The 53144-nt window shown below is 63.6% G+C and carries 49 protein-coding genes and 1 pseudogene; 24 read left to right on the top strand and 26 right to left on the bottom strand.

The window, feature by feature from the left end; all coding sequences use genetic code 11:
- From AB7F49_RS19300 to AB7F49_RS19285, 4 genes are all read right to left on the bottom strand, one after another.
- On the bottom strand, window positions 1-360 hold a 360-nt coding region (locus AB7F49_RS19300), incomplete at its 3' end, for a TAXI family TRAP transporter solute-binding subunit (RefSeq protein ID WP_428525271.1).
- Window positions 361-389: 29 nt separating this feature from the next.
- Window positions 390-794: a RidA family protein gene (locus tag AB7F49_RS19295; protein WP_428525269.1), complete on the bottom strand. Its 405-nt coding sequence runs from the start codon at window positions 792-794 to the stop codon at window positions 390-392.
- A gap of 30 nt (window positions 795-824) precedes the next feature.
- The gene (locus tag AB7F49_RS19290) at window positions 825-1955 is read right to left on the bottom strand and encodes an LVIVD repeat-containing protein (RefSeq protein ID WP_428525267.1); all 1131 of its coding nucleotides are present in this window, start codon (window positions 1953-1955) and stop codon (window positions 825-827) included.
- Window positions 1956-2091: 136 nt separating this feature from the next.
- Window positions 2092-3249 carry a cupin domain-containing protein gene (locus AB7F49_RS19285; RefSeq protein ID WP_428525265.1) on the bottom strand — a complete coding sequence of 386 codons (1158 nt, stop codon included), beginning with the start codon at window positions 3247-3249 and terminating at the stop codon, window positions 2092-2094.
- 145 nt (window positions 3250-3394) lie between these two features.
- On the opposite strand from AB7F49_RS19285, the gene AB7F49_RS19280 reads away from it, so the two are divergent.
- Window positions 3395-4171 carry a FadR/GntR family transcriptional regulator gene (locus AB7F49_RS19280; RefSeq protein WP_428525264.1) on the top strand — a complete coding sequence of 259 codons (777 nt, stop codon included), beginning with the start codon at window positions 3395-3397 and terminating at the stop codon, window positions 4169-4171.
- Window positions 4172-4237: 66 nt separating this feature from the next.
- Here AB7F49_RS19280 and AB7F49_RS19275 read toward each other — a convergent pair whose 3' ends face one another.
- Entirely contained in the window at window positions 4238-4525 is a 288-nt protein-coding gene (locus AB7F49_RS19275) for a GIY-YIG nuclease family protein (RefSeq protein WP_428525262.1), read from the bottom strand.
- A 113-nt stretch (window positions 4526-4638) separates the two neighbouring features.
- On the bottom strand, window positions 4639-5544 hold the full coding sequence (locus tag AB7F49_RS19270) for a 3-keto-5-aminohexanoate cleavage protein (RefSeq protein WP_428525260.1): 906 nt from the start codon (window positions 5542-5544) through the stop codon (window positions 4639-4641).
- A 117-nt stretch (window positions 5545-5661) separates the two neighbouring features.
- Between AB7F49_RS19270 and AB7F49_RS19265 the strand changes: the two genes are divergently transcribed.
- Window positions 5662-6795, top strand: a complete 1134-nt coding sequence (locus AB7F49_RS19265) for an FAD-dependent monooxygenase (protein ID WP_428525258.1) — start codon at window positions 5662-5664, stop codon at window positions 6793-6795.
- Window positions 6796-6848: 53 nt separating this feature from the next.
- Here AB7F49_RS19265 and AB7F49_RS19260 read toward each other — a convergent pair whose 3' ends face one another.
- The 5 genes from AB7F49_RS19260 to AB7F49_RS19240 form a co-directional block, all read right to left on the bottom strand.
- Window positions 6849-8000 (bottom strand): acyl-CoA dehydrogenase family protein, encoded by a 1152-nt coding sequence (locus AB7F49_RS19260; protein ID WP_428525256.1) that lies wholly within the window; start codon window positions 7998-8000, stop codon window positions 6849-6851.
- Window positions 8001-8115: 115 nt separating this feature from the next.
- Complete coding sequence (locus tag AB7F49_RS19255; protein ID WP_428525254.1) at window positions 8116-8838, bottom strand: ABC transporter ATP-binding protein; 723 nt, start codon at window positions 8836-8838, stop codon at window positions 8116-8118.
- On the bottom strand, window positions 8835-10610 hold the full coding sequence (locus AB7F49_RS19250) for an ABC transporter permease subunit (protein ID WP_428525252.1): 1776 nt from the start codon (window positions 10608-10610) through the stop codon (window positions 8835-8837). Before AB7F49_RS19250 ends, AB7F49_RS19255 begins: the two co-directional genes overlap by 4 nt.
- A gap of 2 nt (window positions 10611-10612) precedes the next feature.
- Window positions 10613-11662: a branched-chain amino acid ABC transporter permease gene (locus AB7F49_RS19245; RefSeq protein ID WP_428525250.1), complete on the bottom strand. Its 1050-nt coding sequence runs from the start codon at window positions 11660-11662 to the stop codon at window positions 10613-10615.
- 144 nt (window positions 11663-11806) lie between these two features.
- Entirely contained in the window at window positions 11807-12952 is a 1146-nt protein-coding gene (locus AB7F49_RS19240) for an ABC transporter substrate-binding protein (protein ID WP_428525248.1), read from the bottom strand.
- 118 nt (window positions 12953-13070) lie between these two features.
- Between AB7F49_RS19240 and AB7F49_RS19235 the strand changes: the two genes are divergently transcribed.
- From AB7F49_RS19235 to AB7F49_RS19220, 4 genes are all read left to right on the top strand, one after another.
- A complete protein-coding gene (locus AB7F49_RS19235) occupies window positions 13071-14024 on the top strand; it encodes a 3-hydroxyacyl-CoA dehydrogenase NAD-binding domain-containing protein (protein ID WP_428525246.1) in 954 nt (317 codons plus the stop codon).
- A 2-nt stretch (window positions 14025-14026) separates the two neighbouring features.
- A complete protein-coding gene (locus AB7F49_RS19230) occupies window positions 14027-14638 on the top strand; it encodes a TetR/AcrR family transcriptional regulator (RefSeq protein ID WP_428525244.1) in 612 nt (203 codons plus the stop codon).
- 151 nt (window positions 14639-14789) lie between these two features.
- Entirely contained in the window at window positions 14790-15608 is an 819-nt protein-coding gene (locus AB7F49_RS19225) for an N-acetylmuramoyl-L-alanine amidase family protein (protein WP_428525242.1), read from the top strand.
- A 116-nt stretch (window positions 15609-15724) separates the two neighbouring features.
- Window positions 15725-15919, top strand: coding sequence for a hypothetical protein (locus tag AB7F49_RS19220; RefSeq protein ID WP_428525240.1), 195 nt, complete (start codon window positions 15725-15727; stop codon window positions 15917-15919).
- A 5-nt stretch (window positions 15920-15924) separates the two neighbouring features.
- Here the strand turns inward: AB7F49_RS19220 and AB7F49_RS19215 are convergent, their stop codons facing one another.
- The 4 genes and pseudogenes from AB7F49_RS19215 to AB7F49_RS19200 all read right to left on the bottom strand — a co-directional run bounded on the left by AB7F49_RS19215 (window position 15925) and on the right by AB7F49_RS19200 (window position 18717).
- Window positions 15925-16368, bottom strand: a complete 444-nt coding sequence (locus AB7F49_RS19215) for a hypothetical protein (protein WP_428525277.1) — start codon at window positions 16366-16368, stop codon at window positions 15925-15927.
- A gap of 42 nt (window positions 16369-16410) precedes the next feature.
- A pseudogene (locus tag AB7F49_RS19210) lies at window positions 16411-17154 on the bottom strand (thiolase family protein); the annotation flags it as partial.
- Window positions 17155-17171: 17 nt separating this feature from the next.
- Entirely contained in the window at window positions 17172-18089 is a 918-nt protein-coding gene (locus tag AB7F49_RS19205; protein WP_428525237.1) for an alpha/beta fold hydrolase, read from the bottom strand.
- Between the two features lie 88 nt (window positions 18090-18177).
- Window positions 18178-18717, bottom strand: coding sequence for a VOC family protein (locus tag AB7F49_RS19200; protein WP_428525235.1), 540 nt, complete (start codon window positions 18715-18717; stop codon window positions 18178-18180).
- 249 nt (window positions 18718-18966) lie between these two features.
- Between AB7F49_RS19200 and AB7F49_RS19195 the strand changes: the two genes are divergently transcribed.
- The 11 genes from AB7F49_RS19195 (at window position 18967) to cysG (ending at window position 34570) form a co-directional block, all read left to right on the top strand.
- Window positions 18967-19581: an ANTAR domain-containing response regulator gene (locus tag AB7F49_RS19195; protein ID WP_428525233.1), complete on the top strand. Its 615-nt coding sequence runs from the start codon at window positions 18967-18969 to the stop codon at window positions 19579-19581.
- Entirely contained in the window at window positions 19578-20750 is a 1173-nt protein-coding gene (locus AB7F49_RS19190; protein ID WP_428525231.1) for a CmpA/NrtA family ABC transporter substrate-binding protein, read from the top strand. Before AB7F49_RS19195 ends, AB7F49_RS19190 begins: the two co-directional genes overlap by 4 nt.
- Window positions 20751-21020: 270 nt before the next feature.
- Window positions 21021-23045 (top strand): FAD-dependent oxidoreductase, encoded by a 2025-nt coding sequence (locus AB7F49_RS19185; RefSeq protein ID WP_428525229.1) that lies wholly within the window; start codon window positions 21021-21023, stop codon window positions 23043-23045.
- Window positions 23046-23083: 38 nt separating this feature from the next.
- Window positions 23084-24505 carry a cytochrome c3 family protein gene (locus AB7F49_RS19180; protein WP_428525227.1) on the top strand — a complete coding sequence of 474 codons (1422 nt, stop codon included), beginning with the start codon at window positions 23084-23086 and terminating at the stop codon, window positions 24503-24505.
- 35 nt (window positions 24506-24540) lie between these two features.
- On the top strand, window positions 24541-25110 hold the full coding sequence (locus AB7F49_RS19175) for a Tll0287-like domain-containing protein (protein WP_428525225.1): 570 nt from the start codon (window positions 24541-24543) through the stop codon (window positions 25108-25110).
- 43 nt (window positions 25111-25153) lie between these two features.
- The gene (locus AB7F49_RS19170; protein WP_428525223.1) at window positions 25154-25579 is read left to right on the top strand and encodes a globin family protein; all 426 of its coding nucleotides are present in this window, start codon (window positions 25154-25156) and stop codon (window positions 25577-25579) included.
- A gap of 82 nt (window positions 25580-25661) precedes the next feature.
- Window positions 25662-26900: an NAD(P)/FAD-dependent oxidoreductase gene (locus tag AB7F49_RS19165; RefSeq protein WP_428525221.1), complete on the top strand. Its 1239-nt coding sequence runs from the start codon at window positions 25662-25664 to the stop codon at window positions 26898-26900.
- Between the two features lies 1 nt (window position 26901).
- A complete protein-coding gene (locus AB7F49_RS19160) occupies window positions 26902-28665 on the top strand; it encodes a NirA family protein (protein ID WP_428525220.1) in 1764 nt (587 codons plus the stop codon).
- On the top strand, window positions 28662-30272 hold the full coding sequence (locus AB7F49_RS19155; protein WP_428525218.1) for a sulfite reductase subunit alpha: 1611 nt from the start codon (window positions 28662-28664) through the stop codon (window positions 30270-30272). The genes AB7F49_RS19160 and AB7F49_RS19155 overlap by 4 nt, the downstream gene beginning before the upstream one ends.
- 130 nt (window positions 30273-30402) lie before the next feature.
- The gene (locus AB7F49_RS19150) at window positions 30403-33120 is read left to right on the top strand and encodes a molybdopterin-dependent oxidoreductase (protein WP_428525216.1); all 2718 of its coding nucleotides are present in this window, start codon (window positions 30403-30405) and stop codon (window positions 33118-33120) included.
- Window positions 33083-34570: a siroheme synthase CysG gene (cysG, locus tag AB7F49_RS19145; RefSeq protein ID WP_428525214.1), complete on the top strand. Its 1488-nt coding sequence runs from the start codon at window positions 33083-33085 to the stop codon at window positions 34568-34570. Before AB7F49_RS19150 ends, cysG begins: the two co-directional genes overlap by 38 nt.
- 44 nt (window positions 34571-34614) lie before the next feature.
- Here the strand turns inward: cysG and AB7F49_RS19140 are convergent, their stop codons facing one another.
- The 7 genes from AB7F49_RS19140 to AB7F49_RS19110 all read right to left on the bottom strand — a co-directional run bounded on the left by AB7F49_RS19140 (window position 34615) and on the right by AB7F49_RS19110 (window position 40782).
- Complete coding sequence (locus tag AB7F49_RS19140; RefSeq protein ID WP_428525275.1) at window positions 34615-35316, bottom strand: ABC transporter ATP-binding protein; 702 nt, start codon at window positions 35314-35316, stop codon at window positions 34615-34617.
- Window positions 35316-36068 carry an ABC transporter ATP-binding protein gene (locus tag AB7F49_RS19135; RefSeq protein ID WP_428525212.1) on the bottom strand — a complete coding sequence of 251 codons (753 nt, stop codon included), beginning with the start codon at window positions 36066-36068 and terminating at the stop codon, window positions 35316-35318. Before AB7F49_RS19135 ends, AB7F49_RS19140 begins: the two co-directional genes overlap by 1 nt.
- Window positions 36061-36978 (bottom strand): branched-chain amino acid ABC transporter permease, encoded by a 918-nt coding sequence (locus AB7F49_RS19130; RefSeq protein ID WP_428525273.1) that lies wholly within the window; start codon window positions 36976-36978, stop codon window positions 36061-36063. Before AB7F49_RS19130 ends, AB7F49_RS19135 begins: the two co-directional genes overlap by 8 nt.
- 97 nt (window positions 36979-37075) lie before the next feature.
- Entirely contained in the window at window positions 37076-37990 is a 915-nt protein-coding gene (locus AB7F49_RS19125) for a branched-chain amino acid ABC transporter permease (protein WP_428525210.1), read from the bottom strand.
- A gap of 84 nt (window positions 37991-38074) precedes the next feature.
- A complete protein-coding gene (locus AB7F49_RS19120) occupies window positions 38075-39250 on the bottom strand; it encodes an ABC transporter substrate-binding protein (protein ID WP_428525209.1) in 1176 nt (391 codons plus the stop codon).
- Between the two features lie 168 nt (window positions 39251-39418).
- Window positions 39419-40000, bottom strand: a complete 582-nt coding sequence (locus tag AB7F49_RS19115) for a cupin domain-containing protein (RefSeq protein WP_428525207.1) — start codon at window positions 39998-40000, stop codon at window positions 39419-39421.
- 62 nt (window positions 40001-40062) lie between these two features.
- Window positions 40063-40782 carry a dienelactone hydrolase family protein gene (locus tag AB7F49_RS19110; protein WP_428525206.1) on the bottom strand — a complete coding sequence of 240 codons (720 nt, stop codon included), beginning with the start codon at window positions 40780-40782 and terminating at the stop codon, window positions 40063-40065.
- Window positions 40783-40849: 67 nt separating this feature from the next.
- Here AB7F49_RS19110 and AB7F49_RS19105 point away from each other — a divergent pair, with 67 nt between their 5' ends.
- Window positions 40850-41782 carry a LysR family transcriptional regulator gene (locus AB7F49_RS19105; RefSeq protein ID WP_428525204.1) on the top strand — a complete coding sequence of 311 codons (933 nt, stop codon included), beginning with the start codon at window positions 40850-40852 and terminating at the stop codon, window positions 41780-41782.
- A gap of 32 nt (window positions 41783-41814) precedes the next feature.
- Here AB7F49_RS19105 and AB7F49_RS19100 read toward each other — a convergent pair whose 3' ends face one another.
- The 3 genes from AB7F49_RS19100 to AB7F49_RS19090 all read right to left on the bottom strand — a co-directional run bounded on the left by AB7F49_RS19100 (window position 41815) and on the right by AB7F49_RS19090 (window position 46369).
- Window positions 41815-42984, bottom strand: coding sequence for an ABC transporter substrate-binding protein (locus AB7F49_RS19100; RefSeq protein ID WP_428525202.1), 1170 nt, complete (start codon window positions 42982-42984; stop codon window positions 41815-41817).
- Window positions 42985-43103: 119 nt separating this feature from the next.
- Window positions 43104-44087 (bottom strand): dihydrodipicolinate synthase family protein, encoded by a 984-nt coding sequence (locus tag AB7F49_RS19095; RefSeq protein WP_428525200.1) that lies wholly within the window; start codon window positions 44085-44087, stop codon window positions 43104-43106.
- A complete protein-coding gene (locus tag AB7F49_RS19090; RefSeq protein ID WP_428525198.1) occupies window positions 44084-46369 on the bottom strand; it encodes a xanthine dehydrogenase family protein molybdopterin-binding subunit in 2286 nt (761 codons plus the stop codon). Before AB7F49_RS19090 ends, AB7F49_RS19095 begins: the two co-directional genes overlap by 4 nt.
- A gap of 107 nt (window positions 46370-46476) precedes the next feature.
- Here AB7F49_RS19090 and AB7F49_RS19085 point away from each other — a divergent pair, with 107 nt between their 5' ends.
- The 3 genes from AB7F49_RS19085 (at window position 46477) to AB7F49_RS19075 (ending at window position 48771) form a co-directional block, all read left to right on the top strand.
- On the top strand, window positions 46477-47394 hold the full coding sequence (locus AB7F49_RS19085; RefSeq protein WP_428525196.1) for a LysR family transcriptional regulator: 918 nt from the start codon (window positions 46477-46479) through the stop codon (window positions 47392-47394).
- 180 nt (window positions 47395-47574) lie between these two features.
- Entirely contained in the window at window positions 47575-48198 is a 624-nt protein-coding gene (locus tag AB7F49_RS19080) for a carboxymuconolactone decarboxylase family protein (RefSeq protein WP_428525194.1), read from the top strand.
- Window positions 48199-48210: 12 nt separating this feature from the next.
- Entirely contained in the window at window positions 48211-48771 is a 561-nt protein-coding gene (locus AB7F49_RS19075) for a 3-hydroxyanthranilate 3,4-dioxygenase (RefSeq protein WP_428525192.1), read from the top strand.
- Window positions 48772-48930: 159 nt separating this feature from the next.
- On the opposite strand, the gene AB7F49_RS19070 is transcribed toward AB7F49_RS19075, so the two are convergent.
- Window positions 48931-49857, bottom strand: coding sequence for an AraC family transcriptional regulator (locus AB7F49_RS19070; protein WP_428525190.1), 927 nt, complete (start codon window positions 49855-49857; stop codon window positions 48931-48933).
- A gap of 144 nt (window positions 49858-50001) precedes the next feature.
- Between AB7F49_RS19070 and AB7F49_RS19065 the strand changes: the two genes are divergently transcribed.
- From AB7F49_RS19065 to AB7F49_RS19055, 3 genes are all read left to right on the top strand, one after another.
- Window positions 50002-51468, top strand: a complete 1467-nt coding sequence (locus tag AB7F49_RS19065; protein ID WP_428525188.1) for a 4-hydroxyphenylacetate 3-hydroxylase family protein — start codon at window positions 50002-50004, stop codon at window positions 51466-51468.
- 2 nt (window positions 51469-51470) lie between these two features.
- Window positions 51471-52277: an aspartate dehydrogenase gene (locus AB7F49_RS19060; protein WP_428525186.1), complete on the top strand. Its 807-nt coding sequence runs from the start codon at window positions 51471-51473 to the stop codon at window positions 52275-52277.
- A 213-nt stretch (window positions 52278-52490) separates the two neighbouring features.
- Window positions 52491-53144: VOC family protein (locus AB7F49_RS19055; protein ID WP_428525184.1), on the top strand; the 654-nt coding region annotated here is incomplete at its 3' end.

Here is a 53144-nt window from a genome sequence, read left to right as displayed (position 1 = left end):
CCCCACCGGGCTCGGGAACAGTGCCGCGACCAGCCTGATATCCTTCTGCGGGTTGCCCTTGAACGGGCCGGTGCCGCGGATCGCGTCGCCGAGATCGGGCATCACGACCGCCGCGACGTCGAGCTCTCCGGAATTGACCAGCGGCAGATAGGAGGTCGGACCGCCGAAAGCCTGCACCGTGGTGTTGATGTCGCCCGTGCTCTTGAAGGCCTGGGCGAGCGCGGCATTCACGCCGTAATTCTGCGAGCCCTGTTGTCCGGCGGCGAAACGCACATTCGGCGCCTGCGCCTGTGCGGCAACGGCGACGGTGAGCATCGTACCCGCCGTGATCACGGCCTTTAGCAAACGCATTCCCATCATCTCTGTCTCCCGCTGAAGGTCCGGCACACTCATTTTTTCAATGGCTTGTAGACGATGCACTCGATCTCGATCTTGGTGTTGATGACGGCGCGCGCTTCCACGGTCGTGCGCGCCAGGATCGCGTCCTTGAACATCTCCCCGAACACCTTGTTGTAGCGCCCGAAGTCTCTTGTATCCTGCAGATAGGTTGTCGCCCGCACCACATCGGCAAGCGTCGCACCTTCCTGCGCGATGATGCGCTCGATGGTCTCGATGGTCGCTCTCGTCTCTTCCTCGATGGTGCCGTCGATCATGTTGTTGTCGGCATCCTTCGCAACTTGCCCCGACACGAAGATGTAATCGCCGGCACGCACCGCCGGATGAAAAGGCAGGTTCGGATTCTTCTTGCCGATCGGATAGACATCGGCGCGCTTCAGCTTGGTCAGGTCATCCATAACTCTTGCCTTCTTTAGCCTTCAGCTATCTCACGAGAATGCGCTGGTCTCGATGATGTCGACGCCGTGGACGCGATCGACCAGATAGACAAGTCCGCGATCGTCCACGGTCACGTCATTCGACGAGGGGCGCTCGGCGCCAGGCGCCGCATCGGGCATGTAATAACCGACCTCGCGCGGCGCGTAAGGATCGGCGAAATCGACCAGCCGCAATCCCTGAGCGAACCAGGCAAATGGCACGATGGTGCCGTGGAAGCGCTCGGACGGCTGATGGCAGCCGGTCATCGGCGGCTGCGGCGCGCCGTCGATGTCGAGGCCCGGCACCTGCCAGGTGGCGATCGACACCGGCATCTGCTCGTTGGTGATGTCGTAGACCCAGATGAAGCTCGGCGCCGCAGGCCAAAGCTTCGCGACGTCTTCGTCGGCGACGATCATGACATCGCGGCCACGCAGCTTCTGCGGCATTCGGAGGCAGGTGTGGGTCGGATGCGGATAGACCGGCGAGGTATTGACGCCGGAAATCGCCTTCGGCTTCGACATGTCGGATATGTCGAGGATGAAAAAGCCATGGTGCCAGTAGCTGACATAGAGCCGATCGCCGAACCGCAGCGGATGATGGCAGCGCGGCAGCACCCAGTTGTCCCACGGATATGGTTCACCGCCCGCGGTGTGCTGCCCGGGAATCCACCAGCGCCCGACTTCCTGCGGCTTCGCAGGGTCTGCAAGGTCGAGGATCATCACGATATTGCCGACATAGCCTTCGACCGTCGGCGAGATATAGGCGTAGCGTCCGTCGAAATCGAAACGATGCACGCCGCCGCCCCTCGTCATCCACTTGGTGATCAGCTTTGGCGCTGACGGCTTCGACACGTCGTAGATTGCCAGTCCCCCACCGAATTCTTCCGGGCCGGCCTTGTTGAAGCGCTCGTGGTTGACCAGCATCACGCCGTTCGACACCCGCACCTTGTGCGAATGCCAGCCTTCGGGAACATCGATGGTGGCGAGATGCTTCGGATTGGCCGGATCCGACACGTCAACGATGGTCGTGCCGGAGGTCGGGCGCTGATGCCCGACATACATGATGCCGTTCTCGACCCAGACCTGGCCGCCGCCGGGGCAATCGAAATGCGAAACCAGGGTGGTGTTGGAACGCGACAGCACGGATCAACCTCTACATTCCTCAAACCGGCTTGAAAACCGGCAACTTCAACGCGGTCGTCCCCGCGAAAGCGGGGACCCATATTCCAGAGCCGTGGCTGTGGGTCCCCGCCTTCGCGGGGACGACACCATTTTTGTTCTACGCCAGCTGAACGACCTGGTCGTGCTTGTCGCGGCCCCACTTCTTGAACAGATCGAGCTTCTTCAGGGTCGGCTCGTCGCTCGCGACGAACAGGAAGAGCGGGTCCTTGTCGGAGCCGTTGACATGCTCGCACCACGTGCCGCCCGGCACCGCAAGCGTATCGAATTCCTTCCAGTCGAATCGTTGTCCGTCGATGATGGAATGGCCGCTGCCTTCGAACGGGGCGACCAGAAGATTGCCGGTCTGACGGATTGGCCTCGTTCGCTCGCCGGGTCGCAGCATTTGCGCAAAGAAGGTAATGGTCTTGAACACCGGACCGCCCGTGGTTGGATCGATATATTCGACCATCAGTGCTTCGTAGGGGTCGCCCTCCCAGTCCTTATGGCGCTCCAGCAGTTCGCGCATCATGTCCCAGCGATAGACGAACATCGGCGAGGAGAACCCGGCTCCGCGCTTCTCCTTGCTGGCAAAGCGCGGCATCAGGCCGCCATAACCATAGATGCGCTGCGAATAATCCGAGGTGAAGCGCGGCGTCTGCTGCTTCTTCTGGACCATCTTGCCGTTCTCTTCTTCCATGGAGTTGTGGTCGAAATGCACGGCATTCAGGGTCTCGACCAGCGGGAAGTCGAGCACCGACAGATTGAGCGCCTGCTCTCCGCCGACAGTCCCGTGATTGTGCCAGGTGTCGTTCGGAGTGAGCACCATGTCACCCGGGCCGAATACGATGTCCTCGCCGTCGACGCCGGTAAAGTTGCCCTTGCCCTTCAGTCCGAAGCGGATGGCACTCGGCGAATGTTTGTGCGGGGGCATGATCTCGTTGGCATCGTTCAGACGATAGGCCGTGTACATCGTCGACACGCTGGCCCGTTTCGGCGCCAGGCCCGGATTCACGAGGATGAGCGAGCGGCGCTCGGAATCGTCCATCGTGATCAATTCGACCGCCTGGTTCAGAATTGGTTCGATATCCTCCGCGCAGCGCCAGACATAGGGAATGGCCTTCTTGCCGCCCATCAGCTGCTTGATCTCGTCGTTCGTGACGTCGCTCGACTGCGCCCAGAACGGAAACATGCTCTTGGCCGCAATGTCGTCGTAGAGCGACTTCAGGGCGGCATCGCGATTGGGCAGGCGGTGAACGTTGGAGGCTGGTGGGGTCATGTCATTTCTCCGCCGGTGAAACGATCCGATCTGCTGAAAGGCTAGCAAAGCTGGTCCGACCGTCAATCGCCGAAAGCGTACCAGTTTGCGCAACTGGTCCGCATTGGTATAGTTCGTGAAGTCACCGCAACCACGGGGAGCGCCGTTGGACGACGCATCTCACCACGCCTCCGATCTGCGCACGCCATCGCGCGACATGTCGACGCGCGCGGACACAAGGCTGAGCCATCGCGACGCGGCAGAGCGCATCCGCACGATGATTGACGGCGGCCGTTTGCGCGGACCCGGACGGCTCGGCGCCGGGCGCTTGCCGTCGGAGCGCGAATTGTCCGAAGAACTCGGCGTCAGCCGCCGCGTATTGCGGCAGGCCCTTGGACTGCTTGAAGCGGAAGGCCGGATCAGCAGGCAGCACGGGCGCGGAACCTTTGCAACCGATGCGCGTCACGCGACCGAAAGCCTCGTGCACGAAATGTCGCGGCTGACCAATCCGGTCGATACCCTGGAAGCGCGGCTTGCGGTCGAGCCGATGCAGGCGCGGCTTGCAGCGCTGCGTGCGACCCGCGGCGATATCGACCGGCTGTTCGAAGCGGCGGATGCCAGCCGCGACGCCAGGGACCCGCTGTCCTACGAGAAGGCGGACGCCGCGTTCCACCGGCGGATTGCGGCCGCCGCACGCAATCCGCTCCTGATCGCGATTTTCGACGCAATGCTGGAGACCGCGCTGGAAGGTGCATGGCGGCACGGGCGCGAGACGGCCCATTGCATCAACAATCAGGCGGCCTATGCCGCCGATCATCGCAGGATCGCGGTCGCGATCGCCGAGCGCAATGCCGCGCAGGCCGAGGCCACGATGCGCGCCCATCTCACCGGCGTGCAGAAGCGCCTGATCGAGCACGCCTTCCCGGGCACGGTGACGGATTGATCCTTCTCTGGTCATTCCGGGACGGCACGGAAGCGCCGGACCTGGAATGCCCATTTCCAGTCGTGGTTATGGATTGCGGGTTCGCCGCTTCGCGGCGCCTTGGAACGACGTCGAGAGCACGCCCTTTCGAAACCTGCGGTCGCGCTTCAGGTACCACTCGCGGCTCATCGCGTCTTCACGGGTGTCGAAGCTTTCCGAATGCAGCAATGACCACACGCGGCCGCGCGTGGCGCGTGCCCCCTTCCCCGCATTGTGCTGCGCGAGCCTGCGCTCGAGATCGAGCGTCCACCCGACATAGGAGATCGGCCCGCGCGGGGTGTTGGTTCCGAGGATGTAGACGAAGGGCATGGCCATGACCTGACGACACGGTCAGTGTCTCAAGCGGTCCTTAAATGATTCTTGATGTCGCGGCCTCGGTCGGCCTCGCCGCTTCCCCGGTATGAGGGCGCAACCTTGCGCCGGATCATCTAGGCCGCGCTCTTCGCCTTGAGCTGCGGCAGGCCGATGATCTCGCGCGCTTCCGAAGGCGTCGCCGGCTCCAGTCCGAACTCGCGGATGATGCGCACGATGCGCTCCACCAGCTCGACATTGTTCGCCAGCCGCCCCTTCGAATAATACAGATTATCCTCGAGCCCGACGCGGACATGGCCGCCGAGAAGGAGCGACTGCACCGCGGCGTTGAGTTGCGCGATCCCGATGGCGCTGACATTGAAGATCGCGCCTTCCGGCATCAGTTCGACCATCTGCTGCAGGATCTTGGGCGTATAGGGCATCGCGCCCTGGAAGCCACGATGCACATTCAGCACGAAATTGACGAAATACGGCTTGGTATCGAGCCCGGCGTCGAGACACGACTGCACGTCCTGCAGCAGATGGGTCGGCGAGAACACCTCCCATTCCGGCTTGATGCCGCGCTTCTGCATTTCCTTCGCCAGAAACTTGCAGCGTTCCGGCGAGGTATTCATCAGGATTTCGCGGCCCTCGAAGGTCGCGATGATGGTGGTCGGATCGAGCGTGCACATCTCGGCGCCCGCCTCCATGCCTTTCAGCCGCTCCTCCCAGATGATTTCCGGATAGCCGTTCGGCCCCGTACGCACCATGTCTCCGTTGATGCCGCCGCCGGTGGAATTGTTGATGATGATGTCGCATTTCTCGCGGATCAGCCCGTTGATCCTGCGATAAATGTCAGGATTGCAGGTGGCGAGATCGTCAGGCCTTCGCGCATGCACGGCGACAAGGCTCGCGCCCGCATTGTAGCAGCGATGCACGTCGTCGGCGATCTCCTGCGGCTGGGTCGGGAGATTGGGATTCTGGTTCTTCGATGCCATGCCCCCGGTCGGGGCGATGGTGACGATGACCTTGTTGGTGCTCATGCTTTCGCTCCCTGCGGCTGAACGCGCGGGTTTCATCCCGCGTCCGTACTATTTAGTATGGACTTCGGTGCTGCCATTTGTCAATTTGGTCAATCGTTCAATTTCGCCGGGGCAGACATGCGGATCGTGATCATCGGCGCGGGGCCGGCCGGGCTGTATCTGTCATTGCTCCTGAAGCGCAGCCGCCTCGACGTTTCGCTCCAGGTGGTCGAACAGAATGCGCCGGATTCCACCTTCGGCTTCGGAGTGGTGTTTTCCGAGGATGCGCTGGAATTCCTGAAGCAGGACGATCCGGAAATCTTCAACGCCATCACGCCGGAACTCGAGCGCTGGCGCGGTATCGCGATCCATCACCGTGGCGAGCGCGTGATGCTGGACGGGATCGGCTTCACCGCGATCGGGCGGCTGCAGCTCCTGCAGCTCTTGCAGAAACAGGCATACGCCGAAGGCGTCAAGGTCACCTTCAACCGTCCGGTGAACGATCTTTCGGAATTTTCGGATGCCGACATGATCGTGGGCGCCGACGGGGTGACCTCGCTGGTGCGGCGCAGCGACGAAGCGGGATTCGGTACCAGCATCTCCTACCTCAGCAATCGCTTCGCCTGGTTCGGCACGACAAAGGTGTTCGACACGCTGAGCCAGACGTTCCTCGAAACGCCGCACGGGCCGATCAACGCGCACCACTATCGCTATTCACCAACCATGAGCACATTCCTGGTCGAATGCACCGACCAGACCTTCTTCGCCTCGGGCTTCGACAGGATGAGCGAAGACGAAACTCGCATCGCGCTGGAGCGCGTCTTCGCTGCGACGCTCGATGGCCACGCGCTGGTCTCCAACCGTTCCATCTGGCGCCAATTCCCGATCATCCACAACGAACGCTGGTTCACCGGCAACAAGGTGATCCTGGGCGACGCCCTGCACACCGCGCATTTTTCGATCGGTTCGGGCACGCGGCTCGCGATCGAGGACGCCATCGCGCTGGCCCGCGCCATCAAGGCCAGTTCAGACGATGCCAGGGCGGCGATGGCTGCCTATCAGGCGCAGCGCAAGCCTGTCCTCGACAAGCTGGTCGCCGCCGCCAATGCGAGCGCAGCGTGGTACGAGACTTTCGGAGAGCACATGGCGCTGCCGCCTTACGACTTCGCGATGTCGTATCTGTCGCGCACCGGGCGGATGGATATCGAGCGCATTCGCAAGGTCGCGCCGGAGTTTGTCGCGGAATGGGAGAGGCGGAAAAGCACCGCGTAACCGCCGTCATTCCGGGCTCGCCTGCTTCGCAAGCACCCCGGACTTGACATCGCCTATTGCGGCTTCAGGCCCATGCCGCCCGCAATCATGTTGCGCATGATCTGCGAGGTACCCGCTACCACCGTCGCGATGCGTGAATCGCGATAATGCCGCTGCATCGGATAGTCCATGGAATAGCCGTTGCCGCCATAGATCTGCATGCCGAGATTGGCGACCCTCACATAGACCTCGGACGCGAACAGCTTCGCCATGTTGATCTCGTTCATGGCGCTCTTGCCGGCATCGACCATCCATGCCGCGCGATACATCAGCGAGCGCGCGGCCTCGACTTCGGTCTGCATGTCGGCCAGCATATGCGCGATCGACTGGAAGTTCCCGATCGGCCGGCCGAACTGTTTGCGCTCCTTGGCGTAGGCCAGCGCCAGATCGACCGCGCCCTGCGCCGAACCGACATCGCAGGCTGCGACCGTGATCCGTTCGGTCTGCAGCCCTGACAAGAGGCAGTCCCAGCCCTTGTTGACGCCGCCGATCAGTTGATCCTCCGGCACGCGGACATTGTCCAGCGCCACCTCGTAGGTGCCCATGCAATAGCGTCCGAGCATGTCGAGCTTCTTCATCGAGATGCCCGGCCGGTTGTTGTCGACCAGAAACAGCGACATGCCCTGCCGGTAATGCGCGTCCATGTCGGTGCGCGCATAGAGACAGATCACGTTGTCCTTCGCGCCCGCACCGGACTGCCACACCTTGTGGCCGTTCAGCACCCAGTCGCTGCCGTCCTTGCGCGCGTTGGTGCGGATCGCGCCGACATCGGAGCCGGCATCCGGCTCGGAAATGCCGATCGAGAACTTGATCCGGCCGTCAATCTGCGCCGGTATCCATTTCTTCTTCTGCTCGTCGGAACCCTTGCGCGCGACCGTGAGCCCGCAAAACAGGCCGCCCGCATAAGCCATCACCAGATCGGCGCTGGTGCGTCCAATCTCTTCCGACACCAGCGCAAGATCGAGCACGCTGCCGCCCGACCCGCCCAGTTCCTCCGGAAACGGCAAGCTGAACAGTCCGGCTTCGACCCAGGCATCATACAATTCAGTTGGATAGGCCTTCTCGCGATCGACCCGCGCGACATATTCGGGCGTTGCGACGCGGTCCATCAGCTTGCGCACAGAGTCGCGGAGAAGAATCTGTTCTTCGGTGAATGAAAAATCCACGATGTTGCTCCTCACCATCGTTGGTCGTCGCCGCGAAGGCGGGGACCAATATTCCAGAGTTGTGGTTATGGGTCCCCGCTTTCGCGAGGACGATCACAGTGGTTTAGAGCGCCGATTACGAGGCGCTGCGGCCCAGATACGTCGCCATCACCTTCGGATCGCGCATCAGATCGGAGGCCTGCCCCTGATGCACGAGCTCGCCGGATTCCAGCACATAGCCATAATCCGCAGTCTCAAGCGCGGCCCGCGCATTCTGCTCGACCAGCAGCATGGTGACGCCCTCCTCGCCAAGCTTCGCGATGATGCGGAAAATCTCGCGCACGATCAGCGGCGCCAGCCCCAGACTCGGCTCGTCCAGCATCAAGAGCCTGGGCCGTCCCATCAGCGCGCGGCCCAGCGCGAGCATCTGCCGCTCGCCGCCGGACAGCGTGCCCGCGAGTTGCGCCCGCCGCTCGCGCAGCCGGGGAAACAGTTCATAGACGCGATCGAAATCCTCCTTCACCTGTGCGGCCTTGCGCCGGTGAACATACGCGCCCAGCAGCAGATTGTCCGCCACCACCATGTCGGTGAAGAGTTCGCGGGTCTCGGGCACCAGCACGACGCCGCGCTCGACACGCGCCTCGACCTCGGTCTTGCCGAAATCGGCCCCGCCATACGTGATCGTTCCGACAGACGGCAATTGCCCGATCAGCGCCTTGAGCAGCGTGGTCTTGCCGGCGCCGTTCGGGCCGATGATGGTCGCGATCTTTCCCTCCTCGACCGCGAAACTCACGTCCTTCACGGCGGTCAGCTTGCCGTAGGAGACCGAGAGATTCCTCGCCTCGAGCATCGCGGTCATTCGACGCTCCCGAGATAGGCTTCCTGCACCGCCGGATTACTCTGGATCTCCGCAGGCACCCCCTCGGCAAGCTTCTTGCCGAAATCGAGCACCACGACCCGGTCGGCGAGGCTCATGACAAAGTCCATGTCATGCTCGACAAGGAGAATGGTCATCCCGTCGGCGCGCAACGAGCGCAGCAGATCGGCCAGCGCCTGCTTTTCCAGACTGCGCAAACCGGCGGCCGGTTCGTCCAGCATGATCAGGAGCGGGGCCGCCGCGAGCGCACGCGCCACTTCCAGTACACGCTGCTGGCCAAGCGCCAGATTGCCGGCGAGTTCATGCGCCTTGTCGGCAAGCCCGACGCGTTCGAGCTCCCGCATGGCCCCGCGATAGACCGCGCCCTCTTCCGCACGATCGAGCTTCAGCGCGCCGGCCAGAAAGCCTGCCCGTGTGCGCCGGTAGGTGCCGAGCATGACGTTCTCCAGCAACGTCATCGTTGGCCTCAGCTTCACATGCTGGAAGGTGCGTGCCATGCCGAGCGACACAACCTCATGCGGCTTGATGCCGGAGAGATCGCGTCCCGAAAAGTTTACCCTGCCGGCCGTCTCGGGAAGCGCGCCGGTGATGAGATTGAAGGTGGTGCTCTTGCCCGCACCGTTCGGGCCGATCAGCGCGGTGATGGTCCCGGCCTTCACGTCAAAGGACACATTGTCCACCGCGACAAGTCCACCGAAGCGCTTGGTCAGCCCATCGACCTTCAGAAGCACGGTGCCAATGCCCGGCGCCGGCTTTTTCGGAAGCTCGGCGGTGGACGCGGCGGCCGCCGGCGCGGCTCGCACCGGCTGCGGCAAATACTGACGCATCAGCGGTACCATGCCGCTGCGTGACTTGTGCAGGAGCAGAATGAACAGGCAGCCGAACACTACGATTTCGAGATTGGCGGCGTTGGTCGAGAGGTGCGGCAGCAGATCTTGCAGCCAGTTCTTCAGCAGCGCGACCGATGCAGCGCCGACAACCGCTCCAGCGATCGTGCCCGCTCCACCGAGGACGGCCATCAACAGATATTCGATTCCGGCATTCAGTCCGAACGGCGCAGGACTGACGAAGCGTGTCATATGCGCGTACAGCCATCCGGCGATGCCCGCCAGCGCCGCGGCAAGTATGAACACCCACAGCCGCACCCAGAACACATCGATGCCGAGGCTTTCCGACATGGCCCGGCCGCCGCGCAGCGCACGGATCGCGCGACCCTGCCGCGACTTGAGGAGATTGGCGGCGCCGAGCAAGGCGGCACCACAGAAAGCCCAGATGATATAGTAAAGTCTCTCGGGCTCATCGAAGTCGTAACCGAATATCGACACCGGCGGTATGTCGCCGATGCCGCCATGCGAACCGAGAAACTGGAAATTGCCGAAGCTGTAATAGATTGCCATGCCCCAGGCGATGGTGGTGAGCGGCAGGTAATGCCCGCCGAGATGCAGCGTGATGTAGCCGAGCACGAGCGCGACGATCGAGCTCAGGGCGATGCCGGCAAGGAGCCCGACCCAGGGCGAGATTCCGGCCGCGGTCGTCAGATAGGCCGTGGCATAGGCGCCGAGGCCCACGAATGCGGCCTGCCCGAACGAGGTGATGCCACCGCAGCCGGTGAGCAGCACGAGGCCGAGCGTGATCAGCGTGTAGATGCCGATATAATTCATCAGAGTGACGATGAACCCGCCGTGAAACAGCGGCAGCACCGCGACCGCGATCGCGAGCAATGCAAGAAGCGCGATGCGGAGCCGGGACAGCATCGCTATTCTTCCTCGTGCTCTTCGTCGTCATGCGACGAGACGTAGAGCCACCGCCACAGCACGATCGGAATGATCGCGGCGAACACGATCGCGTCCTTGAATGCGCTGTAATAGAACGAGCCGAAGGACTCCACGAGGCCGATCAGGATCGCGCCGACGGCGGCCAGCGGATAGCTGACGAATCCGCCGACCACCGAGCCGATAAAGCCTTTCAGCCCGACGATCAGGCCGGTGTCGTAATAGATCGTGGTGGTCGGCGATATCAGAATGCCGGCAATTGCCGCGATCCCCGCCGCAAGCAGGAACGACATCGCGCCGGCGCGGGTGGTCCAGATACCGACCAGCCGCGCGCCCTCCCGGTTGATTGCGACCGCCCGCAGCGCCTTGCCCGCAACGGTGAAGCGGAAAAACACGAAGAGGATGGCCGAAAAGATCGCCGCCGCGCCGACGATCAGTATCAACTGCTGCGGGACCGGGAAGCCGCCGATTGTCACGTCGCCCGAGACGAAGGCTTGCGTCCGTAATCCTTCGGGCCCGAAATAGAGAAGCGCGAGCCCCGTGATCGCGAAATGCAGCGCGACCGCGACCATGAGCAGCACCAGCACCGGCGCGGTCGCGATCGGCTGGAATACCACGCGATAGAGCAGCGGCCCCAGCGGCAGCACCAGTGCGATGGTCAGCAGCATCGCCACCGGCAGCGACAGATTCTGCGCGCCGATGAGAAAGGCCGCCCCAACCGGAATCGACGGGACGATGACCCAGGTCAGGAACGCCTTGGGAACAAGCGACAACCGCTTCTGCTGGATCAACGAACCGGCCTCGACCAGAAAGGCAAGCCCTGCCAGCGTCAGCACCAGCCAGACCGTGCCCGGCATGCGCTGCAATTCGAACGAGCCCAGCGTCAATGCCGAATAGGCGACGAGATCGCCATACGAGACGAAGATCACGCGCGTCACGTTGAAGATCAGCACGATTCCGAGCGCCATCAGCACATAGATCGCGCCGGTGCCGATCGCGTCCTGAACCAGAAGGACGAAAATCTCGAACGTCATGTTCCCGCCCGCGCGCGACTTTCTTGCCTGAAATCGTCAGCGCGTTCCTTGAAGGCGCCGCGAGCGCGCCTCGAACCCCGCCCGGAACCTGCAACGTCACATCCGGCCGGGCATTGAACCCGGCCGGATGAGCCTATCGAGCCGCTAGTTCGGCAGATATTTCCACTGGCCGTCCTTGACCTGCACCAGAATGACGGAGCGCTCGTCGACGCCGTAGGACGAGCCATCGGGGAACTGATACACGCCGTTGGTGCCGACCAGGTTCTTCACGTTGCGGACTTCGTCACGCACCGCCTGGCGAAATTCCTGCGTGCCGGGCTTCGCCTTCTTCAGCGCGCGCGGGATTGCATCCTGCAGAGTCAGCACGCCGTCATAGGCGAAAGCCGCAAAGCTGTTCCAGCTGCCCTTGCCGTTGATGTCCTCGTACTTCTTGATGAAGTCCTTGGAAACACCCTTGATTGGATTGGTGTCAGGCAACTGGTCGGCACCGCCGATCGGACCGGTCACGCCAACCACGTTTTCGACAGCCTTGCCGCCGACGCGCAGATAGTCCTGATTGAACACGCCGGGCGTCGCATAGACCGGACCCTTGAAGCCGCGTTCGGCAAGCGCGATGTGCGGCAACGCGCCCGGCGTACCGGAACCTCCGACCATGACCGCGTCGGGCCTTGCGGCGATGATCTTCAGCACCTGGCCGGTAACGCTGGTATCGGCACGGGCATAGCGCTCGTTGGTCACCACCTTGATGCCGGCCTTCTCGGCTGCGTCCTTCAGGCCGTTATATGCGATGTCGCCCCATGGATCGCTGAAGCCGATATAGGCGACCGTCTTGACGCCGCGCTTCTGCATGTCCTTGACCAGCGCGCCGGCCCAGAGGTTGGCCGGTTGCGGCATCGAGATCATCCACTTGTTCTTGTCGGCCGGGAAGGCGGCGGGCGCGAGCGCGACCTGCTGCACGCCGGCTTGCGAAGTCACATTGCCCATCGCCTGCGAGGCCGGAGTGTTGGAGCCACCGATCAGAATGTCGATCTTGTCGTCGGCGATCAGCTTCTGTGCATTCTTCACCGCGGTGGACGGATCGGATGCGTCGTCGAGGAAGATCAGCTGGACCTTCTCGCCGCCGATTTCCTTGGCCATCAGTTCGACGCCCTTGCGATAGGGAATGCCGAGCGATGCATTCGGTCCCGTCAGCGCCAGCACGACACCGATCTTGATGTCGGCATGCGCCGGAGTCGCAAGCGCAACGAAGGCTACGGCACACGCCGAAGCCAGCAGTTTCTTGATTGACATGATGTCCTCCCTGGCTCAATACGTACGAGTATGGATGTCGGGTTCTGCGGTGTCAATTCGCAAAACACCGGCGTGCTCCGCGACAGACTGCGCCCTTTGCGTATCGAGGTGAAGTCCAATGTTGCCGCAGGAACAACCCAAGCGCATCGGGCTTGTCGGCACCGGATCGGTCGGATCCGGTTGGGCCGCCATCTACCTTGCGCGCGGCTTTGAGGTGATCGCCTGCGATCCCGCGCCCGACGCCGAAATTCGCCTGCGCGCCTTTGTCGCCGACACATGGGACGCGCTGCAGCGCATCGGCCTTGCAACTGCAGATCGCGTACCGGAGCGCAAGCTCGCGTTCGCGGCCAATGCCGGAGCCGTCGCCGTCGCATCCGATTTCGTGCAGGAGAACGCACCGGAAAATCTCGCCCTCAAGCAGCAGGTCTATGCCGAGGTCGAGGATGCCGCGCCACCTACTCTCGTGATCGGATCGAGCACAGGCGGAATTCCGCCGACCGAGTTGCAGGCGAAGATGCGCCATCCGGAACGGCTGATCGTGTGCCATCCGTTCAACCCGCCGCATCTCGTGCCATTGATCGAGATCATCGGCGGCGTCAAGACCGCTCCCGACGTCGTCGACTGGGCGCTGCGCTTCTTCAGTTCGCTCGGCAAGAAGCCGATCCGCGTCGACAGGGAAGTCACAGCGTTTCTGACCAACCGCCTGCAATTTGCGCTGTTGCGCGAAGCCGTGCATTGCGTCGCCGAAGGTATCGCAAGCCCGCAGGCGATCGAGGACGCGATGCGCTACGGGCTCGGACCGCGCTGGGCGGTGATGGGCGCGCTCACCACCTTCACGCTGGCCGGCGGCGAAGGCGGCATGCCGCATGTGCTGAAGATCGCGCCCGAATTGCAGAAATGGATGGATGCCTGCGGTACGCCGCAACTCACGGACCCGGAGGTTCAGAAAAAGCTGATCGCGGCGGCCGAGGACATCACCGGGGGACGGTCCCTGCCCGAACTGATCGCATGGCGCAACGAACGGCTCGTCGATCTTCTGCGGGCGGTCGGCCCGGGCACGGAAAAAACCTGAGCATGGCACGAAGCGCCGCCAAATCGCAGAAGCCGGCGGCCGAGCCGCCGCTTGGCCGCAAGGACTGGATCGAAGCCGCGATCACGATGCTGGCCGAGGATAACGTCGAAGCGTTGCGCGTCGACACGCTCGCCGAAAAGCTCGGCGTCACCAAGGGCAGCTTCTACTGGCACTTCGAGGGACGCGAGGACCTGCTGTTTGCGGTGCTCGACGAGTGGCGGCTGCGCATGACGAGCCAGATCCAGTCGCTGATCCTCGACCGGTCCGGAACGCCTTGGGAGCGTGTCGAACGTCTGCTGCGTATCGCGATCTCGGCGCGGCCCGATGTCCCCGGCGGACCATTCGAGACGACGCTGCGCGACTGGGCACGGCGCGATGCCAAGGTTGCATCGGTCGTTCGCGACGTCGATGCCGAACGTGTCCGGTTCCTGCATCAGCTCTATCGGGAGGCGGGTCTGGACGGCAGCGACGTCGAGTATTTCGCGGAACTCCACATGGCCTTTGTCATCGGCACGCGGATCACGGTCGACCCGGCCGACCGCGACGAAATCAACCGCAGACGGCGGATCGGCGCGGCATTGCTGCTGCCACGCGAACGGGCAAAGAAACCCTGAACCCGCCCCCTTCCGCTTCGGTCCGCCGGTCCACCGCCTTGTTTTAATGCTCCTTATTAAAGACACAAGCGCCGGCTTTTGCTTGCTCCGTCAGCCCGATGCAACCTAGAATCGGGTATTCGAAACCGGGTTCGATTGGTTTGATCGCCTGATGCAACGACGCCGGATCATTGCCGCGACGGTCGCTCTTCTGACCGCCGGCGTTGCCGCACCCGCCTGGCCGCAGGCGGAAAGGCCGCGTCCCCCGGCGCAGGACGTGCAATGCAATCCGGCCTCCTTCCGTGTGATCGTGGATGTCGGACATACCCCGGAAAGTCCGGGCGCCATCAGTGCGCGCGGCGTCGACGAATACAATTTCAATCTTGCGCTTGCCAGGGTGATCGACGGCAAGCTTCGCGAAGCCGGCTTCGACCGCGCCCATCTTCTCCTTGCCAAAGGCGAGGCAATCCCGAGCCTGGTGCGGCGCGTCGCGCAGGCAAACGCCATGTCCGCCGATCTTCTGGTTTCGATCCACCACGATTCCGTGCCGGAAGCGTTCAAGACCAAATGGGATTTCGGCGGCAAGCCGCTCGCCTATAGCGATCGCTTCAAGGGCCATTCGATCTTCGTGTCGGCCGACAACGCCGACTATCAGGGCAGCGTCGCCTTTGCGAAGCTGCTTGGCGCCCGGCTGAAAGAGCGCGGGCTCGCCTATACTCCGCACTACAAGGAAGCGTTCATGGGTGCCCGACGGCGGCACCTGCTGGATGCGGATGCCGGCGTCTATCGCTACGACCAGCTCCTGATCCTGCGCACGACGCGCATGCCGAGCGTGCTGCTGGAGGCCGGCTCGATCATCAACCGCGACGAGGAATTGCTGATGGCGACGGAGGAGCATCAGTTGCGGATCGCCGGCGCGGTCACCGAGGCGGTCGAGCGCTTCTGCGCGCTGCGGGCGCCGCGGACCCAGCGCGCCAGCACCCACCGATGACCGGCTGGCTGGCTTTCGACGGCATCCTCAGGGTTCCTGCTTGCTGCAACCCCGGACAGCGTTAACGCCGCGTTAACCTTGTTTCAGCAGGCTTCACGCGCCACGGGGCATCGGCCATGAGCCTCTCGGACGCGACCAAAGCAACCGCACACGGCAAGCCCACGATCTGGCGAGAGATCAAGGCACGGCTTTCCGCCACGCCAACCGGGCCGCAATGGCTGTCATCCGCCCAGCGACGCAGCCGGCGCAGGTTGTTCCGGATGCTGATGGTGGAAGTGTTGCGCGATGAACTGCGGGGCGACCGCCGCTGACCTGGTCACGCCCTGGTCTGGCCTCGCCGGTCCGCGACCGACAGCACCACCGCCATCGCGGTATCGCCGGCGGCGCAGCCATGGAACAGGCCGGTCCCGCCACCGCGGATCGCAAGCTCCTCGATCATCTCGATCAGCAATCGCAGTCCGGTCGGCCCCTGCGGATGGCCGAACACCAGCGAGCAGCCGTAATTGTTCATCTTCGCCGCGTCCACGCCGGTCTCGCGCGCGAACACGATGTCGTTGACCACGAACGGGTTGTGGGACTTGAAAACATCGATCCGATCGACGGATAGCCCCGCGGCATCGAGGGCACGCCGCGCCGCCTTCACCGGTGCCGCCGGCATATAGGCATGGCGCTCACGCGCCTGACCGAAGCCCAGGATACGAACCTCGATGCCGGGCTCGGTCGTGAAGTCGGAAACGCGGTCCTTCGCGACCACGATCATCCCCGCATTGCCGTCGGCGGGATGGGTCTGGCCACCGAAGGTGACCGTGCCGCCCTCGCGCACGGGTTTCAGCCGGCCCAAGCCTTCGAGCGTCGTGTCGTGGATGCCCTCGTCGCCATCGAGGGTGGCAATATCCTTCCGGAAACGTGCATCCGGCACCGCAAATGGCAACGTCATGAAGCGTCGCAGGAAGGCCTTGTCGTCCTTCAGCGCATCGCGATACTGATCGTAACGCAGCGCCGCGAGTTCGTGCTGTTCCTGCGTCGAAATCTGCCAGTCGCGCGCGCAATTCTCCGCGGTGTCGACCATCGCGAAATGCCCGGTCGGCTCGTCGTTGAAATTGTCGAGCATCCAGTTCTCGAGCATGGGCGCGCCGCTCGGCGCCTTCGGATTGGGATGCACGACCACCGGCGAATTGGAGGTGCGGTCGCAGGTCACGACCAGGGACGCCGTCGCATCGCCGCCCGCGATTTCGGCCGCAGCGGCCGACAGCGCGCGCGCCGAGGTGGCGCAGGCCTGCGATACGGTGGGCCCCGTTACGAAAGGCGCGCCCATCATCGTCATCACCCAGGGCGCACCCCAGAAGCTCTTTTCTTGTGGAACCGTGATGCCAAGCACGGCGTGGTCGAGCGTTTCCAGTGGCCAGTTCTTTTGCTTTGCGACGTTCGCGCCGGTTGCTGCAGCGAGCTTCAGGCTGTGCAGGTCTGACAGGCTTCCCTGCCAGCGCGCGAACGGCGTCGACCAGTATGCGCCGTAGGGAATGCGGAGATCGGACAGTGCGGTCATGGGTCTGCTCGCCTGCTTCAATCAAGTCCATGCTGCCGCAGAAAGTCGATCAGCAGGTCGCGACAGGCCTGCGGCTCCTCGAATTGCAGAAAATGAGTCGTGCCCGGGACCATCACCACATCGACGCCGAGCATCTGACGTGCCGCCTGCGCGACCGAGGCGGCCGGGCTCGCATAAGGCGACGCGGGATCGCCGGCGATGATCCGCAGCGGCACACCGATCTCGGTCATGCGGTGGAAAAGCGTCGGATCCTTCGTGCTGCCGAACACGAAGGCCTCGAACGCGGGCGGACAGCTCAGCTCCCAGCGGCCATCCGGAATCCTGCGCACCGTAGCGCGCGCCAGAAGGTCGGCTTGTTCCGGTCGCCAATGCCCGAAGGCCGGACGGCGATACTGCGCCGCGAGATCGTCGGGTGTGTCGAAGACCGCCTGCCGGCGGGCCGCACGTGCCGACAGCTTTTGCGAATCCGGTCCGTGCTGCACTTGCAGCGGATGATCGGCCGGCGGCGCCATCGGCGGATCGAACACGCAGATGGCGTCCCAGCGCCCGCGGTTTCGCCAGGCATGCTCAAGCGTCGCCATCGAGGACAGGGAATGCATCACCGCGACCGTGCGTGCCGGCCCGAAATGCTCTCGAATGCCCTGAAACACCTCTTCGATATCGGAAAAGAAATTCTCCCAGACATGCCCCTCCCGGGTATGAAGCGGGTTCTCACCGTGATTGCGCATGTCGAACACAACGAGGTCGTAGCGGTCGGCGAGCGGCAGCCAGAACGGCGCATAGGCGTTGATCGCAAGACCATTGCCATGGCCCAGCACGAGTCGCGTCGAGCCCGCCTTGCCGTAGCGGCGCAGGCGGATCACCGCACCGTCCTTCATCGTGAGGTCGGCGCGGGCGGATGGCGGCGGCACTGCAATGGTCTGGTGGAGGTTCATGCGGGGACGCTTGTCGTCACTCCGGGCGCCAGGGTCAAGCGCCGCCCCGACATGGCGGATCGTCACTGGACGCGACGCGCGCGTACCTTCAGGCCGCCGGTGCCTTTGCGCGTCCGGCCTTTTCCCGCGTCCACGCCGCAAGGTCGCCATGCGCAGCGGCCTTGAACTCCGCAGCCTCCCGATCGGACAGGGTTTCGGTCGTGAGTTCTAGACGGATGCCGTTCGGATCGAAGAAATAGATCGAGTGCACGAAGCCGTGGTCGGTGACACCGACCACATCGATCCCGGCTGCTTCCAGCCGCGCCTTGGCGTCGCGCACCTCCTCGATCGTTTTCATCCTGAGCGCGATATGATTGACCCAGGCCGGCGTGTTGGGCGACGGCGCCGCAGCCTCGTTGTCGCCGAGATCGAAGAAGGCGATATAGGAGCCGTCCCGCATCTGGAAGAAGACGTGGACATAGGGACAATGCTCGCCGGTCGAGGGCACGGTGTCGGCCTTGATCACATGGGCCAACGGCAATCCCAGAATGTCCTCATAGAAGTGACGGGTCTCCTCTGCATCCCGGCAGCGCCAGGCGAAATGGTGAAGGCCGTGGATGGGGGCGACGGAACCTGAAGCGGCGGACATTGATGCTCTCCCTGGACGTCTCACGTTTCGGCGGCCTTGTTCCCGGGCCGATGCAGGAAGCCGAATGGCCCCGTTCCTGCATCGTCAGGCGCATGCGCCGGACTTATCGCTGGAATTGTAGATCGACCGGGGACCGAAAGGCCAGATGGCTTGCCAAATGGGATGGCAGGGTCTGCACATTCGTGTGGCAACGCCATGCATGGCGGCTCCGATAGCAAATCCAGCCGCGCGCCAGCCTGTCGAAACGGCATGAGCACGACCTCGGGCATCACATCAGGCCTGGACCTGTCGCTGAAGATCGTCATCGTCGACGAAAGTCCGGTGCGCTCGGCGATCCTCGAAGAAGGCCTGCGCGAGGCCGGCTTCACCGACGTCGTCCGCATCTCCGAGATGGCCAATCTCCTGACCCGCATCTACAAGATCGACCCCGACGTCATCCTGATCGATCTTGAGAATCCAAGCCGCGACGTCCTGGAGCAGATGTTCCAGGTCAGCCGCATCGTCAAACGGCCGATCGCGATGTTCGTGGATCAGAGCGACACCGCCTCGATCCAGGCCTCGGTCGATGCCGGCGTCGCCTCCTATATCGTCGACGGGCTCAAGAAAGAACGCATCAAGCACATCCTCGACACCTGCATCTCGCGCTTCAACGCATTCGCGAAACTGCAGGGAGAACTCGACCGCACCAGGAACGCGCTGGAGGAGCGCAAGGTCATCGACCGCGCCAAGGGCATCCTGATGTCGGCAAAAGGTCTTACGGAGGAGCAGGCCTATGTCCTGCTGCGGGGCACGGCAATGAAGGAAAACAAGAAAATCGCCGAGATCGCACAATCGGTCATTACCGCCTCGGAGATGTTCAAATGAGCGCCGGCCAGCGCCTCCGTGCCGGGTTCATCCCGCTAGCCGACGCCACCGCGCTGATCGTCGCCGTCGACAGGGGCTTCACCGCCACGGAAGGCCTCGATGTCGAACTGGTGCGCGAGGTGTCGTGGTCGAATGTGCGCGACAAGCTCAATATCGGGCTGTTCGACGCCGCGCATCTTCTCGCACCGGTCGCGATCGCCTCGAGTCTCGGGCTCGGCCATGTCAAGGTCCCGATCGTTGCCGCCTTCGGGCTTGGGCTGAACGGCAATGCCATCACGGTGTCGCCCGCGCTTCACGCCGCACTGAAGCACGCCGCCGACGGTGACATCGCCGATCCCATGATATCGGCGCGCGCGCTGGCGCGCGTGGTGATGGAGCGCAAGGCGCAAGGCGCAGACCCGCTCACCTTCGGCATGACGTTTCCGTTCTCGACACACAATTATCAATTGCGGTTCTGGATGGCGGCCGGCGGCGTCGACCCCGATCAGGACGTGCGGCTGATCGTGCTGCCGCCGCCTTACATGGTGGAAAGTCTCGCCAGCAATCATGTCGATGCGTTCTGCGTCGGCGCGCCGTGGAATTCCGTGGCGGTCGATCTTGGCATCGGCCACATCCTGCATTTCGTGTCCGAAATCCTGCAACGCGCTGCCGAGAAGGTGCTGGCGGTGCGCGCGCGCTGGGCCGAGGAGAATCCCGATACGTTGCGCAGGCTGGTGCGCGCCCATGACCGCGCCGTGGCCTTTGTCGAGGATGCTGGCAATCGCGACGAGGTGACGGCCCTGCTGTCGGCGCCGGACCGGCTTGGCAATGCCGCCGAGTTGTGCCGGCGCACCTTCGAGGGCCGTCTGAAAGTCGGCCCCGATGGCATCTACCGCAGCAGTGACCGCTTCCTGATGATCGGGCGTGCGGGCGCGGCGAGACCCGATCCTGTTCAGGCGGCGTGGCTCTACGCCCAGATGGTGCGCTGGGGACAGGCATTGCTGTCGGCGGAAGGCCTCGCCACCGCGAAAGCCACGTTCCGCGCCGACCTGTATGACGAGATGCTTGGCGTACGGCCGCAATTGCCCCCCGGCGAGCCCGCCGATCACGTCGGTGCATTCACCGGCCCGGCCTTCGACCCGAACGATGTCGCGGCGCATCTCGACGCCTGGAAAATCCGGCGTCGCTGACGCCCATCATTTGTGCACCGCACAAACTTCAGCCAACTGCCTGCATTCTGGAGGCATGTCGGCATGCAAACGGCCATCCGTGTCCGCTTCCCGCATTGATTTTCCTTGGGATTATTCCAAAGCGCAACTGGCACGAAGCTTGAACAGAGATGATCGGCGGGCCGCGCGGTCCGCCGTGTCCAACGACGGACCAAACAACGGCATCGCCGCCGATGCATCGCTCGTTCAGCCGGCTCGCGCCTGCTGGCGGGCCCGTCTTGGGACACAGCAATGCAGGTTGCCAATCAAGCCGTTCTGTTGCGCGACTCCGTCGCGGTCGATGCCGGGAGCGTGCTGCGAGGCACGATTGCCGGTGAGCAGAGCGAGCCTGTCATCGTAGTTGGCGGCGGTCCGTCCGGATTGCGGGTGGCGCACGAAGTTGCACGGCGCGGCTTTCCCGTCCTCATGTTCAATGCCGAACGCTGGCGTCCCTATAACCGCCTGAAGCTCACGCCGCTGCTGGCCGGCGAAGTCCAGATCGGGACGGTCTATCAGCCGGACCAGTTCAATCCGGACGCGCCGGTGTCGCGCTATGACGGCCACACCATCACCGCGATCGATCCGGCGGAGAAGACCGTCACCAACCAGTTCGGCCGCACATTCACATTCGCAAAACTCGTCCTGTGCCTCGGCTCGCATCCTCATGTGCCGCCGATCCCGGGGCGCGACCTCGACGGCGTCTACCGGTTTCGCAACTTCGATCATGCCGAGCAGCTGATCGCGCGCGCCATGCGTTCGCGGCGGACGTTGATCATCGGCGGCGGCCTGCTCGGCCTGGAAGCCGCCCGCGGCATGGCGCTGCGCAACATCGAAACCATCGTGGTCGAACACGAAAGCCATCTGATGGCGCGCCAGCTCGACGAGGCCGGCGGCAAGCTGCTGGAAGCTCAGATCCGACGCCTCGGCCTGCAGATACGGACCTCCTGTTCGGTGCGTGCGATCGAAGGCTCGCAGCGCGTGGAACGCGTATTGCTGTCGACCGGAGAGGCGGTCGCCTGCGACACCGTCATTATCTGTACCGGGATCCGCTCCAATATCGAGCTTGCGCGCAATGCCGGGATCGCCGTCGGGCGCGGCATTACCGTGAACGACCGGATGCAGACATCGCAGCCGGACATCTATGCGATCGGCGAATGCGCCGAGCATGACGGCCACATCTACGGACTGGTCGCACCCGGTCTGGAACAGGCGGCGGTTGCCGCGGCGGCCATCGCCGGCGAGCAGGCGCATTATTCGGGGTCGGTGCCGACCACGCGCCTGAAAGTCGTCGGCACCGACGTCTTCAGCATGGGCGATGTCGAGCAGATCGACCAGCGCCTGGATATTGGCAGCGCGATCTGGAGCGCAGCGGACAAGGGCCTGTACCGCCGGCTGGTGATCGACCGGTTCCGGCTGGTCGGCGCCGTCAGCGTTGGCGACTGGCCGGAGCTCAATCGCGTGCAGCAGGCCGTACGCGAGCGCGCCTTCATTCTTCCGTGGCAGAGCTGGAGATTTGCGCGCACCGGGCGACTCTTCCCCGAGACCGCGCCGGCTTCGGTCGTTCAATGGCCTCGCGCGGCCACCGTCTGCAACTGCACCGGCATCACGCGCGGACAACTCGGCGATGCAATCGCGCAGGGCGCCACGACCGTCGACTCGCTGATGCGTGACACCGGCGCCAGCACGGTTTGCGGCACCTGCCGTCCGCTGCTGCATGAGTTGATCGGCGGCAAGGTGGTGCACGAGCCGGTCTACGGCGGCCGATGGATCGCGGCCGCTTCCGCAATCGCCGCATTGATTGCGCTCGCCGCCTGGTTCCTGCCCGCCTGGCCTTATGCGCAGACGGTCACCACCGGAGAGACGCTCGACCGGTTGTGGCAGGACGGAATCATCAAGCAGATCACCGGCTTCACACTTCTCGGATTGTCGGCGCTGATCGCTTTCCTGTCGGTCCGCAAGCGACTGAGCTGGCGCTGGCTCGGCCATTACAAGTTCTGGCGGGTCGCGCACACGGTCATCGGGCTGTCGGCGCTGGCGGTGCTGTTCTTCCACACCGGATTCAATCTCGGCAACAATCTCAACCGCTGGCTGATGGTGACCTTTCTCGCCGTCGCCGTGATCGGCAGCCTGACCGGCATCGTGACCGCGCGCGAGCATGCCGCGCTTGCGGCCGGCCGGACCAGCTACCGCCCGCTTTTCACCTGGCTGCACATCCTCGCCTTCTGGCCGCTGCCGGTGCTGCTGCTGCTGCATGTCCTGACGGTCTACGCCTACTGAGCCCTCTGAAACTGAGTTTGGAGATGTCGAGAACGCTGATGCTCTGGTTGTTGTGGATCGTCATGTCGGTGTCTGCCGCGAGCGTCGGGTTCGCGGCGATCTGGTATGGCGGAAACCGCTCGGTGTTCCTGATCGGCAAGACCACGAGCGGCCATCACCAGATCGAGCTGGCCTGCGACACCTGCCATACCAGCGTGTTCGGCGGACCGGAGCTCCTGCAGAATGCCTGCGTGCAATGCCATGGCGCCGAGCTGAGAGCGGCGAACGATTCCCATCCGCAATCGAAATTCACCGACCCGCGCAACGCCGAACGCACCGCAATGCTCGATGCGCGCTATTGCGTGACCTGCCATCGCGAGCACCGGCCCGCCATCACGCAGGCCATGGGCGTCACACTGCCGGAGGACTTCTGCTTCAAATGTCACGAAAACATCGGCAAGGAGCGACCGAGCCACAAGGACCTCGCCTTCACCACCTGCGCCTCCGCGGGCTGTCACAACTTTCATGACAACCGCGCCCTCTACATGGACTTTCTGCTCAGTCACGCCAAGGAGCCGGACCAGCTCAAGGCGCAGGCGGCGGTGCTTTCCAACTTTCTCAAGGATCGCAAGGACGCGATCAAGATTCCCAGGGCGCTGACCGCAGCGGATGCGGATGCGCCGGCCGAATACAGGTCCACGGCGGCGATCGAGGCGTGGGTCACCGACGCCCATGCACGCGCCGGCGTCAATTGCAGCGGATGTCACACGGCGAAGGACGCGCCCGCCGCCTGGATCGCGGCGCCCGATATCACCACCTGCAAAGGCTGCCACGCCGATCAGGCGCAGACCTTCGTCGAAGGCAAGCATGGCATGCGGCTGCGTGAGGGTCTGTTCGCCTCGCGCGCCGATCCAATCGGTCTGTTCAGCGAACGCAAGCTCACCGCGATGACGCCCGCACAGGCGCGCATCCCGATGAAAGCGGACAATGCGTCGCTCGGCCTCGGCTGCAACACCTGCCACTCGCCGCACGCCTATGATCTCAACACGGCAAAGGTCGAGGCCTGCGTCGGCTGTCACAACGACCAGCACACACAAGCCTATTTCTCGTCGCCGCATTACGACCTGTTCAGGAAGGAAGTGGCCGGCGAATTGCCGAAAGGCGGCGGCGTGTCCTGCGCGACCTGCCACATGCCGGTGGCCGAGAAGCGCGACGCGCAGGGCCAGCGCTTTCACTTCATCACGCATAACCAGAACGACAATCTGAGGCCCAACGAAAAGATGGCCCGCACCGCCTGCATGGGCTGTCACGGGCTGCAATTCACCCTCGATTCACTCGCCGACCCGGCCCTGATCGCGCGCAATTTCAACGGGCGCTCAAACGTTCACATCGAAAGCATCGAGTGGGCGCAAAAGCGGATCGAGGAACGAAGACGCGAAAGAAAACTGAAGCTGCAACAGCAGAGATCGAAGCAGAACTGAAACATCACCAACGGGGAAAGGACATGATGATGCAAATGACTGCCTTGAAGATGGGAGCGCTATCGCTTCTGGTCGGGGGGACCGCGATGATCCCGCTCGCTTATGCACAGACCACCGCCACGATTCCGGTGCAGCAGGTAACCGACATGCTGCACGCGGTCATGGAGGCCGATCGCACGGTCTACACGCAGAAGGTGGTCAACCGGCTGCAGAACGAAGAGAAGGTCATCACCGCGAGCGAGCATTTCACCGACAAGAAGGCGCTGCCGCTTCCAGCGCAGATGTTCCGGTTCGGCGCCGAGCGGGTGGCGGAGAAAAACAAGACTTTCTCCTATTCTCTGCTGTCGCTGTGGCCGATCAACAACCAGAACGCACCGCGCACACCGGCCGAGAAGGCGGGCCTTGAGGCCGTCAACAAGGACAAGACCAAGCCCTTCTACCAGGAGGAAACACTCGGCGGGAAGAAGTTCTTCACCGCGGTTTATGCCGACGTTGCGATCTCTCCCGGCTGCGTGAGCTGCCACAACGAGCATGTCGACAGCCCGCGCGACGACTTCAAGCTCAACGACGTGATGGGCGGCGTCGTGATCCGCGTTCCGCTGTGATGCACCAGCAGGACCATTCTCTTCCAGCCAATGGAGCACTGACATGACACCCGAACAAGTAAGCCTGGTGCAGGCGAGCTTCAGCAAGGTGGTGCCGATCGCCGGCACCGCAGCCGACCTGTTCTACGACCGGCTGTTCGAGATCGCACCCGAGGTGAAGCCGCTGTTCAAGGGCGACCTCACCGAGCAGAAGAAGAAGCTGATCGCGATGCTCGCGACCGTGGTGAACGGTCTCGACAAGCTTGACACCATCCTTCCGGCCGCAAGCAGGCTCGCGAAGAACCACGTCACCTACGGCGTTCAGGCCAAGGATTACCAGCCGGTCGGCGCCGCGTTGCTGTGGACGCTGGAGAAAGGGCTGGGCGAGGCGTGGACCAAGGACGTCGCCGACGCCTGGGTGCAGGCCTACACCACGCTGTCCGGCTACATGATATCGGAGGCATATCCGAAGACCGTTGCCGCCGAATAGCGATGAGTGAATCCGTCGTCGTCTCTTTTCTTCCTCTTCCCGTTCACGGGGAGAGGAAGACAACGGCCGCGAGACATCTGCAATGAGTGAATCCCTTGTGATCGTCGGCAATGGCATGGCCGCGGCGAAACTCGTGGAAAACCTCTGCGCTCGCGCGCTGGGCCGTTACGCCATCGCCGTGATCGGCGAGGAACCGCGGCTGGCCTATAACCGTGTGCTGCTGTCTTCGGTGCTCGCCGATGACGTGGCGCAGCCCGACATCGAACTGAAATCGAAGCGCTGGTGGCGCGACCGCGGTGTCACCGTGCTCTACGGGCAGGCGGCGACCGCGATCGACCGCGATATCCGGCGGGTGAAGCTCGCGGGCGGCGCCGCCATTCCCTATTCGAAGCTCGTCTTCGCCACCGGCTCTCGGCCGATCGTGCTGCCGATCCCGGGGCGGGAATTGAACGGGGTGATGACGTTCCGCGATCTGCGTGATGTGGACGTTCTGAAGCGCGCCGGCAAATGCAACGCCGTGGTGATCGGCGGCGGCCTCCTCGGACTTGAGGCTGCTTACGGGCTCGCGAAAGCCGGCGCGAAAGTCACGGTCGTGCATCTGATGGACCGCCTGATGGAGCGTCAGCTCGATGGCGAAGCAGCCGGCCTGCTGAAATCGGCGGTCGAGACGAAGGGCGTCGATGTCCTGCTGAATGTCGAGACCGCGCGCTTTTCCGGCGACGGGACGGTGGAACTGGTCGAACTGAAGGACGGCCGCACCCTCCCCGCCGATATCGTGGTCATGGCCGCCGGCATCGCGCCGAATGTCGCGCTGGCACGAACCGCAGGGGTCTCAATCAACCGCGGCATCGTCGTCGATGACGGCATGCAGACCGACCTGCCCGATCACTATGCCGTCGGGGAATGTGCCGAGCATGACGGCCGGTGCGTCGGTCTGGTCGAACCGGCTTACGAGCAGGCCGCCGTGCTGGCCGATCGACTCGGCGGCGGCATCGCGCGCTACAAGGGCAGCATCCCTGCCACCAATCTGAAGGTTACAGGGGTCAATCTGTTCTCGGCGGGCGACTTTGCCGGCGGCGCAGGATCCGAGACGGTGCTGTTCCGCGATCCCGGCCTTGGCATCTACAAGAAGCTCGTCATCAGGGATGATCGACTGATCGGCGCGGTATTGTTCGGCGATACCGCGGACGGACTCTGGTATCTCGACCTGATCCGGTCCGGCGCGCCGACCGACCGCTTCCGCAACGAACTCGCCTTCGGCCGCGCCCTCGCCGAACGCAAGGGCGGCGTGGGCAGGAACGCCCTTGGGATGGCGGCCTGACATGTCCGGTGACTTCACCCCCGACCAGAAGCGCTATCTCGAAGGTTTCGTGTCCGGTCTTTCCGCCGCGCGCGTAGCCAAGGGGGGTGTGGGCAAGGCTGGCAATCCTGGCGAGCCGACAGGACCCGATGCCATCCATATCAAGGCGCAGGACCGCACCATTGCCGGAGGCGGCAAGCTCGCCGATCAGGAGAAGTTCAAGCGCGAACTGCATCCGTTCGACGCGTATCCGAAGCTTCGCGAGCAAGCGCAGAACAACGAGCCGCCGAAGCCCGCGGACAATTTCCGCTGGCGCTATTTCGGCCTGTTCTATGTGGCGCCGGCGCAATCCTCCTATATGTGCCGGCTGCGGATACCGAACGGCATTCTGACGCACTGGCAATTCGCCGGTCTCGCCGACGTCGCTGAAAAATATGCCGGTCCCTATTCGCATGTCACAACACGCGCCAACCTTCAGTTGCGCGAGATCCAGCCTGCGAACGCCACCAACGTGGTCGAGGCCATCCAGGATCTCGGCCTTTGCTCGCGTGGCTCCGGCGCCGACAATATCCGCAATGTCACCGGCAGCCCGACCGCCGGCATCGATCCGCAGGAATTGCTGGACACACGCCCCTATGCCCGCGAGTGGCATCACCACATCCTCAACGATCGCTCGCTTTATGGCCTGCCGCGCAAGTTCAACGTCGCATTCGATGGCGCCGGCCGGATCGCGGTGCTCGAGGATACCAACGACATCGGCTTCCAGGCGGTTGCCGTAAAGGACGGCTTCGGTGTCGAACCGGGCATCTGGTTCAGGCTGACGCTGGGCGGCATCACCGGGCACCGTGATTTTGCACGGGATACCGGCGTGATCGTCAAGCCTGCGGAGGCCACCGCTGTGTCCGATGCCATCGTCCGCGTCTTCATCGAGAACGGCAACCGCACCGACCGCAACAAGGCGCGTCTGAAATATGTGCTCGACGCCTGGGGCTTCGACAGGTTCCTGATTGCGGTGGAGGAAAGGCTCGGACGGCCCCTCGCCCGCGTGCCGGCCGAAGCGATCGAGCCACGCCCTGCCTTCGACCGGCTGGCGCATATCGGCATGCATCGGCAGAAGCAGGACGGCCTGAACTGGATCGGTATCGTGTTGCCGGTCGGCAAGATGACGGTGGCGCAGATGCGCGGCATCGCCACGATCGCGCGCGAGCATGGCGACGGCGACATCCGTCTCACCGTCTGGCAGAACCTGCTGATATCGGGCGTGCCCTCGGACAGGATCGCGTCGGTCGAAACCGAGATCGCGGCGCTTGGTCTGTCGACCAATGCCACGGCGGTGCGCGCCGGGCTGGTCGCCTGCACCGGTTCGACCGGTTGCCGCTTCGCCGCCGCGCATACCAAGGAGAATGCCGAAGAGATTGCGCTCTGGTGCGACGCGCGGGTCTCGCTCGACACCCCCGTCAATATCCATCTGACCGGGTGCCACCATTCCTGTGCGCAGCATTATATCGGCGACATCGGCCTGATCGGCGCGCGCGTGTCGATCGACGATGACGGCGACACGGTCGACGGCTATCACATCCACGTCGGCGGCGGCTTCGGGCCGGAGGCCGCGATCGGCCGCGAAATCTATCGCGACGTGAAGGCCGAAGCAGCACCGCACGTCGTCGAGCGCATGCTGAAAGGCTATCTCGCGCATCGCATATCGGCCGAGGAGACTTTCCTGGCCTTTGCAAAGCGCCATGAGGTCGATGCGCTGAAGTCTCTGTTCGATACGGAGGCGGAATGACGCAGAGCGCCCCGCCCCGCATTCCGGATCTCGTTCCCGAGACCGCCCCGTTCTCGCCCGAGCAACGCGCCTGGCTCAACGGATTCTTCGCAGGACTTGTCTCGCTCGATGGCGGCACCGTCACAGCGCTTTCGCCCGAGCAAAGCGCCGCCTTGATGCCAGGCGGTGTGGGCGATGGGGACGACGGGGAAGCGCCATGGCACGACCAGACCTTGCCGATGGCCGATCGCATGAAGCTCGCCGAGGGCCGTCCGCTGCGGCGCCGAATGATGGCAGCCATGGCGCAGCAGGATTGCGGACAATGCGGCTACAACTGCAACGACTATGCCGACAAGATTTTCGACGAGTCGGAACAGCGGCTGAATCTCTGCGTGCCCGGCGGCAAGGAAACCGCCCGCATGCTGAAGTCTCTCCACGAAGAGATGGACAAGGCTCACGCCGCAGCCAAGGCACCGGCGGAGGTGAAAGCCACTTCGCCGAAGCCAGCGAACGAGGCCGGCCGTTCGCGCGACAATCCTGTGACTGCGACATTCGTCGGTCGATACAAGCTCAACAAGCCGGGATCGGAAAAGGAAACCTGGCATCTCGATTTTGATCTCAGCGCCGCCAGGCTCGACTATGTCGTGGGTGACGCTTTCGGCCTGTTTCCGAAAAACGATCCGGCTCTGGTCGATACGATCGTCGGTACGCTCGGTGTGCCGCCGGATCACCGCATCGGCGGCGCAACTCTCCGCGACATCCTGATCGACAGGGTCGCGCTGTCACCCGCGCCGGACTCCCTGTTCCAGCTCTTCTCCTACGTCACCGGCGGCGAGCGCCGTCAAAAGGCGAAGGCGCTCGCGTCCGGCGAAGACCCGGACGGCGATGCCGTCACACTCGACGTGCTTGCGGCGCTTCAGAAATTTGCAGGCATTCGTCCCGACCCGGAAGCCTTTGTCGAGGCGCTGGAGCCGCTGCAGCCGCGCCTTTATTCCATCTCGTCATCCCCCAAGATCGAGCCCGGCCGCCTGTCGCTGACCGTCGACACCGTGCGTTACGACATTGCGAGCCGCACCCGCCTGGGTGTCGCCTCCAGCTACCTCGCCGAACGCATCGCGCCGGGCGCTCCGATCGAGGTTTATGTGCAGAGGGCGCATGCCTTCGGGTTGCCCGCCGATCCGTCGGTGCCGATGATCATGGTCGGACCGGGAACCGGCGTTGCGCCGTTCCGTGCCTTCCTGCACGAGCGCATGGCGATGAAGGCGCCGGGGAGGAACTGGCTGTTCTTCGGCCATCAGCGAAGGGACTGCGACTTCTTCTACGAGGACGAACTCAACGCGATGAAGATCAGCGGCGTGCTCACCCGTCTTTCGCTTGCCTGGTCGCGCGACGGCGACCAGAAGTTCTATGTGCAGGACCGCATGCGCGAGGTCGGTCGCGATCTGTGGTCGTGGCTCGCGGACGGCGCGCATGTCTATGTCTGTGGCGATGCGAAGCGCATGGCGAAGGATGTGGAGCGCGCACTTGTCGACATTGTCGCGCAGCACGGCGCACGCTCGACCGACGAAGCGATCGCCTTCGTTGCGGACCTGAAGAAGCACGGCCGCTATCAGCAGGATGTGTATTGAGAATGCGCGCGCGTCCCATTGATCCGCGCGCTCCCGCCAAGGCGGGGCTCCAGGGACAAAAAGGCGGGATTCCCGCTGGCGCGGGGATGAGCGGGGTTGGGGTGAATGTTTCACTCCATGGCGGCAGACCATGAACGCGCCCCGGAACACCCCTCCCGTTGTGCGCACCACCTGCCCCTATTGCGGCGTCGGCTGCGGCGTGCTCGCCTCGCCCGACGGACAGGGCGGCGCGATGATCTCCGGCGATCCCGACCACCCGGCGAATTACGGCCGCCTCTGCTCGAAAGGCTCCGCGCTCGGCGAGACGCTCGCACTCGACACCCGGCTTTTGCATCCGATGCTCCGCCAGCCTGACGGCAACCTCGCGCGCACCGATTGGGAGACCGCGCTCGGCAAGGTCGCCGACGGCATGCGACGCATCGTCGATCGCGACGGGCCGGACGCAGTCGCCTTCTATCTCTCCGGCCAGTTGCTGACCGAGGATTACTACGTCGCCAACAAGCTGATGAAGGGCTTCGTCGGCACCGCCAATGTCGATACCAATTCGCGGCTGTGCATGGCGTCTTCGGTCGCCGGTCATCGCCGTGCCTTCGGCGCCGACACCGTGCCCGGCAGCTATGCCGACCTGGACGAGGCCGACCTTCTCATCCTCGTCGGCTCGAACGCCGCATGGTGCCACCCGGTGCTGTTCCAGCGCATGGTCCGGAACAGGCGCGAACGCGGCGCAAGGATCGTTGTGATCGATCCGCGCCGCACCGTGACTGCCGAGGAAGCCGACCTGTTTCTGCCGATCGCCCCCGGCATGGATAGCGTGCTGTTCGCGGGCCTGCTTGCGCATCTGGCCGACACGCATGCACTGGACCTACCCTATATCGAGTCCCACACCGCAGGCTTCGAGGCGGCGCTGGAGCGCTGCCGCATGCTGGCGCCTGATCTCGATGTCGTCTCCGCCAGGACCGGACTCGATGCCTCCGACATCCAGCGTTTCTTTGACCTGTTTCGTAGCAACGAACGCTCCGTCACCTGCTATTCGCAAGGCGTGAACCAGTCGGCGCAGGGCACCGACAAGGTCAACGCCATCATCAATTGCCATCTCGCCACCGGCCGCATCGGCAAGCCCGGCATGGGGCCGTTCTCGCTCACCGGCCAGCCGAACGCGATGGGTGGGCGCGAGGTCGGCGGTCTCGCCAATCAGCTCGCCGCGCATATGAGCCTGATCCCGGGCGATATCGATCGCGTCGCGCGGTTCTGGCGTGCGCCAAGGATGGCACAGCGCGAGGGTCACAAGGCGGTGCAGATGTTCGAGGCAATCGCGCGCGGCGAAATCAAGGCGTTGTGGGTGATGGCGACCAACCCGGTCGTGTCACTGCCAGATGCGGCAATGGTGCGAGAGGCGGTCAGGAAGCTTGAGCTGTTCGTGGTGTCCGAGAATGTCCTCTCCAACGACACGGTGACGAGCGGCGCACATATTCTGCTCCCGGCTGCGGCCTGGGGCGAGAAGAGCGGCACCGTCACGAACTCCGAGCGGCGTGTTTCGCGCCAGCGCACCTTTCTGCCGCTTCCGGGCGAGGCGAAGCCGGACTGGTGGATCGTCGCACAGGTCGCGCAGCGGCTCGGGTTCGGCAACGAATTCGACTACCCGAGCGCAGCCGACATATTCCGCGAGCATGCTGCCCTGTCCGCATTCGAAAATGGCGGCGCGCGCGATTTCGATATCGGCGCATTCGCAGACATTGATGATACGCAGTTCGAAACCCTCGCACCGTTTCAATGGCCGAGAACATCCCGAACGGTCACCGACGATACCCGCTTTTTTTCCGAAGGCGGCTTCTTCACGCCGGACCGCAGGGGGCGCTTCGTTGCGCCGGAGCCACCCACATTGCAATCCGAGGCCGGCTCCGCATTCCCGTTCATCCTCAATACAGGCCGCATCCGCGACCAATGGCATACCATGACCCGCACGGGCTTGAGCCCCCGCCTTGCTTCGCACCTGCCCGAACCCTTCGTCGAGATTCATTGCGATGATGCGAGGCAGGCGGGACTGGCGGACGGAGACTTCGCGCGGATATCGACACGATACGGCGCCTGCGTGCTGAAGGTTCGCGTCAGCGAAGGCCAGCGTCGCGGATCGCTGTTCGCGCCGATCCACTGGAGCGATGCTAGCGCCTCGTCGGCGCGCATCGGCGAAATGATCACTCCGGCAACCGATCCGGTCTCCGGTCAACCGGAAGCAAAGGCGACGCCCGCCGCCATCACTCGTGTCAATTATCGCTTCGCCGGCTTTTTCCTGAGCAAGCGGCCGATCGCGTTGCCGCGAGACACCTGGTGGGCGAAATCCGCCGCGGCGGGCGGCGAAGGCTTCCTGCTCGCAAGCGATGACGGCCCGCAACGCTGGCGCGGCTGGGCTCATGCGATTTCACCGACCGGCATCTCGCTCTCCGAATATCTCGACGAACCGCGCGGCACCTATCGCGCGGCGGGATTTGCGAATGGGCGCCTCTCCTTCTGTCTGTTCATCGGTCCGGCGTCACAGCGCCCGCAATGGGACGTCGCAAAGGCTCTGCTGGCGTCCGAGACCCTGGAAGAACGGCAGCGCCGCATCCTGCTTTCCGGACAATCCGCCGACGGCATGGCGGATACGGGTCCGACCGTCTGCGCCTGTTTCGGCGTCGGCCTGAACGTCATCCGGGAGGCGCTTGCATCCGGCGCCGCCAGCGACGTGGCGGGCATCGGCATCGCGCTGCGCGCCGGAACGAATTGCGGCTCCTGCCTGCCCGAGCTGAAAAGGATCGTGGCTGAAGAGAGACATCATGACAAGCAACCACGACAAGCGTCGCATGCCGGCTGAAAGCGCGCCGCCGCGCATGCAGGCGCTGGCACGGCTGCCGGTGTTTTTTGCGCTGCATGGCAAGCGCGTGTTCATCGCCGGTGGCAATGCCGCGGCCGCGTGGAAAGCGGAACTGCTTGCCGCAGCGGGTGCTCTGGTCGACATCTACGCGACCGACCCTTGCGACGAACTCCTCGATCTCGCGACGGCGGCGCCTGCAGGTGCCATCACCGTCCATCGCAAGCCCTGGGAATGCGGCGCGATGGAGGGGTGCGCCCTCGCCATCGGCGCAATCGAGGCGGACGCCGAGGCAAGGCAATTCCAGGCCGCCGCGCAATTTGCCGGGGTTCCCTGCAACGTGATCGACAAGCCGTATTTCTGCGACTTCTCGTTCGGCGCCATCGTCAACCGCTCGCCGCTCGTGGTCGCGATCTCGACCGACGGGGCGGCACCGGTTTTTGCGCAGGCGATCCGCAGCCGCATCGAAGCGATGCTTCCTTCAGGCTTCGCGCGGTGGGCCGGTGCTGCCCGAAGCTGGCGCAGCGCGGTGAAGCAATCGGGCCTTTCGTTCAACGGACGCCGGCTGTTCTGGCAGATATTCACACGCACCGCGCTGCAGAACCCGAATGCCGAACCGTCGCGCGTCGATTTCGATACGCTGCTGGAAAAGACTCACGCCGAGGCCCCCGCAGCGGAACAGGGCTCGGTCACGCTGGTCGGCGCCGGGCCTGGCGATCCGGAATTGCTGACGCTGCGTGCGCTGCGCGCTCTGCAATCGGCCGACGTGATCCTCTACGACGATCTCGTCTCGAAGGAGGTGCTGGACTTCGCGCGACGCGAGGCGAAGCACATGCTGGTCGGCAAGACCGGGCACGGCCCGTCTTGCAAGCAGTCCGAAATCAACGTGCTGATGGTGGGCCTTGCGAAATCGGGCCGCCGCGTGGTGCGCCTGAAAGGCGGTGACCCGATGATCTTCGGCCGTGCGAGCGAGGAAATCCAGGCCTGCCGCACCGCCGCCATCCCGATTGAAGTCGTGCCGGGCGTCACGGCCGCTCAGGGTGCTGCGAGCCGGCTTGGCGTCTCGCTGACGCATCGCAGCGCCGCCCGGCGCGTGCAATATCTCACGGGACATGGCGAGAGTGGAACATTGCCGGACGACATCGACTGGCGCGGCGTCGCCGATCCGGCGGCGACGACGGTGATCTACATGCCGAAGAAAACCCTGCGACAATTCACAGACCGTGCCATTGCCGCCGGGCTCGATCCGCAAACGCCCGCGATTGCGATCGCCAATGCAACACGTCCCGATGAAACGGTGGTCGCGGCGCCGATTGATGAACTTGCGGAAGCGGCGCTGCCGGACGGGCCGACAATCGTGATGATCGGAAGCGTCTGCGCAATGACCCAAACGAGTCATTCCGGGGCGGGCCACAGGGCCGAACAAAAAATCAAGATGCATTCTCAGACTTGAACGGATTCCGGCTTCGCGGACTTCGCCCGCGTTCCAGGGCCGGACTATACCGTGACGTAGCGATGCACCAGCTCGGCATCGCGATCCATGTCAGCGCTGGTCCCGCGCCACACCGTGCGGCCCTTCTCGATCACATAATGGCGGTCGGCAAGACGCTTCAGCACAGACAGGTTCTTGTCCACGATCAGGATTGACTGCCCGCGCGACTTCAGCAGCGAAATGCAGTTCCAGATTTCCGCGCGGATGACCGGCGCAAGCCCCTCCGTCGCCTCGTCGAGGATCAGCAATTGTGGATTGGTCATGAGCGCGCGCCCGACCGCGAGCATCTGCTGTTCGCCGCCGGACAGCGTGCGAGCATATTGATTGCGCCGCTCCTCCAGCCGCGGAAACAGTGTGAACACCTCTTCCAGCGTCCACGGATTCTTGCGCTTCAGACGGTTGGCGGCGGTAGCAAACAGATTCTCGAACACCGTGAGCAGCGGAAACACCTGCCGCCCCTCTGGCACAAGCCCGATGCCACCCCGTGCGATCACCTCCGGCGCGCGGCCCGCCACCGCCTGTCCGGCGAATTCGACGATGCCACCCGCGGGCGCCGTCAGCCCCATGATCGAACGGATGGTTGTCGTCTTGCCCATGCCGTTGCGGCCGAGCAGCGTCACGATTTCGCCCTCGCCGACGGACAGGTCGATGTCGAACAGCACCTGACTGCGGCCGTAGCGCGCCTGCAGCTTCTCGACCTTCAGCATCATGAATCGCCCTCGCCGAGATAGGCGACACGCACCGCGTCGTTGGCACGTATTTCCTCGGCCGAACCGGTCGCGATCCGCTCCCCGTTGACCAGCACGGTGATGCGATCGGCCAGCACGAACACCGCGTCCATGTCGTGTTCGACAAGAAGGATCGTGATCTCGGTTTTCAGCACCTTGAGCAAGTCGATCATGAGCGCACATTCGGCAGTGCCGAGCCCCGCCATCGGCTCGTCGAGCAGCATCATGCGCGGCGAGGTCGAGAGTGCGATCGCAAGCTCGAGCTGCTTCTGCTCGCCATGCGAGAGTTCGGAGACCACGATATCGGCGCGATTGCCGAGGCCGACGCGCTCGAGATGCTGTCGTCCCTCGTCGCGGAGATCCCTCTTCTTTCGGGCATCCACGAAGAACTGATAGGAATGGCCGCGCCGCGCCTGCACTGCCAGTGCCACATTATCGAGCACCGAATAGTCCGGCAGCAATTGCGTGATCTGAAACGAGCGCGCCAATCCGTGCTGGACCCGTGCCGGCGTCGTCCACCGCGATATCTCGGCGCCGTCAAAGTGGATGGTGCCGGAATCCTGATGCAGTTCGCCCGCGATCTGCGAGATGAAAGTGGTCTTGCCAGCGCCGTTCGGGCCGATCAGCGCATGCAACTCACCCTCGAGGACATCGAGCGACAGATTGCCGGTCGCGACGAGACCGCCGAACCGCTTGGTCAGGCCGTCGACCTTGAGCAGCGGTTCATTCACGTTTGCGGCTCCAGCCCGAGAACAGCGATGTCAGTCCGCCGGAGGAGAACAGAACGATCAGGATCAGGATCGGGCCAAGGATGACCTTCCAGTGCTCGGTCCAGGAGGTGAGGAAGGTCTCGAGGCCGATCAGAATCGCGGCGCCGAGCGCCGGACCCAGCAGCGTGCCGGTGCCGCCGATGATGATCATGATCATCAGGTCACCGGATTTGGTCCAGTGCAGCATATCCGGGGAAACGAACTTGGAGTAGTTCGCCATCAGCGCGCCGGCGAGTCCGGCACCCATGCCCGCGATCACGAAGGCGGTGAGCTTGTACTGATAGGTCGAGACACCGATCGCCGCCATCCGGCGCTCGTTCTGGCGGATCCCGCCAAGCACCATGCCAAAGGGCGAACCCACCAGCCGCGCAAAGCCGACGAAATAGATCACGGCGATGGCGACCACCAGATAATAGAATGTCGTGTCGTCGCGCATGTCGAGATCGAACAGCACGTTGCGGCGGCGCACGATCAATCCGTCGTCGCCGCCATAGGCCTTCAGCGAGATGAACAGAAAGAACACCATCTGCGCGAAGGCAAGCGTAATCATGATGAATGGTACGCCGCTGGTGCGCAGCGACAGCGCGCCCAGCACCAGCGCGAACAAGCCGCTGACGACGATCGCGGCGGGTATGGTGATCAGGAACTCGTTGGTTCCCGGAATGAAGCCGAGAAACGGCTCGCCCTCGGAGAAATGCTGGTACAGGATGCCGACCACGTAGCCACCGATCCCGAAATACGCGGCGTGGCCGAAGCTGACCATGCCGCCATAGCCGAGGATCAGATTGAGGCTCGCGGCTGCGATCGCATAGATCGCGATGCGGGTGGCAAGCCCGATCAGGGACGGATCGCCGATCGCCGTGGCGGCCATCGGAAAGGCCGCCGCGCACAGGATGAAAATGATGGTGCCCGCGACCGGCCACCAGTTGCGGTGCTGCGGCGCCTCCACCCGCCCGACAAATTTCTCGTCAACCTTGAGCATGGAACAGCCCCTGCGGACGGATCAGGAGCACAAGCGCCATCACGAGATAGATACCCATGGAGGAGAGCCCGGCGCCAAGCGCGTCGGCTTCCGATGCGTTCATGAAGGTCTTGAGCAAGCCGGGCAGGAAGGCGCGCAACAGCGTATCGGTGACGCCGACGATCAGCGCGCCGTAGAATGCACCACGGATCGAGCCCAGCCCGCCGATCACCACCACCACGAAGGTGAGGATGAGAATCTGCTCGCCCATGCCGACCTGCACGGCGATCAGCGGTCCCGCCATCAGCCCTGCGAGCCCCGCGAGCAGCGCGCCGAGTCCGAACACCACGGTATAGAGAAGGCGGATGTCGACGCCCAGCGCACGCACCATCTCCCTGTGTGTCGATCCCGCACGCACCAGCATGCCGATGCGCGTCTTGTTGACCAGCAGATACAGCCCGAGCGCCACCAGCAGGCCCACCGCCATGATCGCGATGCGATAGGTCGGATAGGGAATACCGGGAATGATCTCAACCGATCCTGAGAGGAACGGCGGCATTCCGACGAAGAGCGGGGTGCGGCCGAACAGGATGGTCGCACCTTCGTTGATGAACAGGATCAGTCCGAAGGTCGCGAGCACCTGCTCCAGGTGGTCGCGGTCATAGAGCTTGCGGATGACCACGAATTCGATGATCAGGCCGGCGATCGCGGCGGCGATCAGCCCGGCGGGAACGGCAAGCAGAAAGGAACCGGTCTTTGCCGCCACCAGCGCCGCGCCATAGGCGCCGATCATGTAGAGCGAGCCATGCGCGAGGTTGATGACGTTCATGATGCCGAAGATCAGCGTCAGCCCGGCCGCCATGAGGAACAGCATGATGCCGAACTGAACTCCGTTCAGAATCTGCTCGAGTGCCAGCGTCATCGCGGGCCACGCATCATGGATATGATCCCCTCGGCGGCACGGACCGCCAAGGGAATTCGTCAACCCAGGCCGTCCCGATCGTCGTTATAGCTTACAATCCTTAGCGTAGAAATCGCTGTGATTGGAGAGGATTTTTCCCAAGGTCCTGATCACCAGCTTCCCGTTCGCGTCCTTTTCGACTTTGGTTGCAAACCAGTCCTGGACCGGATGCTGGTTGGGTCCAAATCTGAAATTGCCGCGAACCGCTTCGAAATCCGACTTCATCATCGCCTGCCGGAATTTCGCGGTATCCTTGAGGTCCCCGTTCACCGCCTTCAGGGCGCTGGCAATGGCGAGCGCGGTGTCGTAGCTCTGTGCCGCATAATTGGTCGGCACACGATCGGGCCCGTATTTCTTGGCCCATTCCGCCATGAACTTGCGGTTCGCCGGGTTGTCGAAATCGGAATTCCAGTGGGTTCCGATATTGATGCCAAGCGCGGAATCGCCGACCGCTTTCAGGACTGTCGTGTCGAGGGAAAAGATCGCGACGACCATCGGAATGGTGGCGGACAGACCGGCCTGCTGATATTGCCGGAGGAACGTGATCCCGAGCCCGCCGGGATGAAACTGGAACACCACCTCGGGTTTGGCCGCCCGGATTTGCGCAAGCTCCGCGGCGTAGTCGGTCTGGTCCAGCCTTGTATAGACCTCGCCGACGATCTCTCCCTTGAACATGCGTTTGAAGCCGGCGAGCGCGTCCTTGCCCGCCTGATAATTCGGGGCGAGAATGAACGCCCGCTTGTGTCCAAGCTCGTTTGCGATCTGGCCGGCGCTTTCATGCGCCCCGTCATTCTGCCACGATGTCACGAAATAATTCTTGTGGCATTCCTTGCCGGCGAAGCCCGACGGCCCGGCATTGGCGCTGACATAAATGGCGCCGGCATCGAGAATGTCGGGCACGGTCGCGCCGGCAACGTTGGAAAACACGATCCCGCTGAACAGCCTGATATTCTCGGATTTCAACAGACGATCTGCAATTTGCTTGCCCTGACCGGGCTTGAGGCCATCGTCTTCAACCACGAGCTGCACCGGCACACCGCCGAGCCTGCCTCCCTCCAGGTCGATTGCGAGTTGAAAGGCGTCCCGCATGTCGGCGCCGATATATCCGATCGGGCCGGACAGCGTCGTAATGAACCCGATTTTCAGAGGCTGCTGCGCCGCCACCTGAGATGCGGCCAGCATGGAGACAATCGTGAATGCCAGTGATGCCCTGCGTATCATGTCATTGGTCCTTGTTTGTTTTCCCGTGCTTTTCTTCTTGTCGACGACGTGCTCGTCTCGTCATCGAGGCGCGCGCCTGGTCGCAGCGCAGTCGTTGCGTAGGCGTCCCGCCTTCGCACACAGAGCCCGGCATGGGCCCGGTCCGCACCAACGATGCCGCGAAGTCGATCAGTCGCTGTGCGGCAGATTGCCTTCGACCATGTGGAACATCTTGCCGATCGGCTCTTCCCACATCAGGTTGCGCTCCATCGCCCGCGCCGGCATGTCCTGAATGACGTACTGGATTGCAGGTTCGGTGCCGGTATTGACATGCTCGTGCAACGCCCAGGGCGAGCACGCGAAGGTATCGCCCCGCGACCAGTCGAAGCGATGGTCGCCGACGATCGAATAACCTTCACCCTGGATGATATGGTACAGCGCGTAGGAGTTGTGACGGTGCGGCACGATATGCTCGCCCGGATTGATAATCTGCAGCCCGAGAAACAGCGACGGCAGAACGCCGCCGGCTTCGCCGGTATCGGCATTCACCAGTGACAGAAAGCGGCGGTCGGCGCGGCGCAGCTTGTCCTTCGCCAGTTCCTCTAGCTTGGGGCGCGCATCCGCCCAGCGCCAGATCGCGGGCCGGATATTCTTCTTCACCAGAAACGGATAATACTCGTCATCCGTCATCATCTGCGCCCAGTCCGTGCGCTCGGTCGGGCGGCGGTCGTGGCCTTCGATGGGAAGGGCTTTCTTCGGAACGCTCGTCATCTTTCCTCTCCGTGTTTCCTCTCTTGGACCTGGTCAGGTGAAGGCGTTCGCGCGCACTAGGCTCACGCGCGGCAATGCCATTTCAGGAAAGTCAGCGTGCGCTGCCAGGCTTCGGCCGCCGCGACCGGGCGATACACCGGCCGGAAATCCTCATCGAAAGCGTGAGGGGCACCGCGGTACAGATAGAATTCGTAGCTGCGGCCGCCGGCATGCAATGCATTCTCGAAGGCGGAAACGTCGTCGCAGCTGATCAGGCGGTCGGCGGTGCCGAAATGGCCGAGCAGCGGTACGCGCAGTGCCGCGGCGCGATCGAGCGGCGAGACCGGCTTGTTTGCGGAGGTCGCGGCGTAGCGGATCGATCCGTAATAGTCGACGGCCGCAGCGACGTCATCGGTCTCGCAACCGGTCAGAAAGGAATAGGTCCCGCCGATGCAGAAGCCGACGGTCGCAATCCGCCGTTCGTCGACATCTGGCCGGGTCCGCAACGCGCCGATCGCGCCCCTTGCATCCGACAGCACGCGCGCATCCGGCAGCGCCTCGACCGCGGCGCCGATCCGCTCCGGCGTCGATACATCGGGTGCCGCTCCCTCGCGCGCATAGTAATTCAGGACCAGGGTCGAAAATCCGGCGACTGCCAGACGTTGGGCGACCCGCACGATGTAGTCGTTGATGCCCGCGATGGCCGGGAACAGCAGCACCGCCGGGGCCCCATCGCCGCTCTCGGCCGGGAAAAACGGAGAGCTTAGCCGCTCCGCGCCGTTGAAAAAAACCAGCTCGGTCATGCAGGCTCCATGCCCGCGCGCTGTGACTTTGCCAATTCGCTATAATTGAATTATTAGTATTCACATTATGAATATACGAAACGTCGATCTCAATCTCCTCATTGTATTCGAAGCGGTACGGCGCCATCGCACCGTCTCCAAAGCCGCCAGCGCACTCGGTCTGCCACAGCCGACCGTCAGCAACGCGCTGCGGCGGCTGCGGGACATTTTCGACGATCAGCTGTTCGTTCGCGCGGCGGGCGGCGTGATGCCGACGCCCTTCGCCGAGCAGATATCCTCCCATGTCAGCGATGGCATTGCCGCCTTCGAGCGGACGCTGCAATTCAAGAACGAGTTCGACCCGGCACAGGCGCTGCGGCTGTTCACCATCCTGATGACCGACATCGCCGAAGCGATCATTCTGCCGAGGCTGCTTGAAGCCTGCCGCCGCACCGCGCCGGGCGTAAGCTTCCGCACCACACAGCTCCCGGCCGACGCCATTGTGCCGGCTCTCAGGTCAGGCGACGTCGATCTTGCCATCGGCTATATGCCGTCACTGCGGACCGGTCTGATGCAGCAGATGCTGTTCATGTCGGATTATGCCTGTCTGGCGAGTGCGCGGCATTCGACCATTCGCCGCCAGGTCACCGGCCAGATTTTCCGCAATGCGCGCCACGCGATCGCCGAGGCGCAGGGCACGGGCCATGATGTCGTGGAGAAGCTCTTGCGAAAGCACGGGCTCGATCGCCAGATCGGAGCGCGGGTCCCGCACTTTCTGGCTTTGCCGATGATTGTCGCGTCAAGCGACATGCTTGCAACGGTGCCCCGCCCGCTCGGAAAACTGATGCAGCAGATCGCCGATATCCGGATCTACAATCATCCGTTGCCGCTCCCGCAGATCGCCATCCGGCAATTCTGGCACGAGCGGTTCAACGACGATCCCGGCAACAAATGGCTGCGCGCCACCTTTCGCAAGGTGCTCGCGCAGCCGATGAAGGCCGACGACATCCTGCGGCTCTGACAAGCAGTCGGCAGGATGCCGGTCAGTCGCAGCTAGAGCTTGCAGTCCTTCGAATAGACATCGCCCTTGTCGGTGAAGACCTTGCCGGTGGTCTTGATCACCGGATTGCCGTCGGGGCCCTTCTCGACCTTGGTCGAAACCCAGTCCTGGACCGGATGCTGGTTCGGGCCGAACTTGAACTTGCCGCGCACCGCATCGAAGTCGGCCTTCAGCATGGCCTGACGGAATTTCTCGGTGTCCTTCAGGTCGCCGTTGACGGCCTTCAACGCAGCACCCATTGCCAGCGCGGTGTCATAACCCTGCCCGGCGTAATAGGTCGGCAAGCGGTTGTACTTCTTCATCCAGGCATCCATGAACTTCTTGTTGGCCGGATTGTCGAAGTCCGTATTCCAGTGCGCGGTCCCGTCGATGCCGAGCGCGGAATCTCCGAGGGCCTTGACGATATTCACGTCAACGCCCGGCGCCGCAACCACCAGCGGAATGGTGCCGAGCAGACCGGCCTGCTGATATTGCCGCGTGAAGGTGATACCGAGACCGCCGGGATGGAAATGAAACACCATTTCCGGCTTTGCGGCGCGGATCTGCGCCATTTCCGGCGCGAAGTCGGTCTGGTCGAGCCGCGTGTAGATCTCGCCGACAATCTCGCCCTTGAAAAAGCGCTTGAAGCCCGCGAGCGCGTCTTTCCCCGCCTGATAGTTCGGCGCCAGAATGAATGCCTTCTTGTAGCCGAGATTGGTGGCGTGCTGGCCCGCGCTCTCATGCAGCGTATCGTTCTGCCAGGAAGCCACGAAATAGTTCTTGTGGCAGTCCTTGCCGGCGAAGTTCGACGGGCCTGCATTCGGACTGACATAGATCGCGCCGGCGTCGAGAATGTCGGGCACGGTGGCGCCTGCGACGTTCGAGAACACGATGCCGGAAAACAGCTTGATACCGTCGGTCTTCAGCATGCGGTCGGCAATCTGCTTGCCCTGACCCGGCTTCAGACCATCGTCTTCCACCATCACTTGCACCGGCACGCCGCCGAGCTTGCCGCCCTCCATCTCGACCGCGAGATTGAAGGCATCGCGGATGTCGGCGCCGATATAGCCCGCGGGTCCCGACAACGTGGTGATGAAACCGATCTTGACCGGTTGCTGTGCAACGGCGCCCGTCGCAAGCAATGCCGACAGCGCCGCTCCGGCGCCGAACCTTGCAAATCTCACTAGTCCCTCCTGTGGTGGTGCATCCGTCGATGCCAAGGAGGCAGACGACGAAAACGATGGTTGCGCGATTGTGTCCTTCTGCACGCAGGCGTCAAGCAACCTGCGACCGAACCCGCTGGTCAGGCCGCTGTCGATTTGAGGTTGTTAGCAAGTTTCAAGCCACAGCCCGCGATTGCCGCGCGGACATTGGCCTTCTCGGCTTCGGTGAGTTCCAGCATCGGACGGCGCACCGGCCCCGCCGCCTGGCCGAGCAGCGACTGCCAGTATTTCGCATGCGCGTGCGGCTTCTCGGCCGGGCGCGTCTTCCTGAAGGCCTCGCGCACCGGATTGAGGCTGTCGCGAATCTTGCGCGCACCGGTGGCGTCGCCCTTGAAGGCGAGATCGGTGTATTCCCGGATGCGCTTGTCGGCCGCGGTCTGGAACAGATAGGGCGGGTTCGAGCACAGATAGAGCCGCCAGTTCAATTCCAGGATATTGTCGAGCCACTCTTCTTCCGAGGCGGTCGAAACCAGAATCTTGTCACCGGCGAGCTTGGTCAGCTTGGCATACATTTCACGCGGCACCGAATACTTGATCGCGACGACGGTCGGCAGTTCGGCGATCCGCGCACACAGCTCCGGGCTCATCAGATAGCCGGAATCCGGATGGCTCCACATCGCAATGCCGATATTGGTCTGCTCGCTGACGTATTTGTAATACTCGTACAGGGTCTGGTCCTGCGCCTTGAAGAAATGCAGCACCGGCGCGTGCACCACGATGTAATCGGCGCCGATCGCCTCGGCGTGTTTCGCAAGATCGATCACCACGTCCATGTTCTGGTCGGAGCAGGACATGATGGTCTGGAAGCCATGCTTCTTCGCAGCGTCCACCGCGATCTCGAACGTACGCTTGCGCTCCGGCACCGACATCGAGAAAAACTCCCCCTGCTTGCCGGCAATGAACACGCCGTCAATGCCGAGATCGTTCTTCCAGTGCGCGAGATTTCCCGCAAAACCCTTTTCGTCGATCTGGTAGTCCTGTGTAAACGGCGTCAGCGCCGCGGCCCACACGCCCTTCATGTGCTCGCGGGAATAGGCCTTCGCGTCGTTCCTGCCGTATTTCATCGCTTCGTTCCTTCTTCCGTCATTTTGTGTTCCATCGCCGACCAGAGCTTTTCGCCGCTCAGCGGCATGTCGAGATGCGTGACGCCGAACGGCATCAGCGCGTCGACTGCAGCATTCACGATCGCGGCCGGCACGCCGACGCAGCCGGCTTCGCCGATGCCCTTGGTGCCCAGCGCATTGAACGGGCTTGGCGTTTCGATCTTGCCGAGCACCAGTTCGGGGATATGGACCGCGCGCGGTATGGCATAATCCATGAAGGAGGCGGTCAGTAGCTGCCCATCGTCATCATACACGATCCGCTCCAGCGTCGCCTCCCCGACGCCCTGCGCGAGGCCGCCGATCATCTGGCCCTGCGCCAGCATCGGGTTCACGATGGTGCCGGCATCGTCGATCCAGACGATGCGTTCGAGCATCAGCACGCCGGTCTCGCGGTCGATCGCCACGGAGGCGATGACGCAGCCGCTCGACCAGGCCTCGCCTTCGGCCTCGTAAACCACCGGGGTGCAAAGTCCCTTGCCGAACTCCGCCGCAATCTCGGCGTCGGCCTGCGCGATACGGGCGAGGTCGCGCCAGGTCAGCCCGCGCCGCACCGGGATCGCAGTCTCGAAGCCGCTCTCGGTCAGCGTCAGATGATCGGGGTCTGCCTGCAACAGCCGCGCCGCGCACAGCCGCGCCTTTTCGCGGAATTGCTCGGCCGCCTGCACGAGCGCGCTGCCGCCGATCGGCGTCGAGCGGCTTGCCAGCGCGCCGATACCCGCGGGGCAATTCGCGGTGTCCCCGTGATCGACCGCGATCCGCTCCGGGCGCGTGCGCAGCACATCGGCGACGATCTGCGCATAGGCGGTCTCCCGCCCCTGTCCCTGTGCGCTCGAACCAGTCGCCGCAACGATGCTCCCATCCGGGTCGAGCCGGACCTCCGCGCTCTCCCAGCCGTGGCCGCAGGGCTCGGTATAGACCGCGATGCCGATGCCGCAGACCTCGCCCGCCGCGCGGCGCTCGTCGCGCATCCGCAGCGCCTCGTCGTAGCCGGCTTTCTCCTTCGCCAGTTCCAGAAGCTGCGGATAGTCGCCGGAATCGAGAAACGATCCGGTCGCTGTGCGATACGGGAAGGCATCGCTGGGGATCAGATTGCGCCGGCGGATCTCCGCCGGGTCAAGGCCAAGGGTCAGCGCCGCCTTGTCGGCCAGCCGTTCCATCAGCATCGCGGCTTCCGGCCGGCCTGCTCCGCGATAGATGCCGACCGCCGCGGCGTTCTCGGCGCGGCCTTCGAGCACGATGTCGACATTGGCGCAGACATACGGCCCGGGCAGGCAGCGCGCGGCATTCTTGCCGGGCACCGCCGCGCTAAAGGGCAGCCAATGCCCGAGCGGATAATCAAGTTTGGCGCGCAGACCGAGAAATTTGCCGTCGCGATCCAGCGCCAGTTCGCCCGAAACGGTCGCGCCGCGACCCTGTGTGGCGGCGAGGAAATCCTCGGTGCGCGAGCCGCGCCACTTCACCGGCCGCTTCAGTTGCACCGACGCCAGCGCGACCAGCGCATCCTCGGGGTAGATCGACGCCTTGCCGCCGAAAGCGCCGCCGACATCGGGCGCGACCACGCGGATTTTTTTCTCGGACAGATTCAGGATCGCAGCGAGATCGCTGCGCGCGCGATGCGGCGTCTGGGTCGACAACCACACATTGAGCATCTGCGCGCCCTCATCCCAGAACGCCATCGCGGCGCGCGGCTCGAGCGCCACCGGCGCCACGCGTTCATGCGCGATCGTGACGCGCACGATCTGTGCGGCCGAGGCAAAAGCTTCTGCAACATCGCCTGCCCTGTGTTCATGGCGATAGACCGGCTCTTCATCGTCCCAGAGAGGCACCGGCTCGATCTCGGCATGGATCAATTCCGCCGCATCCGCCGCAATCGACGCCCGGGTCGCCACCACCGCGGCTACCGGCTGGCCGACGGCATTGATCTCGGCCACCGGCAAGACTGGAAACGGCAGCATACGCATGTGCGGCAACACGCGGTTGACGGCGGCATGGCCAAGCGTTCCGGGCTCCGGTGCCTTCAGCACCGCGACCACGCCGGGCATGTTCTCGGCGTCAGTGACGTTCAGGCTGACGATCAACCCGCGCGCATGGTTGCTGCGGGCAAACTCCATGAACAGCGTCTCGGGAAGCCGCAGGTCGTCGACGAACCGGCCTTTGCCGGTGACAAGCGCAGCATCCTCGAATCGGCGCAGCGGCTGGCCGACCCACTGCGTCCGTAACACCTGGTCCCGCGTGCGATCCATGCGTGAAGCGCCCTGCCCCGCCTGTTTTTCGGCGGGCGGCGACAGTTTCGGACCATGGCATTCATTAAGCAAGATGACATTATCATATCTATTGATATCATGAGGTTATGAATATCACGCTCCGGCAAATCCAGGCCTTCAGGACCGTTGCGGAATTCGGCTCTTTCACCCGCGCCGCCGAACGCCTGAAGGTGGCGCAGCCCGCGCTGTCGCTGTCGATCCGCGAACTGGAGCGCGAACTCAATCTCCGCCTGTTCGACCGCACCACGCGTCGCGTGGAACTGACCGGGGCGGGCCGCGAGTTCCTGCAATCGGCCGACAAGCTCCTCGCCGATCTCGACCGCGCGGTGCGGGACGCGCGCGACCTGTCCGAGAAGAGGCGCGGCCGTATCGTAATCGCCGCGCCGCCCCTGCTTGCGGCCATGATCGTGCCCGCCGCCATTGCCGAGTTCAACACGGCGTTTCCGGGCATCGATGTCGGACTGGTCGACGCCCGCAACGACCAGATCCTTGATCGCCTGCGGGCAGGCGACGCCGATCTCGCCATCGGCACCTTCGACGAACGCGCCGACGGCATCCGCCGCGAGATACTGGCACAGGATGCGCTGGGGCTGTTCTGCGCGCGCCTATCGCCGCTTGCCAGGAAGCGACGGATGCGCTGGGCGGACCTGCTAGACCAGAAGCTGATCATGCTGACGCGCGATTCCTCGATCCGCGCATTGGTCGAGCGCACGCTGGCGCAGGCCGGTCATGATGCCGGAAAGCCACTTTACGAAGTCTCGCAAATGACCACCGCCGTCATGCTGGCCGAGGCTGGCCTCGGCGTCACCGTGCTGCCGGCCTATGCCTGGTCGTTCGCACGCGGACGCGATGTGGTGTTGCGGCCGCTCACCGACCCGCAGGTCACTCGCAACATCTATCTGATCCAGCCGGACGGCCGCTCGCTCTCGCCCGCGGCGGAAGGATTCGCGCGCACCTTGCGTCAGCAGACCCGCTCCGCAATCGCCAGGGTTGTGACCCGCTAGCGGATTTTATATTCCAAACATATCAATCCATAACATTTTGTCGGCTTGCAGAATGAATGCGGGCGGGGTGTGATAACCTGATTTCCGCGCGTCCCCGCGAAGGCAGGACCCAGAGCCAAAGAACTGGATGTCCGCCGTCGCGGACATGAGCGGAGTTTATGCAGCTTTCGGAGCATCAGCATGGCCCGCATCGAACTCGCCGACCGCAATGCCCTGCCGGAGGAGTTCAAGGAGCGGTTCGACGTCATCGAGAAGTCGAACGGCTATATTCCGAACAGCTATATGCAGCTCGCGCATCGTCCGCCGATTCTCAAGGCGTTGATGGATCTGTCCAAGGCCGTGATCCGCGACGAAGGCACGCTCGACCGCGGCTTCCGCTTCCTGATCGCCTATATCTCGAGCCGCACCGCCGGCTGCCAGTTCTGCCAGGCGCACAACATTTCCAGCGCATCGCGCTGGGGCATCTCCGACGACAAGCTCAACGCGATCTGGGATTACGAGACTTCGCCGCTCTTCACCGACGCCGAGCGCGCGGCATTCGATTACGCACGAGGCGCCTCGGTGGTGCCAAACGCGGTGACCGACGAGATTTTCGCGCGGGTGAAGCAGCACTACACCACGCCGCAGATCGTGGAGATGACGGCGGTGATCGCGCTGTTCGGCTGGCAGAACCGCTTCAACGATACGCTCCATACCGATCTTGACCAGCATACCCTCGACTGGGCCGCGCAATTCGACCTCGCCGACAAGACCGGGTGGGATCCGTCGGATCACATTCCGGGCTCACCCGACAAAGCCGCCTGAAGGAGCCACGCCATGGCACAAGCTGCAGCCGTCCAGAAAGCCGAAGAGACTTCCGGCCCCACCGCGTTCAACCTGATGAAGTGGATCGCCGAAAACCCCGACAAGCTCCGGCCGCCGACCGGTGCCAAGACCGTGTTTACCGGCGACGACTTCATGGTCACCGTGGTCGGCGGGCCCAATGCCCGCACCGACTATCACGTCAACCCGACCGAAGAATTCTTCTTCCAGCTCAAGGGCACGGTAAAAGTCCGCATCCAGCACGAGGGCAAGCCGCACGACATAGTGCTGTCCGAAGGCTCGATCTATCTCCTGCCTGCCAATGTGCCGCATTCACCGATGCGCGGGCCGGACACGGTTGGGCTGATCGTCGAGCGCATCCGCAAGAACGGCATGATGGATACGCATCGCTGGTACTGCGAGAAATGCAACAACGTGCTGTTCGAAAAGACCGTTTCGATCGAGGTTCTGGAACGCGACATGCCGCCGGTGTTCGACGCCTATTACGGCGATCCGGAGAATCAGCGCTGCAAGAAATGCGGCCACGTCAATCCGGGCCGGCCGTCAAAGGGGTAGCTCGGTCTCGCGTCCCGGGCGCAGCGCATCACGCAGCGACGCGCTGCAGAACCGGGACCCATGTTCCGGAATTATTAAATGTGTTGCCTCGCTGGGTCCCGGCTCTGCGTCGCACCATTCACTTCGCTCATGCTGCGCCGCGTCCGGGACACGAAAGCTTCAATGCCTCATCCGCTTCACCGTGTCGGAAGGCTTTTCCCCGAACCGTGCCGTATACGCTTGCGCGAACCTGCCGAAATGCGAAAAGCCGAACGCCAGCGCCGTCTGGGTAACACCCTCACCGGCCAGCAAGGCGGCACGCGCCGCATCGAGCCTGATATTGCGCGAGAATTCCGACGGGCTGCAGCCGCGATGGCGCCGGAACCCTTGTTGCAACGCGCGTTCGCTGACGCCGGTCACCGCGACAAGTTCGTTCATGCCGATGCTTCTCGCGTCATGTGCGCGGATATGCGCCTCGGCGCGCTGGAGATAGCCGGGCGCATCAGCACCCGTCTGCGGGCGCGTCGCGACCAGGGCGGAGAGCAGCAAATCCTCCATCTCCCGCCGCAGCCCGGCATGCGCGCTCAGGCCCCGCCCATTGGCGAGGTCGCGGCACAGATGCGCAATGAGCCCAATCAGACCGTCCGCTTCGTCCATCGGCGAGGCAATTGGTGCGAACCGGATGGGACTTGCCGCATGCGCGGCCAGCCGCTGCCGCGGAATCTTGATCATCAATTGATGCGCATCCGAGCTCCAGGTCTTGCGGTAGCGCAGGCCCGGATTCATCACGAACAGCGTGCCGGGCTTGAGCGCGATCTGGAAGCGGTCGGTGCGGAAGCCAACCTCCCCGTCGAGCGTGAGCTGCGCCACATAACAGTCGAGCGCTGGAGCCACGACCTCGACCGCGGTGCCGTAGCGCAGCATGCCGAGCGAGGTGTCGCACAGCTTCGCCTGCCGGTGACTGAAATCGACGCGCCCGGCGGACAGCCGCAGGTCATGGTCGGCGAAGATCGCGGCGAGATGCGAGCGCGCGATATCGGGCCGCGTGGTGCGTGTGGCCGGAAGCAGACGGTCGAGCTCGCGCAGATGCGGTATGTCGTAGGCCATGATTCTGGTCTTTCGCGGAGCGTTTCGCGGAAATTCTTGCACGGATCATGCCTGCGGAATCCGGACAAGTCATGCGGCTTGCGGCTAGCGGGCGGCCGGTTCCGGCGCTCTGATGGGGCAAACCGCCATCGGGACCCGAACACCATGCTCAAATCCGGCAAGGACTATCTGGAAGGCCTGCGCGACGGCCGCACCGTCTATATCGGGCGCGAGCGGGTCGATGACGTCACCACGCATCCGGCCTTCCGCAATCTCGCGCGCGCCTTTGCCGACTTCTACGACCTGAAGCGTGATCCGGCCCAGCGGGAGGCGCTGAGCTACGAGGAGGACGGTGACCGACACTCGATCTATTACCTGAAGGCGAAGACGAAAGATCAGCTCGCCGCGCGCTCGAAAGCGCACCGTATCCTGGCGGAGCCGAGCTTCGGGCTGCTCGGCCGCTCGCCCGACTATATCGCGAGCTTCGTCACCGGCATGAACCTGAAGCCAGAGCTGTTCGGTCAATATGCCGACAACGTGCGCAACTATTTCAAGTTCATGCGCGACAACGACATCTTCGCAGCCCATGCGATCGTGTCACCGCAGGCGTCGCGCGACCCCGACTTCTTCCAGAGGAAGAACCTGCCGAACCCGGCCTGCCGGGTGATCGCCGAGAAGGACGATGGCGTCGTCATCTCCGGCATGAAGATGCTGGCGACCGGATCGGCGGTCGCCGAGGAAATCTGGATCGGCAACATCCTGCCGCTGTCGCCCGAGGCGAAAGCGGAATCCGTCACATTTGCCGTGCCCTGCAACGCACCGGGCGTATCGCTATGGTCGCGCAAGCCGTTCGCGCCGGCCGCGCAATCCGAATTCGAGGCGCCGCTCACCTCGCGCTTCGACGAGGCCGACGCCATGGTGATGTTCGACAACGTGAAGGTGCCGTGGGAGCGCGTATTCGTACACAACGATCCGGCGCTGTCGCGCGGCCTCTATATCGAGACCGCCGCACATGCCTATGGCAACCATCACTCCAATGTGCGGCTGATGGTGAAGATGCAGTTCCTGGTCGGGCTGTGCAGCCGCATCGCGCAGGCAAACGGCGCGGCGGAGGTGCCGGCGGTGCGCGAAAATCTCGGCCGCCTCGCTGCCCTCGAGGCACTGCTGGAAGCCATCGTCGCCGGCCAGATCGAGGCCTGCGAGGAATGGCCGGTGCCGGGCCATGTCACCTTCAACCGCCGCATGATGTATGCCGGTCTGAACTGGGGCGTGGAGAATTACTCCGCCGTCATCGATACGCTGCGCGAACTCTGCGGCGGCGGCATGCTGCAGATGCCGGCGGACGGCTCGGTGCTCGAAGATGGCGAACTCGGCGAACAATTCCGCACCTTCTGGCAGACGCCGCATATGAGCGCGCTCGACCGCATGAAACTGTTCCGGCTCGCCTGGGACATCGTCGGCTCCGAACTCGGCGGACGGCATCTGCAATACGAGAAATTCTTCCCGGGCGCGTCCTTCGTGGTGCGCAACCACAACTATCGCGAGGCGCCGTGGAAGGCATGGCAGGATCGCATCGACACGATCCTGAGCCGCATGACGCCACCGAACGAACCGGCTGAAGCAGCGGAGTGATCATGCAAGGGCGTTTGCGTGTCGTTTTCATCGGGTTCGGCGCGATCAATTCGCGGGTCGCCGATCTGCTGAGAACGCGTAACGCGCCCGTGGACATCGTGGCCGTCGCCACGAAAGACGATCCGGTGGAGCGCGCGCGCATCCCGGGGGGCGTGCCATTTCTCGCCGCGCCATCGGACCTCGCCGCGCTCAGGCCCGATCTCGTCATCGAAGCCGCCGGCCGCGCCGCGATCGACGCGTGGGCACCGGCCGCACTGGCGGCAGCGCCACGCATGATCATCGCCTCGACCTCGGCCTTCTGCGACGATGTGCTTCTGCCGCGCCTCGCCGAGATTGCGGAGCGGCATGGCAGCCGCATCCTCATTCCGTCCGGCGCGATCGGCGGGATCGATGCGGTCGCGGGCGCGGCGGTCCTTGGGCTGGACGCGGTCACGCACCGGATCGTCAAGCCGCCCGTCGCCTGGAAGGGCACGCCGGCGGAAAAACTGCTCGCACTGGCATCCCTGCACGAGCGCACGGTTTTCTTCGAAGGCAGCGCGCGCGAGGCGGCAAGCCTCTATCCTCAGAATGCCAACGCCACCGTCGTCACCGCGCTCGCCGGAATCGGGCTCGATCGCACCCGCGTCGAACTGATCGCCGATCCGGCGGTTCGGCTGAACGGGCACACCATCACCGCCGAGGGCGCATCCGGCCGCATGACCATCACGCTGGAGAACAACCCGCTGGCGACCAACCCGAAATCCTCCGAACTGACGGCGCTTTCGCTGGTGCGCCTGATCGAGCAGCAGACCCGGCCGGTGATGATCTAGTGGTTCTGTCATCGCCCGCGAAAGCGGGCGATCCAGTAAACACCGCTGCTTCAATGATGACTGGATGCCCCGCCTGCGCGGGGCATGACGACAAATGCGGCAATGCCTTGCGTAACATCAAATCCCGCCCGCGCAATCGACGCTATTTCATCCGCTGCCGTTCAAGCCTATAATGCATTCAATCGAATGTATCGGAACATTGCGGAGGCAATCATGGCAAGGCTGCGTCACTTTGCGGTCTGCGTCGGCGACCTCGACAAGGCGGCGAAATTCTATGCCGACGTCTTCGGCATGAAACGTCACGGCCGCGAAGACCTGCCGATCGGCTCGGCGGTCTATATGGGCGACGGCGCCATCAATCTCGCGTTGCTGAACTTCAAGGGCAGCAGGGGCCACGATTTCGGCGACAAGCCGGAAGGCCAGATCGGCGCCAACCATTTCGGCTTCCAGGTCGAAAGCATGAAGGACACGCAAGCGCTGATCGAGAAGCACGGCGGCACCTTCTTCTTCGACCTCGGCGACGAGCGGAAGGGCAATTTCGAACGCAAATTCAAGGACCCCGAGGGCATCATCTTCGACATTTCCGAGAACGGCTGGGTCGGCACCGACGGCCGCAAGATCAAGGCCGATCCCGCGCATGCCTTCCTCGACGAGACGCTGGTGCCGCAGGACAATCTCAAGGGCCGCATCAAGCACATGGCGCTGTTCGTGCGCGATCTCGAAAAGCAGGCCGCGTTCTACCAGGCGGTGTTCGGGCTGAAGCATCTTGGATACGACCATCAGCCGATGGGCTCGGCGGTCTATCTGACCGACGGCACCACCAATCTCGCGCTGATTTGCCCCAGCATGCCGGCCGACAAGTACAAG

The sequence above is a fragment of the Pseudorhodoplanes sp. genome (assembly GCF_050250235.1).
Classification (GTDB): Bacteria; Pseudomonadota; Alphaproteobacteria; order Rhizobiales; family Xanthobacteraceae; genus Pseudorhodoplanes.
The sequence above is the reverse complement of the archived record's forward strand: the minus strand, read 5'-3'. Positions and strand labels throughout refer to the sequence as shown.

Excerpts from the sequence above, each read along its gene's own strand:
- AB7F49_RS19185 (WP_428525229.1), top strand. The coding sequence starts at position 21,021 with ATGCAGGTTGCCAATCAAGCCGTTCTGTTGCGCGACTCCGTCGCGGTC.
- AB7F49_RS19240 (WP_428525248.1), bottom strand. The coding sequence starts at position 12,952 with ATGTCAATCAAGAAACTGCTGGCTTCGGCGTGTGCCGTAGCCTTCGTT.
- AB7F49_RS19205 (WP_428525237.1), bottom strand. The coding sequence starts at position 18,089 with ATGAACCTCCACCAGACCATTGCAGTGCCGCCGCCATCCGCCCGCGCC.
- AB7F49_RS19075 (WP_428525192.1), top strand. The coding sequence starts at position 48,211 with ATGGCACAAGCTGCAGCCGTCCAGAAAGCCGAAGAGACTTCCGGCCCC.
- AB7F49_RS19095 (WP_428525200.1), bottom strand. The coding sequence starts at position 44,087 with ATGAAATACGGCAGGAACGACGCGAAGGCCTATTCCCGCGAGCACATG.
- AB7F49_RS19130 (WP_428525273.1), bottom strand. The coding sequence starts at position 36,978 with ATGGCCGCCACGGCGATCGGCGATCCGTCCCTGATCGGGCTTGCCACC.
- AB7F49_RS19190 (WP_428525231.1), top strand. The coding sequence starts at position 19,578 with ATGAGCGCCGGCCAGCGCCTCCGTGCCGGGTTCATCCCGCTAGCCGAC.
- AB7F49_RS19295 (WP_428525269.1), bottom strand. The coding sequence starts at position 794 with ATGGATGACCTGACCAAGCTGAAGCGCGCCGATGTCTATCCGATCGGC.
- AB7F49_RS19180 (WP_428525227.1), top strand. The coding sequence starts at position 23,084 with ATGCTCTGGTTGTTGTGGATCGTCATGTCGGTGTCTGCCGCGAGCGTC.
- AB7F49_RS19275 (WP_428525262.1), bottom strand. The coding sequence starts at position 4,525 with ATGGCCATGCCCTTCGTCTACATCCTCGGAACCAACACCCCGCGCGGG.
- AB7F49_RS19195 (WP_428525233.1), top strand. The coding sequence starts at position 18,967 with ATGAGCACGACCTCGGGCATCACATCAGGCCTGGACCTGTCGCTGAAG.
- AB7F49_RS19160 (WP_428525220.1), top strand. The coding sequence starts at position 26,902 with ATGTCCGGTGACTTCACCCCCGACCAGAAGCGCTATCTCGAAGGTTTC.
- AB7F49_RS19080 (WP_428525194.1), top strand. The coding sequence starts at position 47,575 with ATGGCCCGCATCGAACTCGCCGACCGCAATGCCCTGCCGGAGGAGTTC.
- AB7F49_RS19270 (WP_428525260.1), bottom strand. The coding sequence starts at position 5,544 with ATGAGCACCAACAAGGTCATCGTCACCATCGCCCCGACCGGGGGCATG.
- AB7F49_RS19120 (WP_428525209.1), bottom strand. The coding sequence starts at position 39,250 with ATGATACGCAGGGCATCACTGGCATTCACGATTGTCTCCATGCTGGCC.
- AB7F49_RS19065 (WP_428525188.1), top strand. The coding sequence starts at position 50,002 with ATGCTCAAATCCGGCAAGGACTATCTGGAAGGCCTGCGCGACGGCCGC.
- AB7F49_RS19110 (WP_428525206.1), bottom strand. The coding sequence starts at position 40,782 with ATGACCGAGCTGGTTTTTTTCAACGGCGCGGAGCGGCTAAGCTCTCCG.
- AB7F49_RS19085 (WP_428525196.1), top strand. The coding sequence starts at position 46,477 with ATGAATATCACGCTCCGGCAAATCCAGGCCTTCAGGACCGTTGCGGAA.
- AB7F49_RS19060 (WP_428525186.1), top strand. The coding sequence starts at position 51,471 with ATGCAAGGGCGTTTGCGTGTCGTTTTCATCGGGTTCGGCGCGATCAAT.
- AB7F49_RS19200 (WP_428525235.1), bottom strand. The coding sequence starts at position 18,717 with ATGTCCGCCGCTTCAGGTTCCGTCGCCCCCATCCACGGCCTTCACCAT.
- AB7F49_RS19230 (WP_428525244.1), top strand. The coding sequence starts at position 14,027 with ATGGCACGAAGCGCCGCCAAATCGCAGAAGCCGGCGGCCGAGCCGCCG.
- AB7F49_RS19285 (WP_428525265.1), bottom strand. The coding sequence starts at position 3,249 with ATGACCCCACCAGCCTCCAACGTTCACCGCCTGCCCAATCGCGATGCC.
- AB7F49_RS19235 (WP_428525246.1), top strand. The coding sequence starts at position 13,071 with ATGTTGCCGCAGGAACAACCCAAGCGCATCGGGCTTGTCGGCACCGGA.
- AB7F49_RS19250 (WP_428525252.1), bottom strand. The coding sequence starts at position 10,610 with ATGCTGTCCCGGCTCCGCATCGCGCTTCTTGCATTGCTCGCGATCGCG.
- AB7F49_RS19245 (WP_428525250.1), bottom strand. The coding sequence starts at position 11,662 with ATGACGTTCGAGATTTTCGTCCTTCTGGTTCAGGACGCGATCGGCACC.
- AB7F49_RS19070 (WP_428525190.1), bottom strand. The coding sequence starts at position 49,857 with ATGGCCTACGACATACCGCATCTGCGCGAGCTCGACCGTCTGCTTCCG.
- AB7F49_RS19140 (WP_428525275.1), bottom strand. The coding sequence starts at position 35,316 with ATGCTGAAGGTCGAGAAGCTGCAGGCGCGCTACGGCCGCAGTCAGGTG.
- AB7F49_RS19150 (WP_428525216.1), top strand. The coding sequence starts at position 30,403 with ATGAACGCGCCCCGGAACACCCCTCCCGTTGTGCGCACCACCTGCCCC.
- AB7F49_RS19255 (WP_428525254.1), bottom strand. The coding sequence starts at position 8,838 with ATGACCGCGATGCTCGAGGCGAGGAATCTCTCGGTCTCCTACGGCAAG.
- AB7F49_RS19265 (WP_428525258.1), top strand. The coding sequence starts at position 5,662 with ATGCGGATCGTGATCATCGGCGCGGGGCCGGCCGGGCTGTATCTGTCA.
- AB7F49_RS19090 (WP_428525198.1), bottom strand. The coding sequence starts at position 46,369 with ATGGATCGCACGCGGGACCAGGTGTTACGGACGCAGTGGGTCGGCCAG.
- cysG (WP_428525214.1), top strand. The coding sequence starts at position 33,083 with ATGACAAGCAACCACGACAAGCGTCGCATGCCGGCTGAAAGCGCGCCG.
- AB7F49_RS19220 (WP_428525240.1), top strand. The coding sequence starts at position 15,725 with ATGAGCCTCTCGGACGCGACCAAAGCAACCGCACACGGCAAGCCCACG.
- AB7F49_RS19155 (WP_428525218.1), top strand. The coding sequence starts at position 28,662 with ATGACGCAGAGCGCCCCGCCCCGCATTCCGGATCTCGTTCCCGAGACC.
- AB7F49_RS19215 (WP_428525277.1), bottom strand. The coding sequence starts at position 16,368 with ATGATCGTGGTCGCGAAGGACCGCGTTTCCGACTTCACGACCGAGCCC.
- AB7F49_RS19165 (WP_428525221.1), top strand. The coding sequence starts at position 25,662 with ATGAGTGAATCCCTTGTGATCGTCGGCAATGGCATGGCCGCGGCGAAA.
- AB7F49_RS19175 (WP_428525225.1), top strand. The coding sequence starts at position 24,541 with ATGACTGCCTTGAAGATGGGAGCGCTATCGCTTCTGGTCGGGGGGACC.
- AB7F49_RS19105 (WP_428525204.1), top strand. The coding sequence starts at position 40,850 with ATGAATATACGAAACGTCGATCTCAATCTCCTCATTGTATTCGAAGCG.
- AB7F49_RS19115 (WP_428525207.1), bottom strand. The coding sequence starts at position 40,000 with ATGACGAGCGTTCCGAAGAAAGCCCTTCCCATCGAAGGCCACGACCGC.
- AB7F49_RS19170 (WP_428525223.1), top strand. The coding sequence starts at position 25,154 with ATGACACCCGAACAAGTAAGCCTGGTGCAGGCGAGCTTCAGCAAGGTG.
- AB7F49_RS19225 (WP_428525242.1), top strand. The coding sequence starts at position 14,790 with ATGCAACGACGCCGGATCATTGCCGCGACGGTCGCTCTTCTGACCGCC.
- AB7F49_RS19125 (WP_428525210.1), bottom strand. The coding sequence starts at position 37,990 with ATGACGCTGGCACTCGAGCAGATTCTGAACGGAGTTCAGTTCGGCATC.